General features: G+C 34.5%; 75 protein-coding genes and 1 pseudogene (1 of these 76 running past the window's edge). 68 read left to right on the forward strand and 8 right to left on the reverse strand.

What is annotated here, in order from left to right:
• Positions 1-341 precede the first annotated feature (341 nt).
• The 3 genes from AC1RRU_RS00005 (at position 342) to pheT (ending at position 4,907) form a co-directional block, all read left to right on the forward strand.
• Positions 342-1,082 carry a TrmH family RNA methyltransferase gene (locus tag AC1RRU_RS00005; RefSeq protein WP_016930715.1) on the forward strand — a complete coding sequence of 247 codons (741 nt, stop codon included), beginning with the start codon at positions 342-344 and terminating at the stop codon, positions 1,080-1,082.
• Positions 1,083-1,446: 364 nt separating this feature from the next.
• Positions 1,447-2,505 (forward strand): phenylalanine--tRNA ligase subunit alpha, encoded by a 1,059-nt coding sequence (pheS, locus tag AC1RRU_RS00010; RefSeq protein ID WP_016930714.1) that lies wholly within the window; start codon positions 1,447-1,449, stop codon positions 2,503-2,505.
• Positions 2,505-4,907, forward strand: a complete 2,403-nt coding sequence (gene pheT / locus AC1RRU_RS00015) for a phenylalanine--tRNA ligase subunit beta (protein ID WP_016930713.1) — start codon at positions 2,505-2,507, stop codon at positions 4,905-4,907. The genes pheS and pheT overlap by 1 nt, the downstream gene beginning before the upstream one ends.
• Positions 4,908-5,127: 220 nt before the next feature.
• On the opposite strand, the gene rnhC is transcribed toward pheT, so the two are convergent.
• A complete protein-coding gene (gene rnhC / locus AC1RRU_RS00020) occupies positions 5,128-6,060 on the reverse strand; it encodes a ribonuclease HIII (protein WP_016930712.1) in 933 nt (310 codons plus the stop codon).
• 277 nt (positions 6,061-6,337) lie between these two features.
• Between rnhC and zapA the strand changes: the two genes are divergently transcribed.
• The 12 genes from zapA to AC1RRU_RS00080 all read left to right on the forward strand — a co-directional run bounded on the left by zapA (position 6,338) and on the right by AC1RRU_RS00080 (position 19,489).
• On the forward strand, positions 6,338-6,604 hold the full coding sequence (gene zapA / locus AC1RRU_RS00025) for a cell division protein ZapA (RefSeq protein WP_016930711.1): 267 nt from the start codon (positions 6,338-6,340) through the stop codon (positions 6,602-6,604).
• Entirely contained in the window at positions 6,605-7,126 is a 522-nt protein-coding gene (locus AC1RRU_RS00030; protein WP_016930710.1) for a CvpA family protein, read from the forward strand.
• Positions 7,127-7,200: 74 nt separating this feature from the next.
• A complete protein-coding gene (gene polX / locus AC1RRU_RS00035) occupies positions 7,201-8,913 on the forward strand; it encodes a DNA polymerase/3'-5' exonuclease PolX (RefSeq protein WP_016930709.1) in 1,713 nt (570 codons plus the stop codon).
• A 9-nt stretch (positions 8,914-8,922) separates the two neighbouring features.
• Positions 8,923-11,274 carry an endonuclease MutS2 gene (locus AC1RRU_RS00040; protein ID WP_016930708.1) on the forward strand — a complete coding sequence of 784 codons (2,352 nt, stop codon included), beginning with the start codon at positions 8,923-8,925 and terminating at the stop codon, positions 11,272-11,274.
• 195 nt (positions 11,275-11,469) lie between these two features.
• Positions 11,470-11,784, forward strand: coding sequence for a thioredoxin (gene trxA / locus AC1RRU_RS00045; protein ID WP_011276093.1), 315 nt, complete (start codon positions 11,470-11,472; stop codon positions 11,782-11,784).
• A gap of 96 nt (positions 11,785-11,880) precedes the next feature.
• Positions 11,881-13,668: an excinuclease ABC subunit UvrC gene (gene uvrC, locus AC1RRU_RS00050; RefSeq protein ID WP_070855479.1), complete on the forward strand. Its 1,788-nt coding sequence runs from the start codon at positions 11,881-11,883 to the stop codon at positions 13,666-13,668.
• A gap of 384 nt (positions 13,669-14,052) precedes the next feature.
• Positions 14,053-14,667: a succinate dehydrogenase cytochrome b558 subunit gene (locus AC1RRU_RS00055; RefSeq protein WP_016930706.1), complete on the forward strand. Its 615-nt coding sequence runs from the start codon at positions 14,053-14,055 to the stop codon at positions 14,665-14,667.
• A 124-nt stretch (positions 14,668-14,791) separates the two neighbouring features.
• Positions 14,792-16,558, forward strand: a complete 1,767-nt coding sequence (sdhA, locus tag AC1RRU_RS00060) for a succinate dehydrogenase flavoprotein subunit (RefSeq protein ID WP_011276090.1) — start codon at positions 14,792-14,794, stop codon at positions 16,556-16,558.
• Positions 16,558-17,406 (forward strand): succinate dehydrogenase iron-sulfur subunit, encoded by an 849-nt coding sequence (gene sdhB / locus AC1RRU_RS00065; protein ID WP_016930705.1) that lies wholly within the window; start codon positions 16,558-16,560, stop codon positions 17,404-17,406. The genes sdhA and sdhB overlap by 1 nt, the downstream gene beginning before the upstream one ends.
• Before the next feature lie 175 nt (positions 17,407-17,581).
• Positions 17,582-18,382: a glutamate racemase gene (racE, locus tag AC1RRU_RS00070; protein ID WP_016930704.1), complete on the forward strand. Its 801-nt coding sequence runs from the start codon at positions 17,582-17,584 to the stop codon at positions 18,380-18,382.
• 16 nt (positions 18,383-18,398) lie between these two features.
• Positions 18,399-18,980 (forward strand): XTP/dITP diphosphatase, encoded by a 582-nt coding sequence (locus AC1RRU_RS00075; RefSeq protein WP_011276087.1) that lies wholly within the window; start codon positions 18,399-18,401, stop codon positions 18,978-18,980.
• The gene (locus AC1RRU_RS00080) at positions 18,980-19,489 is read left to right on the forward strand and encodes a YfcE family phosphodiesterase (protein ID WP_011276086.1); all 510 of its coding nucleotides are present in this window, start codon (positions 18,980-18,982) and stop codon (positions 19,487-19,489) included. Before AC1RRU_RS00075 ends, AC1RRU_RS00080 begins: the two co-directional genes overlap by 1 nt.
• Before the next feature lie 496 nt (positions 19,490-19,985).
• Here AC1RRU_RS00080 and AC1RRU_RS00085 read toward each other — a convergent pair whose 3' ends face one another.
• The 6 genes from AC1RRU_RS00085 to AC1RRU_RS00110 form a co-directional block, all read right to left on the reverse strand.
• Positions 19,986-21,011: a tyrosine-type recombinase/integrase gene (locus AC1RRU_RS00085; protein ID WP_493196389.1), complete on the reverse strand. Its 1,026-nt coding sequence runs from the start codon at positions 21,009-21,011 to the stop codon at positions 19,986-19,988.
• A gap of 44 nt (positions 21,012-21,055) precedes the next feature.
• Positions 21,056-21,856, reverse strand: a complete 801-nt coding sequence (locus AC1RRU_RS00090) for a DUF1828 domain-containing protein (protein ID WP_493196390.1) — start codon at positions 21,854-21,856, stop codon at positions 21,056-21,058.
• A 12-nt stretch (positions 21,857-21,868) separates the two neighbouring features.
• Positions 21,869-22,354, reverse strand: coding sequence for a DUF6978 family protein (locus AC1RRU_RS00095; RefSeq protein ID WP_493196391.1), 486 nt, complete (start codon positions 22,352-22,354; stop codon positions 21,869-21,871).
• A gap of 56 nt (positions 22,355-22,410) precedes the next feature.
• Complete coding sequence (locus AC1RRU_RS00100) at positions 22,411-22,920, reverse strand: hypothetical protein (RefSeq protein ID WP_493196392.1); 510 nt, start codon at positions 22,918-22,920, stop codon at positions 22,411-22,413.
• Positions 22,921-23,002: 82 nt separating this feature from the next.
• A complete protein-coding gene (locus AC1RRU_RS00105; protein WP_493196393.1) occupies positions 23,003-23,674 on the reverse strand; it encodes an ImmA/IrrE family metallo-endopeptidase in 672 nt (223 codons plus the stop codon).
• Positions 23,675-23,687: 13 nt separating this feature from the next.
• Positions 23,688-24,026, reverse strand: a complete 339-nt coding sequence (locus tag AC1RRU_RS00110; RefSeq protein ID WP_011276082.1) for a helix-turn-helix domain-containing protein — start codon at positions 24,024-24,026, stop codon at positions 23,688-23,690.
• A gap of 279 nt (positions 24,027-24,305) precedes the next feature.
• On the opposite strand from AC1RRU_RS00110, the gene AC1RRU_RS00115 reads away from it, so the two are divergent.
• The 3 genes and pseudogenes from AC1RRU_RS00115 to AC1RRU_RS00125 form a co-directional block, all read left to right on the forward strand.
• The gene (locus AC1RRU_RS00115; protein ID WP_009382133.1) at positions 24,306-24,500 is read left to right on the forward strand and encodes a helix-turn-helix domain-containing protein; all 195 of its coding nucleotides are present in this window, start codon (positions 24,306-24,308) and stop codon (positions 24,498-24,500) included.
• Entirely contained in the window at positions 24,500-25,291 is a 792-nt protein-coding gene (locus tag AC1RRU_RS00120; protein WP_219589911.1) for an antA/AntB antirepressor family protein, read from the forward strand. The genes AC1RRU_RS00115 and AC1RRU_RS00120 overlap by 1 nt, the downstream gene beginning before the upstream one ends.
• Before the next feature lie 37 nt (positions 25,292-25,328).
• Positions 25,329-25,412: pseudogene (locus AC1RRU_RS00125) on the forward strand (hypothetical protein); the annotation flags it as partial.
• Positions 25,413-25,479: 67 nt separating this feature from the next.
• Here AC1RRU_RS00125 and AC1RRU_RS00130 read toward each other — a convergent pair.
• The gene (locus tag AC1RRU_RS00130; protein WP_053019895.1) at positions 25,480-25,710 is read right to left on the reverse strand and encodes a hypothetical protein; all 231 of its coding nucleotides are present in this window, start codon (positions 25,708-25,710) and stop codon (positions 25,480-25,482) included.
• Positions 25,711-25,765: 55 nt separating this feature from the next.
• Between AC1RRU_RS00130 and AC1RRU_RS00135 the strand changes: the two genes are divergently transcribed.
• From AC1RRU_RS00135 to AC1RRU_RS00380, 50 genes are all read left to right on the forward strand, one after another.
• Entirely contained in the window at positions 25,766-26,083 is a 318-nt protein-coding gene (locus AC1RRU_RS00135; RefSeq protein ID WP_493196394.1) for a DUF771 domain-containing protein, read from the forward strand.
• A 2-nt stretch (positions 26,084-26,085) separates the two neighbouring features.
• On the forward strand, positions 26,086-26,259 hold the full coding sequence (locus tag AC1RRU_RS00140) for a DUF1270 family protein (RefSeq protein ID WP_493196395.1): 174 nt from the start codon (positions 26,086-26,088) through the stop codon (positions 26,257-26,259).
• A 4-nt stretch (positions 26,260-26,263) separates the two neighbouring features.
• Positions 26,264-26,482 (forward strand): helix-turn-helix domain-containing protein, encoded by a 219-nt coding sequence (locus AC1RRU_RS00145; protein ID WP_493196396.1) that lies wholly within the window; start codon positions 26,264-26,266, stop codon positions 26,480-26,482.
• A 65-nt stretch (positions 26,483-26,547) separates the two neighbouring features.
• Positions 26,548-26,802, forward strand: coding sequence for a hypothetical protein (locus AC1RRU_RS00150; protein ID WP_493196397.1), 255 nt, complete (start codon positions 26,548-26,550; stop codon positions 26,800-26,802).
• A complete protein-coding gene (locus tag AC1RRU_RS00155; RefSeq protein ID WP_493196398.1) occupies positions 26,795-27,331 on the forward strand; it encodes a host-nuclease inhibitor Gam family protein in 537 nt (178 codons plus the stop codon). The genes AC1RRU_RS00150 and AC1RRU_RS00155 overlap by 8 nt, the downstream gene beginning before the upstream one ends.
• Entirely contained in the window at positions 27,332-28,111 is a 780-nt protein-coding gene (locus AC1RRU_RS00160; RefSeq protein WP_493196399.1) for an ATP-binding protein, read from the forward strand.
• A gap of 28 nt (positions 28,112-28,139) precedes the next feature.
• Positions 28,140-28,667 carry a hypothetical protein gene (locus tag AC1RRU_RS00165; protein WP_037570340.1) on the forward strand — a complete coding sequence of 176 codons (528 nt, stop codon included), beginning with the start codon at positions 28,140-28,142 and terminating at the stop codon, positions 28,665-28,667.
• Between the two features lie 14 nt (positions 28,668-28,681).
• Positions 28,682-29,347, forward strand: coding sequence for a putative HNHc nuclease (locus AC1RRU_RS00170; RefSeq protein ID WP_493196400.1), 666 nt, complete (start codon positions 28,682-28,684; stop codon positions 29,345-29,347).
• The gene (locus AC1RRU_RS00175; RefSeq protein WP_493196401.1) at positions 29,348-29,587 is read left to right on the forward strand and encodes a helix-turn-helix domain-containing protein; all 240 of its coding nucleotides are present in this window, start codon (positions 29,348-29,350) and stop codon (positions 29,585-29,587) included.
• Positions 29,584-30,297, forward strand: coding sequence for a helix-turn-helix domain-containing protein (locus AC1RRU_RS00180; protein WP_493196402.1), 714 nt, complete (start codon positions 29,584-29,586; stop codon positions 30,295-30,297). Before AC1RRU_RS00175 ends, AC1RRU_RS00180 begins: the two co-directional genes overlap by 4 nt.
• Before the next feature lie 12 nt (positions 30,298-30,309).
• The gene (locus tag AC1RRU_RS00185) at positions 30,310-31,080 is read left to right on the forward strand and encodes an ATP-binding protein (RefSeq protein ID WP_066032071.1); all 771 of its coding nucleotides are present in this window, start codon (positions 30,310-30,312) and stop codon (positions 31,078-31,080) included.
• Complete coding sequence (locus AC1RRU_RS00190) at positions 31,074-31,235, forward strand: hypothetical protein (RefSeq protein ID WP_011276633.1); 162 nt, start codon at positions 31,074-31,076, stop codon at positions 31,233-31,235. The genes AC1RRU_RS00185 and AC1RRU_RS00190 overlap by 7 nt, the downstream gene beginning before the upstream one ends.
• The gene (locus AC1RRU_RS00195; RefSeq protein ID WP_011276632.1) at positions 31,235-31,459 is read left to right on the forward strand and encodes a DUF3269 family protein; all 225 of its coding nucleotides are present in this window, start codon (positions 31,235-31,237) and stop codon (positions 31,457-31,459) included. The genes AC1RRU_RS00190 and AC1RRU_RS00195 overlap by 1 nt, the downstream gene beginning before the upstream one ends.
• Before the next feature lie 10 nt (positions 31,460-31,469).
• Entirely contained in the window at positions 31,470-31,874 is a 405-nt protein-coding gene (locus tag AC1RRU_RS00200) for a RusA family crossover junction endodeoxyribonuclease (protein WP_493196403.1), read from the forward strand.
• On the forward strand, positions 31,874-32,068 hold the full coding sequence (locus AC1RRU_RS00205; RefSeq protein ID WP_011276630.1) for a hypothetical protein: 195 nt from the start codon (positions 31,874-31,876) through the stop codon (positions 32,066-32,068). The genes AC1RRU_RS00200 and AC1RRU_RS00205 overlap by 1 nt, the downstream gene beginning before the upstream one ends.
• Positions 32,069-32,072: 4 nt before the next feature.
• Positions 32,073-32,633 carry an SA1788 family PVL leukocidin-associated protein gene (locus AC1RRU_RS00210; RefSeq protein WP_161593948.1) on the forward strand — a complete coding sequence of 187 codons (561 nt, stop codon included), beginning with the start codon at positions 32,073-32,075 and terminating at the stop codon, positions 32,631-32,633.
• 4 nt (positions 32,634-32,637) lie between these two features.
• Entirely contained in the window at positions 32,638-33,105 is a 468-nt protein-coding gene (locus AC1RRU_RS00215; RefSeq protein ID WP_231039643.1) for a DUF3310 domain-containing protein, read from the forward strand.
• A complete protein-coding gene (locus tag AC1RRU_RS00220) occupies positions 33,102-33,566 on the forward strand; it encodes a nucleoside 2-deoxyribosyltransferase (protein ID WP_493196404.1) in 465 nt (154 codons plus the stop codon). The genes AC1RRU_RS00215 and AC1RRU_RS00220 overlap by 4 nt, the downstream gene beginning before the upstream one ends.
• On the forward strand, positions 33,563-33,760 hold the full coding sequence (locus tag AC1RRU_RS00225; RefSeq protein ID WP_240557245.1) for a hypothetical protein: 198 nt from the start codon (positions 33,563-33,565) through the stop codon (positions 33,758-33,760). The genes AC1RRU_RS00220 and AC1RRU_RS00225 overlap by 4 nt, the downstream gene beginning before the upstream one ends.
• On the forward strand, positions 33,747-33,926 hold the full coding sequence (locus AC1RRU_RS00230; RefSeq protein WP_207676068.1) for a hypothetical protein: 180 nt from the start codon (positions 33,747-33,749) through the stop codon (positions 33,924-33,926). The genes AC1RRU_RS00225 and AC1RRU_RS00230 overlap by 14 nt, the downstream gene beginning before the upstream one ends.
• A gap of 7 nt (positions 33,927-33,933) precedes the next feature.
• Positions 33,934-34,287, forward strand: a complete 354-nt coding sequence (locus AC1RRU_RS00235) for a thermonuclease family protein (RefSeq protein WP_186297994.1) — start codon at positions 33,934-33,936, stop codon at positions 34,285-34,287.
• Positions 34,288-34,290: 3 nt separating this feature from the next.
• Positions 34,291-34,773, forward strand: coding sequence for a hypothetical protein (locus AC1RRU_RS00240; protein ID WP_493196405.1), 483 nt, complete (start codon positions 34,291-34,293; stop codon positions 34,771-34,773).
• Positions 34,774-35,094, forward strand: a complete 321-nt coding sequence (locus AC1RRU_RS00245) for a hypothetical protein (RefSeq protein ID WP_493196406.1) — start codon at positions 34,774-34,776, stop codon at positions 35,092-35,094. It abuts the gene before it with no gap.
• The gene (gene dut, locus AC1RRU_RS00250) at positions 35,095-35,517 is read left to right on the forward strand and encodes a dUTP diphosphatase (RefSeq protein ID WP_493196407.1); all 423 of its coding nucleotides are present in this window, start codon (positions 35,095-35,097) and stop codon (positions 35,515-35,517) included.
• Positions 35,518-35,556: 39 nt separating this feature from the next.
• A complete protein-coding gene (locus tag AC1RRU_RS00255) occupies positions 35,557-35,829 on the forward strand; it encodes a hypothetical protein (RefSeq protein ID WP_180548776.1) in 273 nt (90 codons plus the stop codon).
• Entirely contained in the window at positions 35,826-35,975 is a 150-nt protein-coding gene (locus tag AC1RRU_RS00260; RefSeq protein ID WP_493196408.1) for a DUF1381 domain-containing protein, read from the forward strand. The genes AC1RRU_RS00255 and AC1RRU_RS00260 overlap by 4 nt, the downstream gene beginning before the upstream one ends.
• The gene (gene rinB, locus AC1RRU_RS00265; protein ID WP_117276924.1) at positions 35,968-36,141 is read left to right on the forward strand and encodes a transcriptional activator RinB; all 174 of its coding nucleotides are present in this window, start codon (positions 35,968-35,970) and stop codon (positions 36,139-36,141) included. Before AC1RRU_RS00260 ends, rinB begins: the two co-directional genes overlap by 8 nt.
• On the forward strand, positions 36,142-36,564 hold the full coding sequence (locus AC1RRU_RS00270; RefSeq protein WP_053015894.1) for a hypothetical protein: 423 nt from the start codon (positions 36,142-36,144) through the stop codon (positions 36,562-36,564). It abuts the gene before it with no gap.
• Positions 36,565-36,639: 75 nt separating this feature from the next.
• Complete coding sequence (locus AC1RRU_RS00275) at positions 36,640-37,041, forward strand: hypothetical protein (RefSeq protein WP_070835638.1); 402 nt, start codon at positions 36,640-36,642, stop codon at positions 37,039-37,041.
• A 271-nt stretch (positions 37,042-37,312) separates the two neighbouring features.
• Positions 37,313-37,654, forward strand: a complete 342-nt coding sequence (locus AC1RRU_RS00280) for a phBC6A51 family helix-turn-helix protein (protein WP_195849927.1) — start codon at positions 37,313-37,315, stop codon at positions 37,652-37,654.
• Positions 37,647-38,939 (forward strand): PBSX family phage terminase large subunit, encoded by a 1,293-nt coding sequence (locus tag AC1RRU_RS00285; protein ID WP_489299655.1) that lies wholly within the window; start codon positions 37,647-37,649, stop codon positions 38,937-38,939. The genes AC1RRU_RS00280 and AC1RRU_RS00285 overlap by 8 nt, the downstream gene beginning before the upstream one ends.
• Positions 38,940-38,952: 13 nt before the next feature.
• Positions 38,953-40,449 carry a phage portal protein gene (locus tag AC1RRU_RS00290; protein ID WP_240557139.1) on the forward strand — a complete coding sequence of 499 codons (1,497 nt, stop codon included), beginning with the start codon at positions 38,953-38,955 and terminating at the stop codon, positions 40,447-40,449.
• A gap of 6 nt (positions 40,450-40,455) precedes the next feature.
• On the forward strand, positions 40,456-41,406 hold the full coding sequence (locus tag AC1RRU_RS00295; RefSeq protein WP_493196409.1) for a minor capsid protein: 951 nt from the start codon (positions 40,456-40,458) through the stop codon (positions 41,404-41,406).
• Positions 41,403-41,552, forward strand: coding sequence for a hypothetical protein (locus AC1RRU_RS00300; RefSeq protein WP_180706534.1), 150 nt, complete (start codon positions 41,403-41,405; stop codon positions 41,550-41,552). The genes AC1RRU_RS00295 and AC1RRU_RS00300 overlap by 4 nt, the downstream gene beginning before the upstream one ends.
• A gap of 250 nt (positions 41,553-41,802) precedes the next feature.
• Entirely contained in the window at positions 41,803-42,414 is a 612-nt protein-coding gene (locus AC1RRU_RS00305; protein ID WP_053028456.1) for a capsid assembly scaffolding protein Gp46 family protein, read from the forward strand.
• Between the two features lie 15 nt (positions 42,415-42,429).
• Complete coding sequence (locus tag AC1RRU_RS00310; protein ID WP_308902657.1) at positions 42,430-43,359, forward strand: phage major capsid protein; 930 nt, start codon at positions 42,430-42,432, stop codon at positions 43,357-43,359.
• Positions 43,360-43,381: 22 nt separating this feature from the next.
• Complete coding sequence (locus AC1RRU_RS00315; RefSeq protein WP_053017344.1) at positions 43,382-43,651, forward strand: hypothetical protein; 270 nt, start codon at positions 43,382-43,384, stop codon at positions 43,649-43,651.
• Position 43,652: 1 nt separating this feature from the next.
• Complete coding sequence (locus AC1RRU_RS00320) at positions 43,653-43,982, forward strand: phage head-tail connector protein (RefSeq protein WP_145422759.1); 330 nt, start codon at positions 43,653-43,655, stop codon at positions 43,980-43,982.
• The gene (locus AC1RRU_RS00325) at positions 43,979-44,281 is read left to right on the forward strand and encodes a hypothetical protein (RefSeq protein ID WP_186309045.1); all 303 of its coding nucleotides are present in this window, start codon (positions 43,979-43,981) and stop codon (positions 44,279-44,281) included. The genes AC1RRU_RS00320 and AC1RRU_RS00325 overlap by 4 nt, the downstream gene beginning before the upstream one ends.
• Positions 44,281-44,637, forward strand: coding sequence for an HK97-gp10 family putative phage morphogenesis protein (locus AC1RRU_RS00330; RefSeq protein ID WP_053022010.1), 357 nt, complete (start codon positions 44,281-44,283; stop codon positions 44,635-44,637). Before AC1RRU_RS00325 ends, AC1RRU_RS00330 begins: the two co-directional genes overlap by 1 nt.
• Before the next feature lie 10 nt (positions 44,638-44,647).
• Entirely contained in the window at positions 44,648-45,037 is a 390-nt protein-coding gene (locus tag AC1RRU_RS00335; RefSeq protein ID WP_136718900.1) for a hypothetical protein, read from the forward strand.
• Between the two features lie 45 nt (positions 45,038-45,082).
• Entirely contained in the window at positions 45,083-45,628 is a 546-nt protein-coding gene (locus AC1RRU_RS00340; RefSeq protein WP_053021195.1) for a phage major tail protein, TP901-1 family, read from the forward strand.
• A gap of 65 nt (positions 45,629-45,693) precedes the next feature.
• Positions 45,694-46,059 (forward strand): tail assembly chaperone, encoded by a 366-nt coding sequence (locus AC1RRU_RS00345; protein ID WP_053021197.1) that lies wholly within the window; start codon positions 45,694-45,696, stop codon positions 46,057-46,059.
• A gap of 56 nt (positions 46,060-46,115) precedes the next feature.
• Complete coding sequence (locus AC1RRU_RS00350; protein WP_248687129.1) at positions 46,116-46,457, forward strand: hypothetical protein; 342 nt, start codon at positions 46,116-46,118, stop codon at positions 46,455-46,457.
• Positions 46,458-46,461: 4 nt separating this feature from the next.
• Positions 46,462-50,235 carry a phage tail protein gene (locus AC1RRU_RS00355; RefSeq protein ID WP_493196410.1) on the forward strand — a complete coding sequence of 1,258 codons (3,774 nt, stop codon included), beginning with the start codon at positions 46,462-46,464 and terminating at the stop codon, positions 50,233-50,235.
• A gap of 12 nt (positions 50,236-50,247) precedes the next feature.
• Complete coding sequence (locus AC1RRU_RS00360) at positions 50,248-51,204, forward strand: phage tail domain-containing protein (protein WP_070487624.1); 957 nt, start codon at positions 50,248-50,250, stop codon at positions 51,202-51,204.
• Positions 51,205-51,213: 9 nt separating this feature from the next.
• Positions 51,214-52,461 (forward strand): tail tube TT1 domain-containing protein, encoded by a 1,248-nt coding sequence (locus tag AC1RRU_RS00365; RefSeq protein ID WP_108892086.1) that lies wholly within the window; start codon positions 51,214-51,216, stop codon positions 52,459-52,461.
• Positions 52,462-52,471: 10 nt separating this feature from the next.
• Positions 52,472-54,346 (forward strand): M14 family metallopeptidase, encoded by a 1,875-nt coding sequence (locus tag AC1RRU_RS00370; RefSeq protein WP_493196411.1) that lies wholly within the window; start codon positions 52,472-52,474, stop codon positions 54,344-54,346.
• 12 nt (positions 54,347-54,358) lie between these two features.
• A complete protein-coding gene (locus AC1RRU_RS00375) occupies positions 54,359-55,612 on the forward strand; it encodes a BppU family phage baseplate upper protein (RefSeq protein ID WP_493196412.1) in 1,254 nt (417 codons plus the stop codon).
• A 17-nt stretch (positions 55,613-55,629) separates the two neighbouring features.
• Positions 55,630-55,862, forward strand: partial view of a hypothetical protein gene (locus AC1RRU_RS00380; RefSeq protein WP_037570273.1) — the 5' portion only. The gene runs 184 nt beyond the window's last position; the window shows 233 of its 417 coding nt (coding positions 1-233); its start codon is at positions 55,630-55,632; its stop codon lies beyond the right edge, outside the window.

Raw genomic sequence — 55,862 nt, forward strand, 5'->3', positions numbered from 1 at the left:
CATTAAAAGGGTATCTTTTGGTTATAGAAATTATGATAATTTACGTAATCGAATTATTATAACTTCGCGACTATTTGCGTCAACAACAAAAAAAGAGATTAAACAACCTAAGGTTGCTTAATCTCAATATTTGGACTCATCAGTCCGATTTGACGTAGAGCCGAACAATTTTTATTTTGTTCATTGCTTCCTTTTTTTATCGATAATTAAAGCGTTAAATACAATGTGCTTTAAAATGTAATGAATTTACGCATTATATAAAAGGCTTCATTATAATCAATTCGATTATGTTAATATAAATGTGTAAACAAAACAATCTAGTTACAATAATGGAGATAATTATGGAACAAATTACGTCAGCTCAAAATAATAAAATAAAAAATGCGAATAAATTAAAGAAAAAACGAGATCGAGATAAAACAGGACAAGCACTTATTGAAGGCATTCATCTTATTGACGAAGCATACCATAGCGGCATCGTGATTAAACAATTATTTGTGATTGAACCAAGTAGAACAGATGAGTCACTTATAGATTACGCGGAAGAAACGTATGAAATTAATATGAAAGTGGCTGAATCACTATCCGGTACGATTACACCGCAAGGGTTTTTCGCTGTAATTGAAAAGCCAGAATATGACATTAACCAAGCCAAACAAGTATTGTTAATTGATAGAATTCAAGATCCAGGGAATCTAGGGACTTTGATTCGAACATCTGATGCAGCAGGCATTGATTTAATTGTTATGGAAAAGGGCACGGCTGACCCTTATCAAGATAAAGTTTTACGCGCAAGTCAAGGCAGTGTCTTCCATATCCCAGTAATTACTACAGATTTGAAGACGTTTATAACTGACTTTAACGGGCCTGTGTATGGTACGGCACTTGAAAATGCACAACCTTATAAAGAAGTAGCTTCTCAAGAAATGTTTGCTTTATTACTAGGTAATGAAGGCGAAGGCGTTAACAAAGCATTGTTAAATGAAACTACACAAAATTTAACAATCCCGATTTATGGTAAAGCGGAAAGTTTGAATGTAGCCATCGCAGGTAGTATATTACTTTATCATTTGAAAGGTTGACCCTGAGAATTAAAATCGGCTATACTTAGAGATACACAACGAATAATGTAAATTGGTAAATCAATGCATAAAAATTAAAAATATAACCGATAAAAAGACTTTAACTAATAGAACGTGTTGTACAGGGAGAGTGAACGTGACTGGAATTCACTCCAACACGAATTAGTTTCTTTCATCTTTTTGGTTACTTAAAGAAATTTAAGTCGGAGTATGTCTTCGTTAACAACGTTTGCAAGTGTATGCGTAAGCATAAATTTGGGTGGTACCACGGAAAGACTTTCGTCCCAGTTATTGGGATGGAAGTCTTTTTTTATGAATAAAATAGTAAAACACAAAGTGAACATAAAATGAGAGGTGTAAGTCAATGACTCAAAACGATTCTATGGCTGATTTAAAACAACAAGCACTTGTTGATATTAATGAAGCTCAAAATGAACGCGAATTACAAGATGTAAAAGTTAAATATTTAGGTAAAAAAGGCTCAGTAAGTGGCTTGATGAAAAACATGAAAGATTTACCAAATGAAGAAAAGCCAGCATATGGGCAAAAAGTGAATGAATTACGTCAAACCATTCAAACTGAATTAGACGAAAAACAAACACTTCTAAAAAATGAAAAACTAAATCAACAATTAGCAGAAGAGACCATTGATGTGACCTTGCCAAGTCGTCAAATCAGTATTGGCTCTAAACATCCTTTAACACGAACAGTAGAAGAAATTGAAGATTTATTCTTAGGATTAGGTTATGAAATTGTTGATGGTTATGAAGTAGAACAAGATTATTATAACTTTGAAGCATTAAATTTACCTAAATCGCATCCAGCACGTGATATGCAAGATAGTTTCTACATCACTGATGAAATCCTGATGCGCACACATACATCTCCTGTACAAGCACGTACAATGGAAAAACGTAATGGACAAGGACCAGTTAAAATTATTTGTCCTGGTAAAGTTTACCGTCGTGATTCAGATGATGCGACACACAGTCATCAATTTACTCAAATTGAAGGATTGGTAGTTGATAAAAATATCAAAATGAGTGACTTGAAAGGAACATTAGAATTAGTAGCGAAAAAATTATTTGGTGCAGACCGTGAAATTCGATTACGTCCTAGCTACTTCCCATTCACTGAACCTTCTGTTGAAGTGGATGTATCATGTTTCAAATGTAAAGGTAAAGGCTGTAACGTATGTAAACATACAGGATGGATTGAAATTTTAGGTGCGGGTATGGTACATCCAAATGTACTTGAAATGGCCGGTTTCGATTCAAATGAATATTCTGGTTTCGCATTTGGTATGGGGCCTGATCGAATCGCTATGTTGAAATACGGCATTGAAGATATTCGTCATTTCTATACAAATGATGTTCGATTCCTTGAGCAATTTAAAGCTGTTGAAGATAGAGGTGAAGCATAATGTTGATTTCAAATGAATGGTTAAAAGATTACGTTAACGCAAATGTATCGGTTGAAGATTTAGCTGAGCGTATTACCCGTACAGGGATTGAAGTGGATGACATTATTGATTATACAAAAGATATTAAAAATTTAGTGGTTGGTTATGTTCAATCAAAAGAAAAACATCCCGATGCAGATAAATTAAATATTTGCCAAGTAGACATTGGTGAAGAAGAAGCGGTTCAAATCGTATGTGGTGCACCGAATATAGATGCCGGTCAACATGTTATTGTAGCGAAAGTGGGTGGTCGCTTACCAGGAGGCATTAAAATTAAGCGCGCTAAATTACGTGGTGAACGTTCCGAAGGTATGATTTGTTCATTACAAGAGATTGGTATTTCAAGCAATGTAGTACCTAAAGCATATGAGAATGGGATTTTTGTTTTTCCTAATGAAGTTGAACCAGGTACAGATGCTTTAACTGCATTATATTTAAATGACCAAGTAATGGAATTTGATTTAACACCAAACCGTGCTGATGCATTAAGTATGGTTGGTACAGCTTACGAAGTGGCAGCGTTATATCAAACTGAAATGACGAAACCGTCAACTGAAAGTAATGAAATTGCAACTTCTGCATTAGATGAATTATCAGTTACAATTGATAACCCTGAAAAGGTGCCGTATTATAGTGCGCGTGTTGTTAAAAATGTAACCATCGCACCATCTCCAATATGGATGCAAGCACGTTTAATTAAAGCAGGTATTCGTCCAATTAATAACGTTGTTGATATTTCAAACTATGTATTATTAGAATATGGCCAACCATTACACATGTTTGACCAAGACCATATCGGTTCTCAAGACATTGTCGTACGCCAAGCTAAAGATAAAGAAGTAATGACAACATTAGATAATACTGAACGCACATTAGTGGACACTGATATCGTTATTTCGAATGGGCAAGAACCTATCGCATTAGCTGGTGTAATGGGTGGAGACTTCTCAGAGGTAACAGACCAAACGACCAATGTAGTGATTGAAGGCGCAATATTCGATCCAGTTTCAATTCGTCATACTTCACGCCGTTTAAATTTACGTAGTGAAGCTTCTAGTCGCTTCGAGAAAGGTATTGCAACAGAATTTGTCGATGAAGCGGTCGACAGAGCATGTTACTTATTACAAGAATATGCTTCTGGTGAAGTACTACAAGATAGAGTATCAGCAGGTGACTTAGGTTCATTTGTGACACCAATTGATATTACAGCTGATAAAGTGAATCAAACGATTGGTTTTGATTTATCAAGCGATGAAATTAAAGCAATCTTTGAACAATTAGGATTTGATACGCAACAAAATGATGATACATTAACGGTTAATGTACCGTCACGTCGTAAAGATATTTCAATTAAAGAAGACTTAATTGAAGAAGTTGCACGTATTTACGGTTACGATGAAATCCCTTCATCATTACCGATTTTCGGAGAAGTTACAAGTGGAGAATTAACAGATCGTCAACATAAAACTCGTACAGTTAAAGAAACGCTTGAAGGTGCTGGATTAAACCAAGCAATCACATATTCATTAGTGTCTAAAGAACATGCGAAAGACTTTGCATTACAAGAACGTCCAACTATCAGTTTATTAATGCCGATGAGTGAAGCACACGCAACGTTACGTCAAAGTTTATTACCACATTTAATTGAGGCAACTGCATATAATGTCGCACGTAAAAATAAAGATGTGAGATTATATGAAATTGGTCGTGTTTTCTTTGGCAATGGTGAAGGAGAGCTTCCAGATGAAGTTGAATATCTAAGTGGTATTTTAACAGGAGAATATGTTGTTAATGCTTGGCAAGGTAAAAAAGAAGAAATTGATTTCTTTATCGCCAAAGGTGTTGTAGACCGAGTAGCTGAAAAATTAAACTTAGAATTGAGCTATAAAGCAGGAGAAATTAAAGGTTTACACCCAGGGCGCACAGCAATTGTGTCGTTAGAAGGCAAAGAAATTGGCTTTATTGGTGAATTGCATCCACAAGTTGCTGCTGATAATGATTTAAAACGTACGTATGTGTTCGAATTAAATTATGATGCAATGATGGACGTAGCAGTAGGATACATTAATTACGCGCCAATTCCTAGATTCCCTGGCGTAACACGTGATATTGCGTTAGAAGTCAATCATGAAGTGCCATCTTCAGAATTGAAACAAACCATTCATGATAATGGTGAGGATATCTTACAAAGTACATTAGTATTTGATGTTTATGAAGGTGAACATTTAGAAGAAGGTAAAAAATCAATAGCAATTCGTTTGAATTATTTAGATACTGAAGATACATTAACTGATGAACGCGTATCTAAAGTTCACGATAAGATTTTAGAAGCATTACAAGCACAGGGCGCTACAATTAGATAATCGTAGGAAAGGGAGCGGGACAGAAATTTAAATCAATTCATTGTCCCGCTCCCATCTTGCTTTGCGTGTATGATTTTTTAGTGAAATTCTCTTTGCTGGGGCCTCGCTAGAATGATGACTAGGTTTGAAAAATTGATTTAAGCGCATTTTCAAATCAGTCTGCTACTGTGCATTTTCAAAGTAGCTTTATCTTCTTAGTTTGTCCCAGCCTTTTTAATGTTTATTGATACTTTTTAGTCACTAAATGTTGCGCTTTATCACGATTTTTAAAATGTTTCTTAGAAATCGCATCTAATGTTTCAATCCCATGTTTATCGATGATTTGCGCGGCTATCAAATCTACTTTATTGCTGGCTCCTTTAGGAATCACTTGTTTCATTTTATGTGATATATGATCCATATGTTTAACGAAAGCATATCGAGAAATAATACTCGCAGCTGCAATTGCTAATGATTTAGATTCCCCCTTAGTTTCGAATTTTGTTTTATCAGGATAGGGGAGTGCGCTTAAAGCGTAACGTTGGTAAACACCACGCACAGCAAATTGATCAATCACGATGTAGTCTAAGTCATTGCAGTCTATTTTTTGCGTTACATTTTTAATAGCTTCGTTGTGAAGTACAGCTTTCATTTTAACTTGTGACCAACCTATCACTTGTTTATCGTTATATTTGGGATTATCTAATGTTAATAAAGAATGCGGAATAAATGTGATTAATTGTTCGGCCAGTTCAATTATTTTTTGATCACTTAATTTTTTGGAATCATCCACACCTAGCGTTTTTAAAATTTGAATATGCTCTTTTGAAACATAAGCGGCACATACAGTTAAAGGTCCAAAGTAATCGCCACTACCTGCTTCGTCACTACCAATACAATTAAAATGATTATAGGCCAATGTTTGGGCAGATGATTGTTGAGACGTTGTTGGTTTGGTAGAAGAAGTAGAATGTCCTGGAAGCAACTGTTGTGCGACAGCTTCCGCATTTTTACCTTGAAACATGACTTTACCTGAATTATATATGTTAATTACAGCTTGATTATATTTCGTCCGTGCCTTCATGCCTGGAGGTAATTGTGATGTTTCAAATGTAATGTGTTGTAATAAGTCTTGGATTTCAGATTCTGATAATTTATGAACGACGTTTGCCATACGCTAGTTGACCTCACTTTTCAAAATATAATAAAACATAGATAAGCATAACATATTATGATTACACTTCAGAATAGATAACGTGTGTTAGATGTATTATTTATAACGATTCCGTAATCGCTACTTACCAAACAACATATCCTAATGTATAATTAGTTGTGATATTCTACTTTATAAATTATGTAAGAATTGCATTCAATTGAAGTACGAGACGATGTGGTTATCTACGTGTAACCATTGATAGCTTTAAGAATAAATAATGTCAGGAGTTATTGCTATGGGAGAATTTAAAAATCGAATCAATGTCACGATTAACGATCAGAATTATACCATCATTGGTGAGGACAGCCCGGAGCATATTCGTTATGTAGCACATTTAGTAGATGAAAAATTAAGAGAAATGGGACGTAAATCAACCGGATTGGACACCACTAGAAAATCAATTCTAACTGCAGTAAACATTATGCATGAAAAGGTTAAACTAGAAGAAGAAAATCGTAAATTATTACAAGAAATACAACAATTAAAGCAAAGAGAAGAATAGATGATTATTGATTTAACGATCATTATCATTATTGTATATAGTCTTATCATGGGGTATAGAAGAGGAATATGGTTAAATAGTTTACATTTATTTTCGACGATCGTGTCATTTATCATAGCACATCAATTTTACCAACGTATAAGTCAACAACTAATTGTCTTTTTACCGTTTCCAAAGACGATTGCGTATGATATGGCGTATGCATTTCATTTTAATGATTTGCAGCAACGTTTTGATAAAGTGATGGCATTTTTACTCATTGCCTCAATATGTAAGTTGATTTTATATCTTATTATAATTACTTTTGATAATATAGTGACGTATCGAATGATAAATCAAATGAGTAGACGCTTTGGTAGTTTAATTAGTGTAGTCATGGCTGTCGTTATTCTTCAGTTATTCATTTATGTGTTAGCATTGTATCCGATTGAGTGGATACAACATAGTTTACAACATGCGTACATAGGGAAACTTATCTTATTTCATACACCATTTTTCTCGTCTTACATTTTAAATTTATAATACAAAACTGATATAAGGTCAGGACAAGGCTACTTTGTTAAATGTCCTGGTCTTCTTTTTATGGAGTGATTGGAATGACAAAAAAAGATGTAATTCAATTATTAGAAAAAATTGCTATCTATATGGAATTAAATGGAGACAATACGTTTAAAGTTTCAGCATATAGAAAAGCGGCGCAAAGTTTAGAAATTGATGAGCGTCCACTTGATGAAATAGAAGATGTCACTGAGTTAAAAGGAATTGGTAAAGGTGTAGGCGATGTGATCAATGAATATCGTAATACTGGTGAATCAAGTTATTTGAAAGAATTGCAACAACTTGTTCCAGAAGGTTTAATACCATTAATGAAGATTCAGGGATTAGGTAGCAAAAAAATAGCTAAGTTATACAAAGAACTGAATATTACTGATAAAGAAAGTCTACAATCAGCTTGTGAAAGTGGGAAAGTGAGCGAACTGAGTGGTTTCGCTAAAAAAACCGAACAAAATATACTTGAAGCAGTTAAAGCTTTAGGTGCTAAAAAAGACCGTTACCCAATAGATACAATGCGTGGTTTAAATCGTATTATTATCGATTATTTGGAAACTATAGATGATATCGAGAAATATTCCGAAGCGGGTAGTTTCCGTCGATATAAAGAAATGAGTAAGGATTTAGATTATATTATCAGTACGGAGCATCCAGACAAAGTACAACAACAACTTTTAAATATACCTAATAAAGTTAAGGATGTTGCTGTTGGACAGACCAAAGTATCATTAGAGTTGACGTACGATGATGAAACGATTGGTGTAGATTTCCGACTTATCGAACCAGTTGCGTTTTACCACACATTGCAACATTTTACAGGTTCTAAAGAGCATAATATTCGCATTAGACAGATGGCCAAAGCGCGAAATGAAAAAGTAAGTGAATATGGCATTGAACAGCAAGATGGGTCATTACTACAGCTAGAGAGCGAAGAAGCGATTTATCAACATTTCGGTAGTGAATGGATAGCACCTGCGCTAAGAGAAGATGGCAGCGAATTTGATAAAGATTTAAGTCAAATGATTACTTTAGATGATATCAATGGAGATATTCATATGCATACCACTTATAGTGATGGTGCGTATTCTATCCGAGACATGATTGAGGCAAATATCAAAAAAGGCTATCAATTTATGGTGATTACTGACCATTCACAAAGCTTAAAAGTCGCTAATGGCTTACAAGTAGAACGTTTATTACGACAAAATGAAGAAATCAAAAAACTCAATCAAGCGTATTCAGAAATAGATATATATTCAGGCACAGAAATGGATATTTTGCCTGATGGTTCGTTAGATTATGATGATGAAGTGTTAGCACAACTTGATTACGTCATTGCAGCCATTCATCAAAGTTTTAACCAATCAGAAGAAGAAATTATGAAACGTTTGGAAAATGCATGTCGAAATCCATATGTTCGACACATTGCACATCCAACAGGACGTATTATTGGTCGACGAGACGGTTACAAACCGAATATCGAAAAATTAATGCATTTAGCAGAAAAAACAAATACGATAATGGAAATTAACGCAAATCCTAAACGCTTGGATTTAAATGCTGAAACAGTAAGGAAATATCCTAACGTCACATTAACAATCAATACAGACGCACATCATGTAGACCATTTAGACTTTATGAAATATGGTGTAGCAACTGCTCAAAAAGGATTTGTAAACAAAGAACGAGTAATAAACACGATGTCTCGTCAAGCATTTAAAGATTTTGTTGAGAATAATAAAAAGTTGAAGAAATAGAGGGATTGTATGAGACAAAAAACATTAGACGTCTTAGAATTTGATAAAATTAAGTCATTTGTTGCTTCTGAGACAATCAGTGACTTAGGACGTGAAAAAGTGTCTAAGATGTCTCCAGCCACAGACTTTGAAACAGTAGAATTTCAAATGAATGAGACAGATGAAATATCACAAATTTATAATAAACATCGTTTACCAAGTTTAAGTGGTTTAGCCAAAATTTCACCATTAATTCATCGAGCAACGATTGGCGGTGTACTTAATGTAACAGAACTTAATTTGGTTAAACGTTTGATACAAGTTCAGAACCAGTTTAAAACATTTTATAATCAATTGTTAGAAGAAGATGAGAACGTTGTTAAGTATCCAATTTTGAATGACAAAATGAACCAATTACCAATTTTGTCAGATCTATTTCAAGAGATAAATGAAAAATGCGATACACATGATTTGTATGATAGCGCGAGTTATGCATTACAAGGGATACGTAGCAAGATTTCAAGTACGAATCAACGCATTCGTCAAAATTTAGATCGTATCGTTAAGAGTCAGGCTAATCAGAAGAAATTATCTGATGCGATTATTACTGTAAGAAATGATCGTAATGTTATTCCAGTCAAAGCGGAATACCGACAAGATTTTAAAGGGATTGTGCATGATCAATCTGCCTCTGGTCAAACCCTTTATATTGAACCGTCATCTATTGTTGAAATGAATAATCAAATTAGCCGTTTACGAAATGACGAAGCAGTTGAACGTGAGCGTATCCTGACAGAATTAACAGGTATGGTTGCTGCTGAAGCAGATGGTTGCCTAATTGCTGAATCTGTTATGGGTCAAATTGATTTTTTAACTGCTAAAGCGCGTTATGCACGTTCAATAAAGGGAACGAAACCTACATTTTTTAAAGAAAGAACGGTTTACCTACCGAATGCTTACCATCCGCTATTAAATAAAGATACGGTTGTAGCCAATACGATTGAATTTATTGATGATATTGAAACAGTAATTATTACAGGGCCTAACACAGGTGGTAAAACAGTTACATTAAAGACACTTGGTTTAATTATCGTAATGGCGCAATCAGGGTTGCTCATTCCTACTTTAGATGGTAGCCAATTAAGTGTCTTTGAAAATGTTTATTGTGATATCGGTGATGAACAATCCATTGAGCAATCATTATCAACGTTCTCTTCACACATGAAAAATATTGTTGAAATTTTGCGAGAGACTGATAAAAATAGTTTAGTATTATTTGATGAGTTAGGTGCAGGTACTGACCCAAGTGAAGGTGCGGCGTTAGCGATGAGTATCTTAGACCACGTTCGCGATATTGGCTCATTAGTCATGGCTACGACACATTATCCAGAATTGAAAGCATATAGTTATAATCGTGAAGGTGTGATGAACGCTAGCGTAGAATTCGATGTTAATACGTTAAGTCCAACTTATAAATTATTGATGGGTGTACCTGGTCGTTCAAATGCATTTGATATTTCTCGTAAATTAGGACTTAGCTTAGGTATTATTAATAAAGCTAAGACGATGATTGGGACGGACGAACAAGAAATTAATTCAATGATTGAATCTCTTGAAAAGAATTCAAAACGTGTCGATGAACAACGAATTGAATTAGATAGACTGTTAAAAGAAGCGAGAACAACGCATGATGATTTAGAACACCAATATGAACAATATAAAAATTACGAGAAGAAATTGATGGATGAAGCGAAAGAAAAAGCAAATCAACGTGTCAAATCTGCGACTAAAGAAGCGGATTCAATCTTAAAAGAATTAAGAACATTACGTGATCAAAAAGGTGCCGACGTTAAAGAACATGAGCTTATCGATAAGAAGAAACAATTAGATGATCAATATGAAGCAAAATCGTTAAAACAAAATGTTCAAAAACAAAAATATGATGAAATCCATGCAGGTGACGAGGTTAAAGTGTTATCGTATGGTCAAAAAGGTGAAGTCTTAGAACTCGTAAGTGAAGAAGAAGCAGTGGTTCAAATGGGTATCATTAAAATGAAATTACCTATTGAAGATCTTGAAAAGACTAAAAAGAAAAAAGAAAAACCATCTAAAATGGTCACTAGACAAAATCGTCAAACGATTAAAACAGAATTAGATTTACGTGGTTATCGTTATGAAGAAGCAGTAGGCGAATTAGATCAATATATTGATCAAGCCGTTCTCAGCAATTATGAACAAGTTTATATTATTCATGGTAAAGGCACTGGGGCACTTCAAAAAGCCGTTCAAAACCACTTGAAGAAACATAAAAGTGTGAAATCGTATCGTGGTGGTATGCCAAGTGAGGGCGGCTTTGGCGTAACAGTTGCTGAACTTAAATAAGTTACATTGACGTCTAAGCAGTGTTGTTGATTTTTTTAGAAAATAACGTACAATTAAGCCAGTGAAAATAAAATAAGATGAATGAGATTTGATAATTATTGACAGATCATTAGTAAATGAGCAACGTCGATGCACGTGCCACTAAAGTCTGTTATAATTTGCTCATCATTCAAAATTTAAGGAGGATTGGCATTTATGGCAATCGTAAAAGTAACGGATTCAAACTTTGATGAAAATATTCAATCAGGCGTTAAATTAGTAGATTTCTGGGCAACTTGGTGTGGACCTTGTAAAATGATCGCACCTGTATTAGAAGAATTAGCTGGAGACTACGATGGTAAAGCTGATATTTTAAAATTAGATGTTGATGAAAACCCATCAACAGCAGCTAAATTTGAAGTAATGAGTATCCCAACTTTAATCGTATTTAAAGATGGTGAACCAGTTGATAAAGTAGTAGGTTTCCAACCTAAAGAAAACTTAGCTGAAGTATTAGATAAACACCTATAAGAACAATCTAAACATAAATGAGACTGGGGCATTACATAAATGTAATCGCTCCGTCTTTTTTATATGTAGTCAATCTCTTAGGAAGGAGGGGATACATTGTCAGACTACAAAACTAAAATAAAAGATAAATTAAGTGTAGTTCCTTTTGAACCGGGTTGTTACTTAATGAAAGATCGGAATGACCAAGTGATTTATGTTGGTAAAGCGAAACGTTTAAGAAATAGATTGCGTTCCTATTTTACCGGTGCACATGATGCGAAAACAACAAGATTAGTAGGAGAAATCCGAAATTTTGAATTTATAGTCACTTCAAGTGAAACAGAATCCCTACTTTTAGAACTAAACTTAATTAAACAGTATCAACCTCGCTATAATATTTTATTAAAAGATGACAAGAGCTATCCTTTTATAAAAATCACTAAAGAGAAACACCCTAAGTTAATTGTTACACGTACCGTAAAAAAAGGAACTGGAAAATATTTTGGACCATATCCTAATGCTTATTCAGCACAAGAGACGAAAAAATTATTAGACCGCATTTATCCATTTAGAAAATGTGACAAAATGCCAGATAAATTATGTCTTTATTACCATATCGGACAATGTATGGGACCATGTGTTTATGATGTAGATCAACAAGCCTATGCACAAATGACTCGTGAAATAAGTGACTTTTTAAATGGAGAAGATAAAACCATTCTCAAAAATTTAGAGGATCGTATGATGGATGCGAGTGAAAAATTAGACTTTGAACGTGCGAAAGAGTATCGCGATTTAATACAACATATTCATAATTTAACTAAAAAACAAAAAATTATGTCGTCAGATAACACGATTAGAGATGTGTTTGGTTATAGTGTTTCTAAAGGATGGATGTGTATTCAAGTATTCTTCATTCGACAAGGGAATTTGATACAAAGAGATGCGACAATGATTCCTTTACAACAACAAACTGAAGAAGAGGAATTCTATACATTTATAGGTCAATTCTATAGCTTAAATCAACATATTCTGCCCAAAGAAGTGCATGTTCCTAAACATTTAGATAAGACTATGATTCAATCCGTAGTTGATACTAAAATTGTTCAACCGGCGCGTGGTGCTAAAAAAGAAATGGTAGATTTGGCTAATCATAATGCCGAAGTTGCACTTGAAAATAAATTCGAGCTAATTGCAAAAGATGAATCTCGTACAATAAAAGCAATTGAAGAGCTCGGAGAACGAATGGGCATTCAAATACCAATCCGTATTGAAGCATTTGATAACTCAAATATTCAAGGTGTAGATCCCGTATCAGCCATGGTTACTTTTGTTGACGGTAAAGCAGATAAAAAAGGATATCGTAAGTATAAAATTAAAACGGTCGATGGACCAGATGATTACAAGTCAATGCGAGAAGTCGTTCGTCGTCGTTATACGCGTGTTTTGAATGAAGGATTGCCTTTGCCTGATTTAATTATCGTCGATGGTGGGAAGGGGCATATGTCAGGTGTATTAGATGTCCTTGAGAATGAACTAGGGTTAGACATTCCCGTTGCTGGATTAAGAAAAAATGATAAACACCAAACGTCAGAATTACTTTATGGACCACAAGCAGACGTTGTACCATTGAAAAAGAATAGTCAAGCATTTTATTTATTACATCGAATTCAAGATGAAGTTCACCGTTTTGCAATTACGTTCCATCGTCAAACACGCCAAAAAACAGGTTTACAATCTGTATTGGACACTGTTGACGGCATCGGAAGTAAACGTAAGACGCGTTTATTAAGAACGTTTGGATCGATTAAGAAAATGAAGGAAGCAAGTGTTGCCGACTTACAACAAGCAGGTTTACCTGAGAAGGTTGCACATAACTTACAACAAGCTTTGTTAGATAATTAATTAAAAAAAGGGCTATGAGAATTATTCTCATAGCCCAAAAACATATAAAAAATGTTACAATACAGTTAACAAAAAGTTTATTTTTTTAAGAAAGTATGGAAGCGTTTTCTAATTGAGAAACATTATCATCAAAGTGTTTTTAGAAATGATTAATGTAATAATTGCATTTATCATTAAAAAATAACGAACTCAATTTACTTTTTTAAGTCCTACTTGTTTACATAGTTTTGATTGGAACGACTCTTGATGAAGAAATGTCAGGATCCTTAAATAAGACAAGTACTAAATAAAATAGTAAATCGTTATGTGATATATGGACTTGATTAAATTGACTTTCTTAGAAATAAGCGATTTAAATTAATAGTTTTACAGGGGGGACTCCTTTTGGCAAAGTCTAAAAATGAATTCTACCTTAGACGTGTACACTCGTTACTAGGTATTATTCCAATTGGTGCATTCTTAATCGTTCATTTAATTGTGAACCATCAAGCAACACAAGGGGCAGAGGCTTTTAATAAGGCGGCTGGCTTTATGGAATCAATTCCGTTTTTACTCGCAGTTGAATTTTTATTAATTTACATTCCGATTTTATACCATGGTCTATATGGTATCCACATTGCATTCACAGCTAAAGAAAATATCGGCCATTACTCATTATTTAGAAACTGGATGTTCGCATTACAAAGATTCTCAGGTATTGTGACATTTATATTTATCTTCATGCATTTATGGCAAACTACAATTCAAAAATACTTCTTTGGTAAAGCAGTTGATTTTGAATTGATGCACAAAACACTTGAAAATCCAATTTGGGTTATCGTATATATCGTTTGTGTTTTATGTGTTATTTTCCATTTCTCAAATGGTTTATGGTCATTCTTTGTAACATGGGGATTCTTACAATCTAAACAATCACAACGTGTATTCACTTGGATCTCTTTAATCGTATTCTTAGTTTTAGGATACATTGGAGTATCTGCAATTTTCGCATTTGTATAAAACACAATTAGTAATCATATATAGTACGTTGAATTTTAGATAAGTATTTTATATCAAGTACTTATCAAATAAGCTTAAGCAATTACGTTAAGTTATCGATATATTTTAGGGGAGTGACTTTTCTATGGCAGAGAAAAAAATTATTGTTGTCGGTGGAGGACTTGCCGGTCTGATGTCAACAATTAAAGCTGCAGAACAAGGTGCACATGTAGATTTATTCTCAATTGTACCTGTTAAACGTTCGCACTCTGTTTGTGCCCAAGGTGGTATTAACGGTGCGGTAAATACCAAAGGTGAAGGGGATTCTCCTTGGATTCACTTTGATGATACTGTTTATGGTGGGGACTTCTTAGCAAACCAACCACCTGTTAAAGCTATGGCTGAAGCTGCTCCATCAATCATTCATTTATTGGACCGTATGGGCGTTATGTTTAGTAGAACTAAAGAAGGTCTATTAGACTTTAGACGTTTCGGTGGTACGCTTTATCACAGAACTGCTTTTGCAGGTGCAACTACTGGACAACAATTATTGTACGCGCTTGATGAGCAAGTACGTTCATTTGAAGTAGATGGATTAGTAACTAAATATGAAGGTTGGGAATTCTTAGGAATTGTCAAAGATGAGGACAATGCTGCAAGAGGAATTGTAGCTCAAAATATGACAACTTCTGAAATTAAATCATTTGGTTCAGATGCCGTTATTATGGCAACAGGTGGACCTGGTATCATCTTCGGTAAAACAACAAACTCAATGATTAATACAGGTTCAGCGGCATCAATTGTATATCAACAAGGTGCTAAATATGCAAATGGTGAATTTATTCAAATTCACCCAACAGCTATTCCTGGTGATGATAAATTACGCTTAATGAGTGAATCAGCACGTGGTGAAGGTGGCCGTATTTGGACATACAAAGATGGTAAACCTTGGTACTTCTTAGAAGAGAAATATCCTGATTATGGTAACTTAGTACCTCGTGATATTGCAACGCGCGAAATTTTTGATGTATGTATCAATCAGAAATTAGGTATAAATGGGGAAAACATGGTTTACCTTGATTTATCTCATAAAGATCCACATGAATTAGATGTTAAACTTGGTGGTATTATTGAAATTTATGAGAAATTTACGGGTGATGACCCACGTAAAGTACCAATGAAAATCTTCCCGGCCGTTCACTATTCAATGGGTGGCTTATACGTAGACTATGATCAAATGACTAATATTAAAGGATTATTTGCTGCTGGGGAATGTGATTTCTCTCAACATGGTGGTAACCGCTTAGGTGCCAACTCATTATTATCTGCAATCTACGGTGGTACTGTAGCTGGTCCTAATGCAATAAAATATGTTGAGAATGTAGAAACAACATATACTGAATTAGATGACAGCATTTATCAAAAACGTGTCGATGAAGAGCAAGAACGCTTTGATAAATTATTAAATATGCGTGGAACTGAAAATGCATATAAACTTCACCGTGAACTTGGTGAAATTATGACAGCGAACGTAACAGTTGTTCGTGAAAACGATAAATTATTAGAAACTGATAAAAAAATCGTCGAATTAATGAAACGTTATGAAAATATTGATATGGAAGATACACAAACTTGGAGTAACCAAGCTGTATTCTTCACTCGTCAATTGTGGAACATGTTAGTTTTAGCACGTGTAATTACAATTGGGGCTTACAATCGTAACGAATCTCGTGGCGCACATTACAAACCAGAATTCCCTGACCGTAATGATGATGAATGGTTAAAAACAACATTAGCTGAATATCAAGGTAGAGAAGAAGCGCCTAAATTTACTTATGAACCAGTTGATGTAAGTTTAATTCCACCACGTAAACGTGACTATACAAGTAAGTCTAAAGGAGGTAAAAAATAATGGCTGACAATCAATCAGTAAAAGACACTCCCGAAGAACTTCGCCAAAATGATAGCAATACAAATGAAAAAGAGCAAAAAGAGCCAAAACAAAAATCAATTAAGTTGATTATCAAACGACAAGATAATCAAGATTCTAAACCGTATGAAGAAACGTTTGAAATTCCTTATAAAGAAAATATGAACGTAATCGCATGTTTAATGGAAATCAGACGTAATCCAGTAAATAACAAAGGTGAAAAAACAACACCTGTTACATGGGATATGAACTGTTTAGAAGAAGTTTGTGGTGCTTGTTCAATGGTTATCAATGGACGTGCTAGACAATCATGCTCAGCAATTGTTGATCAATTAGAACAACCTATTCGTCTTGAACCAATGAGTACATTCCCTGTTATTCGTGATTTACAAGTGGATCGTACTAGAATGTTTGATAACTTAAAACGTATGAAAGCTTGGATTCCGATTGATGGTACGTATGATTTAGGACCAGGACCACGTATGCCTGAGAAAAAACGTCAAACAGCTTATGAGTTATCTAAATGTATGACGTGTGGTGTTTGTCTAGAAGTTTGTCCTAATGTTACGCAAAATAATAAATTCGTTGGTGCTCAGGCAATTTCTCAAGTTCGTTTATTCGACTTACATCCAACTGGTGCAATGACTAAAGACGAACGATTAGACGCTTTAATGAGTGCTGGCGGTTTGCAAGAATGTGGTAATTCTCAAAACTGTGTAAATGCTTGTCCGAAAGGTATTCCTTTGACAACTTCTATCGCAGCTATGAACAGAGAAACAACATTCCATATGTTTAAATCATTCTTCGGTTCAGACCACAAAGTAGATTAATATACATTTAATTATAATTTGAAAAGTAGTTAATGATTCTTAATTGAATTGATTAACTACTTTTTTCTTTATAAAGCATTTTAAGTTATGTATATGAATGCTTAATCGGATTAGTCAAACTCTTAGCATGTATATGATAAAATAAATGTATTATGTGTTATAAGGATGAATGAAGATGAATAAACCAATTGGTGTTATAGATTCAGGTGTTGGTGGGTTGACAGTTGCTAAAGAAATCATGCGTCAATTACCCAACGAAACAATTTACTATCTAGGGGATATTGCAAGATGTCCTTATGGTCCAAGACCTGGTGATGAAGTTAAACAATTTACTACTCAACTTGCTAATAAATTAATGCAATTTGATATTAAAATGCTTGTAATAGCTTGTAATACAGCTACCGCTGTAGCATTAGAACATTTGCAACAAACGTTGCCTATTCCAGTTATTGGAGTTATTGAGCCAGGGTCAAGAACAGCTATTATGACTACTAAAAATCAAAATGTTTTAATTTTAGGGACTGAAGGAACTATTAAATCTGAGGCGTATAGACATCATATTAAGCACATTAATCCAAACGTCCATGTTTATGGTGTAGCTTGCCCAGGGTTTGTTCCACTAGTTGAACAAATGCGCTACGATGATCCTACAATTACAAGTATTGTCATTCATCAAACGTTAAAGCAGTGGAGAAATACTGATGCAGATACGATAATTTTAGGTTGCACACACTATCCATTGTTATATAAGCCTATAAATGATTATTTTGGAGGAGAGAAAAAGGTTATTTCCTCTGGATTAGAAACAGCACGTGAAGTTAGTGCTTTATTAACTTTTAGTAATGAACATGCGAGCTATACACAACATCCAGAGCATAGATTCTTTGCTACTGGAGATACAGTACATATTAAAAATATCATTTTACAATGGTTAAAATTAGATGTTGAAGTTGAACGCATCAGTGTAGATGAATAATCAAGGAGGAATATGAATGGCAGACATCGTAATTGCTACAAATAATAAAGGTAAAATTAATGATTTTAAATCAATTTTTCCCAATGACAATGTGATAGGTATATCAGAACTAATAAAAGACTTTGATGTAGAGGAAACGGGAACAACTTTTGAAGAGAATGCACGATTAAAGTCTGAAGAAGCTGCAAAAGTATTGAATAAACGTGTGATAGCAGATGATAGTGGATTAGAGGTATTTGCTCTAAATGGCGAACCTGGCGTTTATTCAGCTAGATATGCAGGATTAGATAAGAGTGATGATGCTAATATTGATAAATTATTAAAAAATTTAGATGGTATCGAAAATCGAGATGCACGATTTGTTTGCGTCATTAGTATGAGTGCACCTAATGAAACTACTCAAACTTTCAAAGGTACTGTTTCTGGAGTGATTACTACTGAAAGACAGGGTGAACATGGTTTTGGTTATGATCCTATTTTCTATGTGCCTGAAAAAGGTAAAACTATGGCTCAACTTACTACAACAGAAAAGAGTGAAATCAGTCATAGAGGTAATGCAATTAAGAAATTGAATGCTTATTTGGAGAGTGAGAAGTAATGACAAAGTGGCTTATCGTCAGTGACAATCATACAGAATCTGGTATTTTATATCACTTATATGAAGTGCATAAGGATGCTGATGTTTTATTACATTTAGGGGATTCAGAATTTGAATATAATGATACTGAACTAAGCCTATATAGAAGAGTAAAAGGGAATTGTGACTTTTATCCTGAATTTCCTAATGAAGAAGAAGTGGAAATTAAAGGTATAAAGGCTATATATACTCACGGTCATTTGTATTCAGTTAATCAAACTCGTATGCATTTAGCACAAAAAGCTAAATCTCAGGGATGTCAATTTGCATTTTATGGTCATACTCATGTTGCAAAATATGAGTATTTAGATGGTGTACATGTCATAAATCCAGGCAGTATATCACAATCTCGCAGTAGTATTGAAGAAACGTTTGCCGAACTCGTTATTGATGAAGTAAATGGTAGTGCTATTCTAAATTATAGAAATCGAGATAATCATATTATAGAAACGATTGAATTTGAAGTTTGATCTATAGACACTTAAGCATTTAATTAACTCCTAAGTGTTTATTCCAATGAATACAATATTGGTTAATAGAATATTAATATTGAAGGAGTTTTTTAAATTGAGAAGTGAAAAACTAACGTCTTTAACGTTTTATTTAGCAATAGTCACTTTAGTCATTTCAATAATTAATTTAATACTTACATTAAAAACTAAATTATTTAGGTAAAAAAGTTGTTGATCACGTGTCAAATATGTGTCGAAAATTTTTAAACTAACAGTATAACAATATTATCTCAGAAACTCGTCATAACATGGCGGGTTTTTCTATTTTTGGTGCAGTTTAGCTTAGTTTCTATGGTATCTAATTACAAGACAAAATAAAAAGAACGCCGTCATAACAGCGTTCTCAACCTAAAAATATATGTAATTTTTAGTTAATAGCGTCCTGGGAGGGATACTATAAACCTTATAACGACGGTTTTCATGGGGTTTTGGGTCCCTAATGGGTCCCTAAAAATCACATTGCACTTATTATTTGCGTTGCTTTTTCATCTTCTTCTTTGTAAGTTTCTTCAAGTAAATGTGAATAAACTTCTGTGGTTACTGATATTTTTTTATGTCCTAATCTTTTTGAAATGTAATATATAGAAATACCTTTAGCTAATAAATATGAACAGTGAGTGTGACGTAGTGCATGCGAAGTAATCTCTTTGATACCTAGATTGTTGCAATATACTTTTAAACGTTTATTAACCGCATTGTTTGTTAATTCGCCAAAAATAGTACCGTCGATTGTTCTAGGTAACTGATCAATAGACTTAATGATATGGTTCATATCTTTTTGACTAATAGACACGTAACGTGGTGACGAATCTGTTTTATGCTCATCAATATATATTTCACTTTTAACCTGATTAATATATTCACGTTTTAGATTCAAAGCACCACTTATGCGACAACCAGTACAAATCATGATGAATAGTACGAGTGATGATGCGTTGTCTTTAGTCATCAAATGCTTTTTTAACACTTCATAATCTTTTAGGTTAATGTACTTACTATCTTCACTTTTATTTGGATTGCTAGCTCTATAACTCACTTTAAAAGTAGGGTTCTTTGCAATAAGCCCTTCGTATACCGCATCGTCTAATGATGTTCTTATATAGCCATTTAATTTTCTTATTGACTCCTTAGAATGATTTTTCGAAAACTCATTTATAAAATCTTGATAGTGGTATCTCGAAATATCCTTTAACTTTTTCTTACCAATAGGGTGGTTATTGATGTGTTCCATAGCAGAAGAATAAGACTTGTAAGTTTTAGGTGTTACCGTCGATTTTTTAAACGTTTCGCACCAGGTTTTGAAATAGTCGTATAACGTTAAATTAGGTTCGTATTCAATACCTTGCTTTAATTCATTTAACTTATCTAACCCAGCAGAATTCGCCTCACGTTTCGTTCTAAAACCTTTCTTTCTATATCTCTTACCCTCATATTTAAACTCATATTGCCATTTTTTACCGTCATAACATCGTGTTTTCATATAATCACCTCAAAAAAAGTAAAAAAATAATAAGGGTAGGCGGACTACCCTAAATTACTGGACGCTAATTTATCTACAACAATATCTTTATTATCGAAGGAAATAATATCAACTTTATATTGAGCTAACATTGTTTGAGCTTCTTTGCTGATATTATCTTTACTTTCAGTAATAATATTTAACTGAGCATTTGAATAATAATTTTTATTTCTATATTCTTCAACATCTTCCCAATCAAACATAAGATTTTTGGCATTACTTAAAGAAACATGTTTCAAAGTTTTGATGAATTTCGGATTTTGTCCTGGAAATACTCCATCAAAACTATGAATGAGTTTAGATTTACCTTCTACTTTTAAATCTGGGAAAAAGTTGGGATAAATATCTCGGTTTGTCAAAAAGTAGTGTATAACTTCTTCTTTAAATAAAGATTTAATCATTTCTCTTTTTACTATTGCTAAATTGCTTACGTTAGCTACAGTTTGCACATAATCATGTATGGATTGAGATAAGTCATATTTATCAGCATATTTATTTAAGTCAGAATCTTCTAAAACAATATCATTATAATCTAAAATATCTTTTAATAATTTATACTTTTTAGAACGTTTGTCTTCTAATAGATCCACACCAAATTGTTCAAGGTTCCATAATGTTTCACCATAATCAGAAATAATATAGTTAGATCCTTTTTTTCTAATATTGACGGAAATTGAATCGCCAAAATGATCAAGAATAGGAGTGTAAAATTCTATTGACTCGTTATCTAAAAGTTTGAATTTATTGGCATCTTTAAGATATTTAAAGTAATTCTCACTAATTGAGTTAACCTCATTTTTTATCATTTTAATCACCACCTAAAATAGTGAAGGTTCAATAGAAATTTTATCATCGTAGACGGTGTTTGTATATTCCAAAAGTGTAAATAGTTGATCCATAAAGTTTCTTGAATCTGGGAAATTTTTATATGGAAGTTTATGAGCTACCATATAAGAGCTATGATCGGCTTTAAGATTAAATTCGTGTTGGGAATAAATATTGATTCTATTTCCGTGTACTCGAGTATTATCTGAATTTTTATGAAAATTATCATTTAAATTCAATCTAATAAGACATAAATTATATCGTGTTTCTCTAAAATTTAAAATAGCTGAGCCTGGTCTAATGAAATAGTTAAGAATAAAATATTCATCACTATTGATTGAAGTTATTTTAATGTCACCTTTAGCGCGATCGGTTAATTTAATGTCGTATTCTTTCAAAACTTCTTTTGTTAGAGAAATCAACTTATTTACATCAGCGTCAGTTAAATTTAGAGTATTATTATTATTATTATTATTCAATTTTACAACCTCATTTATATATCTTTTTGAATAATGGAAGTAAAGGTGAAGAGATTTTACTTTTCAGCAATCCTTCTCAACAACTCGATAATTTCATCGTTTTGTTCTTGTATTTTGTTATTTTGTTTAATAATTTCGTCATTTTGTGCTATTTGTACATAAGTGTTTGTTTTCATATCTTTATAATGAACAAATTTAGCTTGTTCTTTTTGGCTAAGGTGAGTTCCAAGACCAATTAAATTGTAAATATCATCTAAAGTATTAGCTTTATTTTGGAAATAAAAAGCATTTGAAGTAGTTTCTGTGGGCTTCTTAATTCCTTGTTTTTCAATACTTTTTTCACGGTAAGCTTCATTTTTTTCTTGAACGCTAGTAAAATCGTTATCCATTCCGATTGCTTTATTTACTTCTTCGTTAAGCGTAGGATCATTATTCCTTTGTAAATTAGCCAATCTTATCTGTTCTTCAGCGCTTAGTAAGTCGATTGCTTTTTTACCTTCTTTAGATAAACCACTTTTTATGACACCAATAGCGTAATTGTTTTTAAATCCTATATTTTTGGCCATGTAAATTCCCCTTTAGTTAATATTTTTATATCCATATACTCTTAATGGTTCAAACTGAATAACGTATTTACCATATCGAGTATTAGTATCCGTATTCTGCTCTCATTATGTGGTTATACTCTTTTAGTTGTTCACCGAGCATTTCATCAAGAAATGACATATAAGTTTCCATGTGCCTATGCTCGAATATAGATATGTGATTTTCTAAACCACTGTCCATGTGTTCGTCAAAGATATCGAGTGCGACCTTTGCTGCTTGATAACTTATTTTGAATAAATCAGCAGCATCATCAACAGTTAATACATTACGATATTTGTATCTTACATTAAGAGGGAATAGGAGGCATGAGGCAAACGAGTTAGCTTCATATTCCTCTAAATGAGTACGTTGAGAATCTTGGAATATAGGTGTTTTCTCGTAGCTCATACCATCATGTTCCATAATATAATGTCCATATTCATGAGCTAATGTAAAACGTAATCTCCTATTATAAACATTTTCATTATAGATAATTGCAAACTTATGTCCTTTTTTATTATGAAAAGCCTCATCAGAACCCCCGTAAGTTTGTAGCTCATTTAAAGAATAACCTGTCATATTACAAAATTCTTTGAACGTAAATAATTCCACATTACTATCATTTTCTATTATTTCTTTAATAGGCAAAGGGAATTCATCTATGTAATTAGTTTCAATTAATGCATTGACAGCTTTTGCAGCTTTTAAAAATGAATTTTGATATACAAAATGCACAATAAAATCCCCTTTATTTGTCTTTAGTGTATTCGTCCCAATTGTCGAAGAAAGTTTCAAACATCTTTAATGCTTTTTCTCTATCTTCTTTTGTCATATTCTTAACTCCACGATGCATGATGCGAATTTCTTCATCTTCTTGTTCGCCAGAATATTCATCTTTTTCTCTACCTAATAAGTAGTCAACAGATACGTCGAAGTAGTCGGCGATAATAGTTAAACCACGAGAGCTTGGAGCAGATTTTTTCCAACGAGCAATTGATCCGTTAGATAAGTTGAGTTTTCTCTCTAATTCAGCTATCGACATGCCTTTCTTATCAGCTAAATGTTGAATTCTTTGAAAAGTATTCATTGTATAAATCTCCTGTTCTAAACCAAAAATTAGAAAAAAACCTAAAAATAGTTGACACATAGATTTAAATCTAATATACTTTGGTTACGCTATTGATTTAGCCAAAAACCAAAACTAATAACACAACGTTGGGGAACGGAAGTGTAAACATTTGAATAAATGTAGATATATGTCTTGGATAAAGGCTTATTTAACTATGCTTATATATTAGCTTAAAACTTAAATTAAATCAATAGATAGATTTAAAAAATAGAAAAAAACCTAAAGGAAGTGAAAATCATGGCAACAACAGAATTTGGCATGAAAGTAAGAATGGAATTACTTAAGCGTAACATCACGAACAAACAACTTGCAGACATGTTAGGTATCTCAAGTGCTTACTTATCAGATATCTTACGTGGACGTAGAGATGCATTTGAACAAAAGAAACGAATTGCGAAAATCTTAGAAATCAAAGAAGAGGTGAAAAGTTAATGAATGAAATTCAACAGCTATTCAATTTAAAACGTAACGAAGATGGAACAGTTGCAGTAAGTGGTCGTGAATTGCACAAAGGATTAGAAATCGGAACTCAATATGATAAATGGATGGAACGAATGATTGCATACGGTTTTGAAGAAAATATCGACTATATCATTCAAAGTGTAAAAGTACAAAGTCAAAAAAGACTACGTACTTATGAACAACTCGACCACATCATGACGCTCGATATGGCGAAAGAAATTTCAATGATACAACGTAGTGAAATTGGAAGAAAAATTAGAGGATACTTCATCAAAGTAGAAAGACAACATAATGAGTTAGCCAGTGCATATGGAATTACTTCATTAGATGATATGAACCAACTCATTGAACAGTTAGTAAGCGACAAACTGGATTACTTAATTTCAACAGGACAAGTGAGTAATCAAAAATTAGAAGAATTAAACAATAAATTCGAGGGAGAATACGTAACTCCACAAGATATAGACGCAATCAAATTTGCTATCAAGTCTAAAGCTGAACAAATTCTAGGTAAAGCTGGTATTCAAGTAACGATAGACGAATTCTTAATCGGAGATGTATATGAACAAGCATTAGCAAACAAGAAAGTTAAAGAAGAATACAGACATCAATTAGGAAAAGTTAAATCAAAATTACTAGTTAAGTCTAAAAAACATCTAGGAATGAAAGGTAACGCACCTAACAATCACATTAAACGTAAAGATGTAGACTTAGCAATTCAATTTATCAAAGACATTAGACCATCATCGATCGAAATATAACCCACAATCGAACAAACAACTTAAAGGAGGAATAACCATGAAATTTTTATATAAAACAACCCTCCTCATCACAATGGCAGTTGTGGCGTGGAAGGTCGTAAAGATTGAGAAAAACACAAGATTTAAACTTAGAAATTTTGTTTATCCAAAAATTGATAACACTCAAAGTAAAAAGTTAATGGATATTGCTAATCACGATCTAAAAGATATTTAACTGTATTCAGAATTTTCATATCTTGTTGAGCTTTTAAACTTTCGTATAAAGCAATTGAATAAATAATTTCATAAGATACGTTTTCTGAAGCATCTTCTTTCAATTTATTTATTCTATCTCTGAGAAAGTCACTGTCACCACCGAATTCTTTTTCGGCTTGATTACTAAGTTCACCAAAGAAATTTTGAAAATCATTAAAATCCATAGTTATCCACCTCCTTAGGTTGATAACCAAATTATACACGAAAGGAGTATCTAAGATGACGCAAACTTTAACTGTATCTGTACCAATACCCGACACACACGTACTTGTCGCTAAAGACGAATACGACGAGTTATTAAGTTATTCACTAGATCCAGTTTGGGACTTAAAAGAATTGAAACGCAAATTGAAAATGTCATCTGACGAAACTATTAAAGACAGATTACTATTCAATCCTAAGTTTGAGAAATTACTCAAAAAGCAAGGCATCGCACATTATCCAGATGAAAGTTTAAATCGTTGGAGATTTAACGCTAGAAAGATGAGTAATTTCATCGACGAACATTTTGAAGAAATTCACGGAAAGGGGAGATAAACATGAAATCACACGATAAAGCATTCTTAATCGCAGGCATGATGTTCAATGCAATATTTTTTCTAGCAATGATGTTAAACATTTTCATCACTAACGCAGTAGCAATAGCAATGGTTACAGCAGTAATCACATACTTGTTTTTCGAATATGAATTTTTTCAAGTAAAGGAGAATTAAGAAAATGAAAAATGAATTTAGAATTTTGTTAGCTATTAGAAAATTGAAAATAAAAGATGTATACAAAGGTACCGGAATATCACGAACAACTTTACAAGGACTTTATTATGAAACAACGCCACATCCAAGCGCAACGACTATTCTAAAGATTTGCGACTTTTTAGAAGTAACTCCAAATGACTTTTTTGGCATAAAAAAGACTGATACCCACACCAATGAGTAACAGTCGGAAACATTTAACAAAATATATGTATTTAAAATTTACAACTAAATAAGGAGGTCGTCAAGTTGAAACACAAATTATTAAAAATCGCTAATGACTTAAACACATTAAGTATTCACAGTAAAGAGAATGTTAAATGCAATTTCGGAACAAGCTCTTTTGAAGATGAAGTATATCTGTTCTTCTATCACTACTCAGATGAGTATGACGCAGAAGTTAAGAGTATTTTGTTTGCTGAATTTCATACATCAGAAAAACTTCGTGACAAATTCGAACTAGCTAAAAAAGTGATTAAAGGGGAGTGCTTGATTAATGAATAAATTACAAGAACAAGAAATCGAAACAATTGAACAAGATGAACGTTTTAAAGTAACAGATTTAGAAAGTGCTAATTGGGTGTTCAAAAAGCTAGATGCAATCAATTCTAAAGAAGAAGAAATAAATGATCTAGCTGATAAAGAAATTGAACGTATTAAATCATGGAAAGATAAAGAAACTGAAAAACTACAAAGCAGCAAAGAATATCTTGAAAGTTTAGTTGTAGAGTATTTCAAAATCGAAAAAGAAAAAGATAAGCGTTTCAAATTAAATACACCATATGGAAAAGTAACTTCACGAAAAGGCTCTAAAGTTATTCAAGTTAGTAATGAACAAGATGTTATTAATCAACTTGAACAAAGAGGTTTCAACGACTATGTAAAAGTAACTAAAAAATTAAGTCAGTCAGACATCAAAAAAGATTTCAACGTAGCGGAAGATGGAACGTTAATTGATGCTAACGGTGAGATTTTAGATGGTGCAAGTATTGTAGAGAAACCAACTTCTTACACGGTGAAGGTGGGAGATTAGATGAGCGAAGAAAAACAAGAAAAAGCAAGCATACTCAAAAAATTAAAGATAAATAATATTGCTGAGAAAAACAAAAGAAAATTCTATAAGTTTGCAGTTTATGGAAAAATCGGCTCAGGTAAAACAACGTTTGCTACAAGAGATAAAGACGCTTTCGTCATTGATATTAATGAAGGTGGAACAACAGTCACTGATGAAGGATCAGATGTAGAAATCGAGAACTATCAACACTTTGTTTATGTAGTGAATTACCTACCTCAAATCTTACAAGAGATGAGAGAAAACGGACAAGAAATTAATGTTGTAGTTATTGAAACTATTCAAAAATTAAGAGATATGACATTGAATGATGTGATGAAAAACAAGTCTAAAAAGCCCACATTCAATGATTGGGGAGAAGTTGCTGAACGAATTGTCAGCATGTACAGATTAATAGGAAGACTTCAAGAAGAATACCAATTCCATTTTGTCATTACAGGTCATGAAGGTATCAACAAAGATAAAGATGATGAGGGTAGCACTATCAACCCTACTATCACTATTGAAGCACAAGAACAAATTAAAAAAGCTATCACTTCTCAAAGTGATGTATTAGCTAGGGCAACGATTGAAGAATTCGATGATAACGGAGAAAAGAAAGCTAGATATATTTTGAACGCTGAGCCTTCTAATACATTCGAAACCAAGATTAGACATTCACCTTCAATCACAATTAACGATAAGAAATTTGTGAACCCAAGTATCAGTCAAGTAGTAGAAGTAATTAGAAACGGAAACTAAAAATTAATTAAAAGGACGGTAATCAATTATGAACTTCAATTTAAACTTACAAAACGCTCAAAAATTAGGTAACTATATGCAACCAGGTCAATACAGTGTGAAAGTAAAAAACTTCGAAAGTAAAAATTCTAAAAATGGTCACCCTCAATTTGTTATTACATTCACTCACAAAGAAGAAGGAGACTTCACTCATTACGCTAACGCTGATATGGAAAATGAGTTTGCTAGAAATTGGATCTACACATTCTTAGATGACTTAGGTGTTCAAAGTGATAACGGAATGTTCAATTTCACAGAAAGAGATGTTATTGGCAAACCTATCAATATTGAATTAGAACGTAAATACAATGACTACACAGATAAATGGAACACTTCATTAAAACGTGTTTGGAAATTTGATGGTACTCCAGTATTTGAAAAATATGAAATTAAAGATAATCAAAAGAATAACAATAATGAACAACAAACAAGTAAACCTAATTTAAACAGTCCAAATAATCCATTCGCAAATGCTAATGGTCCAATTGATATTAATGATGAAGACCTTCCGTTCTAATCGGAGTGATTTAAGTGCAGCAAATTATCAAGTATCAACAAAACAGCAAAGGTTTATATGATGTTGTTATTACAAACGTTGAGATACCTGAACAAGCTATTGATTTATTGAACTTAGGCAAACCTATTAATGTTGATTGTTCAGTGATAGATCCAAATTCTATCACTGGCAAACAACGTAGGTTGATATTCGCATTGTGTAACGATATAGAAGCATATACAGGCCAACCAAGAGAATACATGAGGGAAATGTTCCAAGATTATATAACGTTCCTAAATGTCTATGATAAACGCTTGTCATTAAGTAATTGTTCAAGAGGACAAGCTAGAGAATTAATCGAAGTCATTCTCGACTGGGTGTTTCATAACAATATCCCACTCAACTATAAAACAAGCGACTTACTTAAAAATGATAAAGCATTTCTATATTGGTCAACGGTCAATCGTAATTGTGTAATATGTGGCAAACACGGAGAACTAGCACACCATAAAGCGATAGGTAGAGGTGCTAACCGTAAAAAGATGCAGCATTACGATTACGAAGTTCTAGCTTTATGCAGAGAACATCATTCCGAACAGCACAACATAGGCGTTAAGTCTTTTGATGAGAAATACATCTTACAGGATAGCTGGATCAAAGTAGATGAACGACTAAATAGAATGCTGAAAGGAGAGAAATAAATGCAATCAATAATGATTAGACCAGAGGATAGAATGAAAATTGCTCAACGCATAAATGAAATAAGATTAGATGCTAATATGCTCCAATCTGAATTTGGTGAGCGTTTAGGTGTAGGTCGTGTGACTGTATGTCGCTGGGAAAATTGGGCGCAGTTACCACCAATGAAAATGATTAGAAAAATGGCAGAGGAATTCAACACTACGCCTGAATGGATATTGTACGGAAGTGATGAAGTATGAGCGAACAACCTAGTTACTATTCAATTATCACAGCAAACGTGAGATATGATAATCGGTTAACTGATAGTGAAAAGCTGTTGTTTGCAGAAATCACTTCATTAAGCAACAAGTATGGTTACTGCACAGCAACGAATAGTTACTTCGCAAGATTATACGAAGTTGTAAAAGAAACAATCTCTAGAAGAATATCAAACCTTACTAAGTACGGATATTTAAAGATAGAAACAGTCAAAGACGGAAAGCAAATCAAACAAAGAAAGATGTACCCATTGACGCAATCATCAATACCTATTGACGTAAAAATCAATACCCCTATTGATAATTCTGTCAATACCCCTATTGACGCAAATGTCAAAGAGAATAATACAAGTATTAATACTACAAGTATAAATAATATAAATAGAACAGATAATAGCGCAACTGACGTTACGCGTGAACGCTTCGAGGAATGGTGGAAACTTTACGATAAAAAGCTAGATAAGAAAAAGGCGTTCAGTTTATTCAAATCAGCGCTTAAAAAACATGAATTTGAAACTATCATGAACGGTACTAAAGAATATCTAAAAACTATTACCGATAAACAATATCAAAAATATCCTAAAACATTTTTATCTCAAGAAAGTTATTTAAATGACTTTAGCGAAGAACTACAACCTAGTGGCATGGATCAATTAAACAGAATGAAGTATGACGAAAGTTATTGGGACTAGGAGTGATAAGTAATGCAATCATTAGGAAGTTTAGCAAGAAATATCAAGCCTAATCAAAACATTGTAGAAGAAGAACATAATCTTAAATGTGAAAAGTGTGGCAATACCTATGACTATTACAAATTCAGTAATGGACAAGAGTTCAGACATGGTTGTGAATGTGAATTGATTGAAATAGGAAAAAAAGAAAGAGCGGAAAGAAAAGAGAAATATCTCAATCGTATCTTTAACCAATCTAATGTGAATGCGTCTTTAAGTGATGCAACAGTTAACAGTTACCAACCACAAAATGACCATCAAGTACATGCAAAGAGTACGGCTATTGAGTACGTTAAAGGTTTTTCGGTAGATGAACCCAAGTCATTAATATTGCAAGGCTCATATGGTACTGGAAAAAGCCACCTAGCGTATGCCATAGCAAAAGCAATTAAGCAACAAGGATATTCGGTAGCATTCATGCACATTCCAATGTTAATGGAGCGTATTAAAGCGACATACAACCGAAATGCTACTGAAACAACAGATGAACTCGTACAGCTATTAAGCAACATTGATTTGCTTGTACTTGATGATGTAGGTGTAGAAAATACTGAACACACATTAAACAAACTGTTTTCAATCGTAGATAACAGAGTAGGCAAGAACAATATCTTTACCACTAACTTTAGTGATAAAGAATTAAATCAAAATATGAACTGGCAACGGATCAATTCACGCATGAAACAAAATGCGAGAACGGTTCGAGTGCTGGGAGATGATTTCAGAGGACGTGACGCATGGTGACGGTAGATAACATTAAGCAAATACTTGAGTGTTCAGATATGTACGCTCAGAAATTAATTAGATGGGCAAATGGCAACGATAAAGCGCTTAGTAAGTTAATCAATCAGAAGTTGGAAGAAAAACGTGTAAGAGCAGCAGTTGTGGAGGTATCCTAATGGCAATTTTAGAAAAATATTATCTTTATAGACCTGATGGAACAGAAGAAATAAAGGTAGAAAAACGAAAGCCTAACGTGAATACCGTTAAAACACTCACAGGCGCTCATTTTAGCGAAGAAACAAAAGAGATGACAGATAGTAACCTAAAACATTTTAAAGCGACGTATGGGCTACTGTACGAAGAAGAACTAGGGTTACAATCAACGATATTTGATATCTAGGAGTGACAACGTGCAGATAGAAATTAACTTTAACGAAACGTATGAGGCACCTATTGGCTCGCCTCGTCCACGTTTCAGAAATACAGGTAGATTTGTTCAAACGTACATGCCAGCGTCTTATACAAAGCATAAGGACTTCATCAGAGAGCAGATGCCAAAAGCGTTACTCGATGGAAAATTGAAAGTGACATTATCGTTTTACTTCAAGGCACCAAAAAGCTGGAGTAATCGTAAAAAGTTATTAGCAATTGGACAGTACAAACGTACTAAACCAGATATAGATAATTTAATCAAAACTGTGTTAGATGCAGCAAACAATCATCTATGGAAAGATGACAACCAAATCGTTGAAATACACAGTTTTAAGCAATATGCAGAGGAACCGAAAATTATTTTAGAAGTGGAGGAAGTGTAATGCAAGAAGAAACACTAAAACTCACATTCGATTTAACCGTCGAAGTAGAACAACCTATCTGGATAAACAAGCACGCAGATAGAGAAAACTATATCGAACATTACGCTAATAGATATAAAAATGACCCTGACAATTTACTCGATAATATCAAAAACATTACTGACGTTAGCGTCAGTTACGCAGATTGGAAGTGACACCATGCCAAAAGCAAAAAGAATTATGTATAAAGGTCAAGAATACACATTATCGAAAGACGAAATTAATCAAATGCGTAAAGGTAAGGTAACAGCCGATGCATTTGATGAACGTATCGCAAAGGGGTGGAACATTAAAGACGCAGTTTATTTAAACCATAACTTTGTACCGTTTAAGAACGGTGTGTATCTAGCAGTACCAGTATTTAATGACACTTACTACATTAAAAGGTCAGATTTTGAAGATATGCGACAAAATCACAACCTAAGCACACAAAAAATATTCTCAAGAGTTAGAAAACAACCTATCGAAGAAGTTATACCGGAAGAGTACACAATTTACGAAAAGGAAAGCGATGATGATATGAATTACTTAGCGGAACAGAGAGAGCGTGAGGAACGTATAAAAGAACGTGAGTTAAATAGATTAAAAGAACGCAAGCCACATTTATTTAACGGTACACCACAAAAACATGTATTTGATAAATATTGCGTTCACTTATTCGATAACAATGTATTTGCCAAAGTCAAAACAGATCAATACGGCAACGTACAGAGGGGGTAGCGGAATGGAGAATGTAAGAATAATTGATTTGAAAGTAGATAATATTGTTCAGTTCCAAGCAACATTTAAAGGTGTTACTGCTATGCAAACGGCCATAGTCAATCGTGTGTATGCAAAAGAAATACTATTAAAAACAGTTTGGTATGCAGAGGTAGAGAATGCAGGTGGTTATAAATTCACACTTACAGATAATGATGATTTTATCAGAGTAAACGAGCCGTTCACACGTAAGGTGGATATGAAGGAAGGACAAGACAATAATATACCTGACCATTATAAAGGTAGTGAAAATATAGATGTTATCGACTTCTTGTATCAACAATTACCATTCGAACAGTTCAAAGGCTTTATGAAAGGTAATATGATTAAATATCCAGTTCGTGCAGGTCGAAAAGATGATGAGCTAGCAGATTTCAAAAAAGCTAGAGATTATGCAGATAGATTAATCGAAAAAATGGAGGCAAAACAATGATCTATTTAGGTGGCGATATGCTAAGTATAGGACAACAAATGCGTCGTGAGTGGGAGAAACAAGAGTTGCAACGATTAGGCTTTAAAGTCTACGCACCACACGATGATAAGGACATCAATGTTAAAGAAAACGCTAAGCAAGATAAACTAGCAGAACGTATTGTGTTTAATGACACATTGGGCATGGAAACAAGCGATGTAATGATATTCGACTACTTACCACATGCACAAGGGACAATTTGCGAAATGGGTTATGCACAGCACCTTAAAAAAGAAAGTGAGAATGATATTAAGATTTATGTTCAATGTACCGACATCAGACAGGGGACAGGACATATTTCAGACGAGCAGGACCGAGCAGAATTCAGTATCAATCAATATGTGTATGGCGTAATTATGGATGTCACTGACGGTAGAGGTATTCAAACGTTTGATGAGATATGTGAGGAGTTAGTCTCATGATACTTAGCGATACAATCAACCAACGCTATCGCTATGCTACACAAGGCAAGACACCTACACAGATACAACAGGAATTACGCAAGATAGGTGTCAACGGCTTTGTGGTTAAGGTAGCAGGAAGTAGAGTGACGATGAAAGTTAGTGAGTGTGACATAAAAAGAAATAGGGAGTGTGTAAGGAATGGCAACAGATAAACAGGTTGAATACGTTTATAGTTTGCAAGGACAAACGTCTCTTACTGATTATAGTCGTAAAGAAATAAAAGCTATGACACATAAAGAAGTAAGCACTTTAATAGACGAACTTAACGACGACATAGCATACAACGATGTAATGAGTACAGGGTTACCAAATCAATGAACAGGGAGTGTTTACGATAGACATCAACAATCTATACACCTACAAAGCAACATGCACCAATGTTGTGGATGGAGACACTTTAGATATACTACTTGATTATGGCTTTGATACCTACGCTAAACGTCGTGTACGTTTGCTAGGTGTCGATACGCCAGAAAGAGGACAAAAGAAGTTTAAAGAGGCAACAGCGTTCACTAGAGAATGTGTCGAAAATAAAGACATCTACGTTCAGACCTACAAGAGTGATGTGTTCGGTAGGTATCTTGCTAATGTATGGTACGAGGACGGGCAACGTAGTTTGAATGATGATCTAAGGGACGCAGGGCTATTGAAAGAGAATTCTAAATGGAACGAGGGATAGGAAATGAAAGCACCAATTGAGATACAATCAGAAATAAAAAAAAGAATTATAAAACCTGAATATAAATTTGAATATATGAGAAAGTTGGTCGGAGAAACATTGACGCATGTTTTTCATGTAAATTTAAGTGTTAATTCTTTTAGTAAATTACCGGCAATAATTTTTGTTACTAAGAGTAAGAAAGTATTTATACATTGCTTAAAAATTGATACTGATATGCAAGAAGAAGAAGATGTATCGGACATCGACGCTATTCAAAGATATCAGATTAATATGGCAAGATTTAGAAGTATGTTACTTGATGATGAAATACAATTTGAGGGTGCATTTGAAAAAGAGAAGTTACCGTTTGTTAATCAAGACGCGTTAAAAGAGTATTTCGATTATAAATTTAATAAACGCAAGGAAGAAGAAGAGAAGTATCGCAAAAAACAAGAGTACAAAAGATACTTAGAATTAAAGCAAAAATTTGAAGGTGACAATTAAATGAACTCAGAAGCTAAGTTTGTAGATAGTGTGATGGACGCTAGGTTGAAGAAAGCAAAAAGAGAACGCGACGCTTACAAGAAACAACGTGATGAACTCATCAATGATATGCGGAATGTGAAAAGGAAGGCAGAGGCGTGGATAGATTTAAAGAAAGAAATGATCGAAATGTATCCAGTGTTAGTAATTGATGTTGAAACGACTAGTGGTGAATGCGAAAAAGGCATGTTGTATCAATTAGGTAAGCATTTAAAACGCATGGATGAACTCGATGGGACGCATGAGTTCCAAAATTTATTAAGTGATTTGGAGGAACAATAAATGGGAATTTTACCAATTAAATTATTATCAGAAAATGCAATCTTGCCAACGAGAGCAAATCCAACAGATAGTGGATTAGATTTATATGTAGCAGAAGATACAACTATTCCAGCACATAGTACAGTCGTAGTACCAACGCACATTGCAATTGATTTAGCGTATGGATATGAGGCGCAAGTGAGACCACGTTCAGGTAATTCACTTAAAACTAAGTTACGTGTAGCACTTGGGACAATTGACCACACGTATAACAAAGAAATTGGAATTATCACAGACAATATCGGTGATGAGCCAATCGTAGTTAAAGCAGGCACACGTTTAGCACAGTTAGTCGTTACACCAGTGATGTTACCAGAGCCAACGGAGGTGCAAGAGTTTGATGAAGTATCGGAAAGAGGAGCATACGGAAGCACAGGGGAGTAAAGAAGATATTTATCAACGTGTAAAGGAAGTGCTTAGAAGATGAGTGTTAAAAAAGCTAGAAAGAAACCAGTAGAAATAGAATTCATGCAATTTACAGATGTTGAAAGCGCAGAGGGAATTGTGGAATGGGTAGGTGACTATAACAGTTTGTTGGTTATATCTGATAGACACAATCCTCACATTACGATTATGACACTTGAAGGTCCAATAATAGCAGATGTAAATGATTATATCATCAAAGGTGTTCATGGAGAATTCTACCCATGTAAACCTGACATATTTGAAAAGACGTACGAGGTGCTGGGGAAGTGAAACAATTCCTAATCAGAGAGTTCACAGATAGCACAGGTTATGTGCATGTCAATGTAGAACAACCTAGAGAGAATGAACGTATGACGTTGGTAGAGGCAGAGGATAAGGAAGAAGCGAAAGAGAAAGTGAGTGAACAGAATGATTAAACGCATATTAAAGATTTGGTTTACTATCGCTATGTATGAGTTAGGTAAGTATGTGACTAATGTAGTTATCGATTACTACAAATATAAGCAAGATGAGGTGGATCAGGCGCCTAAAGATTTTAATGAGTATGATCATATCCATTTGAATGATGAGGTGAGTAAGTAGATGGAATGGCCACTATTAATTGCGGTAGCGATTTTGTCTATAATGTGGGCAATATCAACGTATAAATGGGTAAGGGCAGAACAGAAATTTAAAGAGTTAAAACAGAAAAAGCTTTTGGATAAAGAGCGTATAGAGTTAGAACAACGTATAAGTTATCTAGAGAACAAAAAAACGCAAAAGGTGATTAATATGGGGAAATATATAGTTGAAGTTAATAAAGGTATATATCTAGTCGCATTAGAAAGTGATGCTTACAAACATTGGAAAGAGCATGGAACGTTAATTAATTTCGGAAGTTTTCGATTTACGAAAGATGCATTTAAGGCTACTACTTATAGAGATTTAGCAGTCGCTAAACAAAACGCAAAGTCTTGTGGCGGACGCGTATTACAACACAAACCTAATTTAGAGGTGGTTGAATGACTTGGTGGATAGTATTAATACCCATTGTGTACCTAGTATGGATATGTATAAAGAGTAAGGGGGAGCAGTAGATTAATGTATTCTAAAGAAGCGATACTAAACATGATAGATAACTACCAAATGACGTGTAAATATTTAGTTACTGTTATACCAGATTGTGATAGTAATTCGATTGCTCAATATGGTATACAAGCTACGTTACCTAAACCACAGGGGCAAAACGGTAGTAAGGTAGAAAACACTGTTATACGTCGTGAGAGAATGAGTAAACGACATGCGCAGATGTTAGCAGAAGTAGAGTTTATCAATCAGTCACAACAAAAGTTAGGGCATGTTGATTTTATATTTTTAAGTCACTTAAAAAAGGGTAGACGCAGAGATGAAATAATAAAAGATATGCCAAACTCTCGATTAAATAGAACTAACTTTTTGGCACGTAAAGATGACTTAGCAGAAAAAATATACTTGTTACAGTGACGAAAATGACATAAATGACAAAAATGACGAAAATGACAGTATTTTATAAAGTCGATAATTATTTATATAATTAACGTGTGGCTACGGAAATAGTCATAACATACTCCTTTCTATTTAGTTACGTGGGAAAGTCTTCCTAAACTTTTCAAATATTGATGCCTATCTGAGAGAACACTCAGGTAGGTTTTTTGTATGCTGATATGACATTGAAAACGTGTGATATGAGTGTATAAACGCTTTAATATTCTTTAATTTGGAGGTGATTTGAGAAGTGAACTCAAAACAATTGAAAGCAATCGCATTAATGGTGGAGGGCAACTTAAATCAAAAGCAAATTGCCGAAGAGTTAAATGTGTCCGTTCAATCTATAATAGCGTGGAAAAAGAAACCAGAATTCCAAGAGGAGTTGCTTAATGCTGAGCGTAATTTACTAAAAGGGCTGACAAGTAAAGCGATTAAGACAATGGAAGATTTATTGACTGCTAAAAGTGAGTTAGTTAGATACAACGCAGCAAGTGACATCTTAGACAGGACGGGACATAAACCTACTGACAAAGTTGAGGCAGAAGTTGTAACGCCTACCTTCGTAAGTGATGTGCCAGCCGATGACTGATAACAAAGTAAGTATCGCTAAAATTATCGGTGGTGGCTACAACAAATTCTGGCATAACAAAAACTTTTATAGAGTAGTAAAGGGTAGTCGTGGTAGTAAGAAGTCAAAAACAACTGCACTGAACTTTATATACAGATTAATGGAATATGAGTGGGCAAACTTACTTGTTGTCAGACGTTTCAGTAATACAAATAAACAATCAACATATACAGATTTAAAGTGGGCTACTAACCAGTTAGGAGTAACCCACTTATTTAAGTTTAACGATAGCTTACCAGAGATTACTTACAAACCAACTGGCCAGAAGATACTATTTCGCGGAATTGATGATCCGTTAAAGATTACATCAATCACTGTGGATAAAGGGATATTGAGTTGGTGTTGGATAGAAGAAGCATATCAAGTTGAAACCTACGATAAATTCGCAACACTTGTTGAATCTATTCGTGGTAGTGTCGATAGTCCAGACTTCTTCAAACAAATTACAGTTACATTCAACCCTTGGAGTGAACGTCATTGGCTTAAACCTACATTCTTTGATGAAGATACTAAGCTAAACAATACATTTTCATATACGACAACATTTCGAGTGAATGAATGGCTTGATGATGTCGATATTGCACGTTATGAGGACTTGTACAGAACGAACCCTAGACGTGCAAGAATTGTGTGTGATGGTGAATGGGGCGTAGCTGAGGGACTTGTATTTGATAATTTCGAAGTGAAAGAGTTTGACTGGTTGAAAGTGTTCAAACGAACACAAGAAAAAGCTCACGGAAGCGATTTCGGGTTTACTCACGATCCAACTACATTGATTAGTACCGTTGTAGACATGAAGAATAAAGAATTATGGATATATGACGAACACTATGAAAAAGGAATGCTTACCGATGAGATATATCAAATGTATGTAGATAAAGGATATAAAGATGCGCTTATTGTTGCAGATAGTGCTGAGAAACGTTTGATTGCAGAGATTAAACGTAAAGGTATTCCTAACATTAAACCGTCAATCAAAGGCCAAGGCTCAATTATGCAAGGCGTTCAGTTTATACAAGGTTTTAAGATATATGTGCATCCAACTTGTGTAAATACGATTGAAGAATTGAACACTTACACATTTGACCAAGACAAAGAAGGTAATTGGTTAAACCAACCTATCGACAGAAACAACCATTTGTTAGATGGATTACGGTATTCCCTAGAACGTTTCCATTTGCCTCATAAACAGACGAAAACAAATGTTAGGAAGAATATTAGCACAATCAAATCAATGGGCTTATAAGGAGGGATAACGCTTGTTAAAAGTAAATGAATTTGAAAGAGATGAAGAGTACCGACAACATCGAGATAAGATATACAGACGTGACGCAGTAGAAACATATCGTTATGACGGTACATTAAGCGAGATACTAGATGACTATGATTTCATCAGTGAATGTATTAGTCATCATTTAGAAGCACAAGTGCCTAGATTACAAATGCTTGATGATTACTATCAAGGACTTAACTACAACATTATGCGTAATCGTAGACGTAGAGAAAAACACTTAGCAGATAATCGTGCAGCGCATGACTTCGCATCATACATTGCAGATTTTATTAACGGTTACTGTTTCGGCCATGCGATACAAGTACAATCAGAAGATGAAAGTACACAAGAGAAGATTAACGGACTACATAACTTAAACGACATCGACACGCATAACCGTTCAATTGGATTAGACTTGTCTATCTTCGGTCGTGCTTATGAGTATGTTATTCGTAACCAAGATGATGAGGTTAGATTATACAAATCTGATCCACGCAACACATTTGTGATTTACGATAATACAATTGAACAAAATAGTTTGGTTGCGGTTAGATACTGGCAAACGTCGACAAGAGAATATGACGACACAGATATTTATAACGTGGACATCATTACACCTAATGCAACTAATTTCTTTTATGCTAATAAGTCTACTAACCTATCACTACAAGAACGTAGACCGTCAGAGCCACATTCATTCGGTAAGGTAACAATCACAGAGTTTAGCAATAATGAAAAGCGTCGTGGGGACTTTGAGAAAGTTATTCCGTTAATTGATTTATACGACAACGCTCAATCAGATACAGCTAACTACATGAGCGATTTAAACGATGCAATGTTACTTGTTGTTGGTAACATGGAACTTGATAGCAATACAGCACAGTTACAGAAAGATGCGAATGTATTTCACTTAGTCCCACCAGAATATACAACAATGGACGAGAAAACGACTGAAGGTAATGTGGACGCTAGATATATCTACAAAGAATATGATGTAAGTGGTGTTGAAGCATATAAAGACAGAATTAGTCGTAACATTCATATGTTCACGAACACACCAGATATGACTGATGAAAACTTTGGTGGCAATCAGTCAGGTGAGGCTATGAAATACAAGTTATTCGGACTAGAGCAACGTACTGCAATCAAAGAAGGTTTGTTCCGAAAAGGTTTGCGTAGACGCTACAAGTTAATCGGTCAAATCATGAGTATCAATCGTGAGTTAAATAGCGATGCTATTCAAGATTTAACATTTACATTCACACGTAATATACCTAAGTCAGTCAAAGATGAAATGGATATGTACTTACAAGCAGGTGGACAAATCAGTCAACAATCATTGATGTCGCTCGTGTCGTTCATTGATAACCCACAACAAGAGATGGAACGTATTGAAAATGAAGAAGATATTCAAATTCAAAAATCAGATGAACGTATGTACAACCAAGAGGGTATAGATAATCACATTGATAATGAGGAGTGATGATCTATGACTTATTGGGAAGATAGAGCAAAAGAAATCATTGATGAAGAAAGTAAATCAGATTATGAGATTGCTCAAGAGATACAACGTATTGTCGATGAAATGAACGCTGATATCGAAGATGAGATCAATCGTTTCTATGCAAGATATGCAATTAACGAAGGTATTTTATTTATAGAAGCTAAGAAGAAAATTGATGCAGTAGATGTTCAAATGTTCCAACAGAAAGCGAAACAATATGTTGAGAATAAAGATTTTAGCGAGAAAGCTAATGCAGAATTAAGAGCTTACAACACTAAGATGTATGTAAGTCGCGAGAAGTTACTACAAGCGCAACTAGGACTTATTGTAACTTACGCTTATGCACAGATAGAACAATCTATGTATAACTACATGGAGAGTGCTTATTACAGAGCATTAAAGCAACAAGCAGGTATCTTAGGAGAAACACTCCAAGTATCTATCAATGACGTTAAAACAATCATATTCACGCCGTTTGAAGGGCATAAATGGAGTACAAGACTTTGGTCAGATATGGACGTGGTAAGACGACACGTACAAAAGACCACACGTCATGTATTACTACGTGGCAGACACCCTTATGAGTTCATCAAAGACATGCGTAAAGATACAGGGGCAACAACTTACAATATGAAACGACTATTACTGACTGAAACTGCTAGAGTTCAAACGTTAGCGTCTAAACGTCATATGCTTGAAGAACATGGACCAGAATCTGAATATCAATTTGTAGCAAAAATGGATAGCAAGACTACGAAAACATGCAGGAGTTTGAATGATAAAACGTTTAAAGTAAAAGACATGGCGCCGGGTGTAAATGCTCCGCCTCTACATCCTTTCTGCAGAAGTACCGTCGTTCCGCACATTGATGAAAACTGGCGTGATAAGTTCTTCGAAGAACGTAAAGGTGAATATTTCGGAGGTGTGGTTAAATGACAAATGCACTCGAACGTATCGCCGACGCTTTAGAACACATTCATGTAGAACTGAAGCGTCTGAACGATACAAATCCTAGTAACCAAGCACAAGCGAAACCTAAGCAAGATAAAAAGAAATCATTTGAACCTAAAAACTTTATTTGAGGTGGTACTCATGAGAAGTCGTAACGTGAAAATGGTGATCCAATTATCTCGTTGGTAGCATACGTTAGCTACTTGACCTAAGTAAGTCATTAAACTGCTCATAAACATACTAATAACTAATTATAAGGGTTAAGAAACTTGTTTCCCTATCAAAATAAATCTAGCGCACTAATCGGGCTTAACTGACTGATTGGGGCGCTTTTTTTATGCGATAAATTCGAGAACTTAACGTTTATGAGGAGGATAAAAAATGATTAAAGATGACTTATACAAATTAAATTTACAGTTTTTTGCAGAAAACGAAGGCGATTCTGAAAACACTAACGAAAATGATAATAAAGAGTCAGAAAACGATAACGATAGCAAGCAAGAAACTTATACAAAGAATGAAGTAGACTCGGCTATCAGTAAAGCAGTAGACAGCGCATTGAAGAAACGTGAGCGTAAACACCAGCAAGACTTAGAACAAGCTCGTGAAGAAGCTAGAAAAAAGGGTGAAAGCTACGCAAAACTAACTGAAAAAGAAAAGCGTGACAAAGAAATTGAAGAACGCGAGCAAGCGTTAGCTGAAAAAGAAAAAGAGTTCAAACTACGTGAACTTAAATCTGACGTTGAGAGTGACCTTAAAGAAAAAGGTTTACCTACTTCATTTGCAGAGTCACTTATTCATTTAGAAGATGTAGAAAAGATTAATGAAGTTGTGAAAGAAATCAAAGCTGATTTTGACAATGCAGTACAAGAGCAAGTGAAAGAAGTTACTCGACAATCTACACCGAGCAATCAAAGTAGTAGTTTTGGCGGTCGTCAAACAAGCGGAAAGTCGATTCAAGAACTTGCTAATGAAAATAGAATTATAAAATAACGGAGGTATCAACCTATGGCAGATGTAAAACCACAAGTATTCAACCCAGATCATGTAATGATGCATGAACATAAGGAAGGCGAATTATTAAACGAATTCAACAAACCTATCCTTTTAGATGTATTACAAAACTCAAAAATCATGCAATTAGGTAAGTATGAAGATATGAACGGTAAATCTGAAAAAGAATTTACTTATTGGGCGGATAAACCGGGTGCTTACTGGGTAGGCGAAGGTCAAAAAATCAGAACTACTAAACCTAGCCTAGTAAGCGCTAAAATGCGTTCTCATAAATTAGGTGTAATCGTTGTTGCATCTCGTGAGTTCTTAAATTACACTTACTCACAATTCTTCGAGGCAATGAAACCACAAATTGCTGAGCAATTCTATAAGAAATTTGATGAAGCTGGCTTATTAAACGTTGATAACCCATTTGCTCAATCAGTAGAACAATCAGTAAAAACTTCAGGTAATACTGTAAATGGAGAAATCAACTTAGATAACGTATTAAAATTAGAGGATAAATTATTAGAACATGATGTAGAAGCTAATGCTTTCTTATCTAAAACACAAAACCGTACAGCTTTACGTGGTGTGCGTGACGAAAACACTAACGAAAGTTACTATGATCGTTCTTCTAATACATTAGACGGACTTCCAGTAGTTGATTTAAAATCTGATGAAATTAAAAAAGGCGACTTATACGCTGGGGACTTTAATAAAATGTTCTACGGTATTCCTTACAATATGTCTTATAAAATTTCAGAAGATGGTCAGTTGTCTACTGTACAAAATAAAGATGGTAGTCCAGTAAACTTATTCGAACAAGAATTAATTGCTTTGCGTGTAACTATGGACGTTGCATTCCACATTGCAGATGATAATGCATTTGCTAAATTAACAGCTGGTTCTGGTTCAACTGGTGGAAACACTGAAACTGTCTAATTAATCTAAGGAGGTCTAGCTCATGGCTTATTCATACGAAGTAGTACGACCGTTTGTTGATGCAGAGGATAACAAACCATATGAAATGGGCGACATTTATCCTACTGATATTACAGATGAGCGTATTACTCAATTACTACATGCCGATAACAAATACAATCAACAATATATTAAGTTAGTTGTTGATAGTAAAAATACAAAAGCAGAATTAATTGAAATTGCACATAAACATGGTATTGAAGTATCTGAAAAAGATACAAAAGCAGACATCTTAGACACATTGGAGGGATAATATGGCGACATTAGAGAATGTTAAGCTATTACTCTCTATTAACGATAATGTTCAAGATGACCTACTAAAAAGAATAATAGATAACACTGAAAAGCGTTTGATTAGTTTACTTCCTATCGGTATTGGTGAAGTTCCAGATAGATTGGAATACATCGTAGAAGAAGTAGCGGTCAAGCGCTTTAATCGTGTTGGCGCAGAAGGTATGACGCAGGAAAGTGTAGATGGGCGTTCTAATACGTTTCAAGCAAACGACTTTGACGAATATATGGACGTAATAGATCAATATACGCCGCGAAACTCAGATAAACGTGGGGCAGGTATTTTCTATTGAGATATAACAAGAGAGTCGTGTTTGCTAAAGAGACGAAAGGACAGTACAACCCTAAAACAAGCCGAACTGAAACATACGAAAAGCGCTACGATGCAATACCATGTAATATCAGTCCGCTAAGTCCTAGTAAGACGGTTGTGCAATACGGAGACATCAACAAAGATATTAATGTTATACGTTTAAACGGTCGTTTTGAGCCTACTGTGACGCATGCTTATATCAAAGGTACTAAGTATCAGATAACTAAACGAATTAACTATGAACACGATACAGTGTTCTATATCGAGGAGGTTAAGTAATGCGTTTCGGTGGTGGCGATTTAGACGACTTAATCAGAGATTTTGACCGAATGAACAATACTATTGATGACAATGTAGATGAAGTGTTGCACGAGAATGCGGTGAAATTTAGTACAGACACAGTTAAAACTGCTAAAGAAGTAATGAACAAAGGTTATTGGACTGGTAACTTAGCAAGAATGGTTGAAGATGCTAAAGAAGGACATCTTAAGTATGGTATCACTTCTAAAGCTGGTTATAGCGGTTTTATAGAATTCGGGACCAGATACATGGAACCAGAAACGTTCATGTTCCCGGTCTACCAAAAGTTCACTAAAAAAGTCAGAGCAGACCTCGAAAGATTAATTAACGGTTAGGAGGTATGCGATGCGTCAATCAGTGAATTTACAATTGTTCAATTATCTTTATACAAAGTTTGAAGAACTTGGCGTGCCTATCATTCGCACAAGCGAACTTAATCAAGCATTACCTTATCCCTTCATCGCTATTCAATCTATTAGAGATGATATACACCGTTTAACTTTTGACAGTTACAGTGGTAGTCCTACTGCAATTATCCATATTTGGTGTACAGAAGATGATAAAGGTAAGAATGATGAGTTATACATTCGAGTTCAATCTATCCTACTAGATGAGATAGAACTTGACGGATATACATTGACACTCCCTCAAATCAGTGTGAATGAAAGTACAGAACAAGACACTAATCAAACGTTGTCACATACAACCATAAGTGTAGAGTACGCAAGCCACTAAACAGGCTTGCTTTTTTAATACAAAAATTTAGGAGGTATTTAACCTATGCCAACAAAACAAGGTACTGATGAATTAGTTTTAATTCGTAAAGTCGGCGACAAAAAAGACGCTAACAAAGTAATGTTAGTTACTGAATTAGAACGTGAAACTGAAAAAGACAGAGATACAGAAGCTACATTTGATGGTTCTGTAAACTCTGGTGGTACATTAGAATCTACTGTAACAATCAATTGCTACATGGACCAAAAAGACACGTTATGCGATGAAATCGAGGACGCAACAGAAGATGATACGCCATACGAGTTATGGGTTATCAATAAACGTGTAAGAAATGAAGATGGTAAATATAAAGCTGAATATAGACAAGGCTACTGGAATAGTATCACTCGTACTAATGAAGCAGACGGTATTGCTGAATTTGAAACAGAGTTTGGCGTTTATCTTAAAAAACAACGTGGTTATGCTACATTACCGCAAGCAATCGAAGCAAACAAAGCTGCTTATGGCTTCCACGATACTATTGCAGCTGATCCAGCAGACGACGGTTTGGCTGAAAGTATTCCACAACCAACAGAAGCTGAAACTGTATAAACATGAGGGGAATATCCCCTCTTTTTTATTTGCGCAAATAAAAAAATAAGTGAGGTATTTAATTTATGCACATTAAATTTAAAGATAAAGAATTAGAATTATCATTCGGATTAGGTTTCTTAAACAAAATTGATAAAGAGTTAGGATTAGAAGTAGAACAAATGACAATCGGTCAAGGTTTAAATATGTTAGTACCTAACCTACAAAACGGAAATATTGTTGCATTATCTAAAGTGATTAAATCAGCAACTGCTCATCATAAAAAGAAACCACAAACTGATGAAGAATTAGAGACAGTTTTAGAAGATATCGCAGAAAACGAAGGTATTGATACTTTTAGTGAACAAATCATCGAAGAATTGGGAAAGAGACCTTTAACCCAAAACCTAGTGCCAGACGAATACAAACAAGACAAGAAAAGCAAGAAGTAAATGATGATGTATTAACGTTTGATAAAGTCGTCATTATCTGTATGAGTAAATTAAAAATGTACGACTTAACCAAAATAGAGATGATGACGTTAAGAGAATTTAATTATCGCATGTGGTCGTTGGAATACGAACAACTTGATAAAGATATGGAAATGTACAAACTCGCTTTTGCTATACGTGACGCTCAAGCAGAGCAGAAAAAACGTGGTGGCAAAAAAGGAGAAACAGAGTATCGTTTTAGAAGTGCTAACGACATTATGGACTACGAAGAAAATGTCAAACGTTTAAACAGAGGAGAGCCGTTAAAATTTGGCTCTGATTCTAAACGTGATACCAATGCACCTACCGACTTACTCAAATTAATTGCAAGTCATAACAATTCTTTAAGAAAGGAGTGATAACGTGGCAGAGGCGAATTATAGTATTAAAGCACAGATTGAGGCGAACACACGTAAGTTTAAAAGTGCTATTCAATCGGCTAAGAAAGTGGCTCAAAGCTTCAAGAAAACGCAAGAGTCAATTAAAGATACTAAATTAGATGGCGACTCATCAGGCGTAATGAAAGCAGTTAAAGCAGCAAAAGATGCAGTGAAAGGCTTTGATAATACTCATGCAGATGCTGAACTAGATGCAGATATTTCTGATGTAAGAGAAAAAGTCGCACAAGCTAAGTCGTTGGTTGAAAAGTTCGATACTTATCGTGGCGATGCAGAATTAGATGCCGATGTATCTAAAGCTACTGCAAATATTAAGAAAATACAGAATTATTTAGATATGTATGATAATTCAAATGCAGAAGCAGACGCTGATGTAAACATTAGAAAAGCTATTACGCATATTTCTGAATTGCAACATAACCTAGATAGTATCGATGGTAGCAAGTATTCAGCAACATTAGATGCAGATGCAACTAGAGCAAGAGAACATATTAAAATGGCTAAGAAACAGCTAAATGACTTCGCTCATCAAAAGGCTAAAGCTAATCTTGAAGTTGATAGCGCTGGGGCTATTGCTCACATAAAAGCGTTCAAAGCTATGCTACGTTCTATTCCTAACCGACATCGTACTCGGCTTGATGTAGATGGGAATTCAGCAATGGCTTTCTTTAAACAACTACACAAAGGTTTAGAAGATTATAGTAATTCATTAGATAGCTTAGCGAATGACATCAGATCATTCGGAACTGTCTTCGGTAATATGATTAAAGGCTCGTTACTTTCTAATATTTCGTTACTCGTTCCGGCAATCGCAAGCGTAGTTCCTGCATTAATGGCAGTATTGAATGCATTAGGCGTAGTTGCTGGTGGTGCGCTAGGTGTAGCTGGTGCGTTTGGTGTAGCTGGTGCAGGTGCAATGGCATTCGGCGCTATGGGTATTAGTGCTTTAAAAATGTTGTCTGACGGTACATTAGAAGCGACTAGAGAAACTGAACGTTATCAAGCATCATTAGATAGCTTAAAGAGTGCGTGGGCTGGACTTATTCAACAAAATCAAGCACAAATATTTAATACATTAGCAAACGCTATTGATACTGCTAAAGTTGCGTTAGCTGGACTTACACCATTTATCAATGGCGTATCTAAAGGAATGGAACAAGCAAGTGCTAAAATGCTTGATTGGGCTAAAAACTCACAAGTAGCACAAAAATTCTTCGAGATGATGGGAACGACTGGTGTAAGGATATTTAACAATATGTTAGATGCTGCTGGCTCATTTGGTAGTGGCTTAGTTAGTGTGCTTACACAAATTGCACCATTAGCCGAGTGGGTATCACAAGGCTTCAAGAAAATGGGACAAGCATTTAATGAGTGGGCGCAATCTGTTGAAGGTCAAAATGCGATTAAGTCATTCATTGAATATACTAAACAGAATTTGCCATTAATTGGTCAGATATTCGGCTCAACGTTTAAAGGTATCTTTAACTTAATGAAAGCATTTGCTCCTAACACTCATTTAGTATTACAAGGTTTAGCAGATATGGCTAAGCAATTCGAACAATGGAGTTCGACAATTGCCGAAAGTGATGGATTTAAGAAATTTATAGAATACGTTCAAGAGAACGGTCCTAAACTCATTCAATTATTAGGTAATATCATTCGTATTCTTATTAATGTCGGTGTAGCTATGGCTCCATTAGCATCAGTAGTTTTAGATGTGGCGTTAGCTATAACTGAATTTATAGGAAAGCTAACAGAAGCTAATCCTATTATTGGTATGATTATAGGAATTGTAGCAACGTTAGCTGGAATATTAATGGCATTAGCGCCAGCGTTCATATTTGTAAATCAAGTGATAATTCCTCTTATTTCAACGTTTGGTGGTTTAAGTGGAATAGTTAGTATCGTTATGGGCGTTATAGAAGGTTTAGGCGGTGTACTTGCAGCGTTATCCGGTCCGGTAGGTATAGTAATAGCAGCGGTTGTAGCAGTAATTGCTGTATTCGTTGCTTTGTGGAACTCATCTGAAGTAGTTAGAGATGCTGTTAAAAATGCGTGGGACGCTATCTCAAGCGCAGTTGGAAATGCAGTGAAAGCAGTTATTAACTTCTTTAAAGATTTACTAGGGCAAATGGATTACGTTAAAGGTGCTGTTGACTCGTTAGGTTCAATGTGGGACGGCTTCGTTACTATTGTTGAAGGTGCTATTAAGTTGCTATCACCTTTATTTGAGTCAACGTTTAACGCGATAGTAAACACTGTAAAAATAGCTTGGGAAATTATTAAAGCGGTTATTACAGTAGCGATGCATGTGATAGTAGGTACAATCACTGTTTTACTTCAAATTTTGACTGGCGATTGGCAAGGTGCATGGCAAACACTCCAACAAGTGGGACAAGCGATTTGGGACGCTATTGTTCAAGCTGCAATTAATATTTTTAATATTTTAAAAGATGTATTAACTCAATCGTGGCAAGCAACAGTTGATATGTTCTCAGCTATATTCGGTCCATTGGCAGAAATCGCATCAAACATATGGAATACGATTGTACAAACTGTTTTAACAGTAGTTGTTCAATTAGGTGTATTCCTAATGAATTTATGGACTTCTATTGTTACAACTGCACAAACAATCTGGACGACTTTAGTCACAGTGGCTTCCACAATTTGGCAAATGATTGTTACTACAATCGTTACGGTAGTCCAAACATTAGGTGTGTTCTTATCAACTATATGGCAAACCATTGTTACAGTAGCTCAAACTTTCTGGACGTTGCTTGTTACAGTTGCTCAAACAATTTGGACTACATTAGTTACTGTAATTACAACAGTGGTTCAAAGTATAGTAAGTTTCGTTCAAGCTGGTTGGAGTTTACTTTTATCAGTAACAAGTACAATTATGTCTGCGATTTCTGCATTCATAAGTGCTATTTGGTCAGCTATTGTTAGTATTATCACTTCGATTGTATCAAGCATCATTTCGTTCGTATCAAGTGGTTGGTCGTCGCTAATGAGTGTCACTTCATCAATCATGAGTGCCATTTCTAGCTTGATTTCAAGCATTTGGTCATCAATCGTTAGTTTTATTACTAATGCAGTATCAAGAGCGGTTAGCTTTGTATCAAGTGGTTTTTCTAACATGCTTAGCGCAGTTGGTTCTGCAATGTCCGGAATTGTAAATTCTGTCATTTCAGGAATGTCTAATGTGGTTAGTTCAGTAACGTCGGGTGTATCAAATGCAGTAAGTGCTGCGCGTAGTTTTATCGGTCATATGGTTTCTGTTGGTCGTGATTTAATCATGGGACTTATTAACGGTATTAAAGCAATGGCAGGACAAGTTGCATCTGCTGCAAAAAATGTAGTAATGGGTGCAGTTAATGCTGCTAAAAGCGCGTTGCATATCGGTTCACCTTCAAAATTATTCAAACAATACGGTGTATGGACTATGGAAGGTTTAGGCATCGGAATTAATAAAGAAGGTAAAAACGTTGTATCTGGTATGGGTAGCATGGCTAACTCAATCACAGACGCATTTAACAGCAACTTAGCAATTCCAGATATTACAAGTAACATGAAGAAAGTAAACGCTAATATGAACGCTCAAGTACAACATACGCATACTATTCAAACAAATCCGTCACAGCGTGTTGTTCGCATCGAAATGGACGTGAACAACGAAGCATTAGCGACGATTGTGAATGGTCAAACTGCAAATGACGATACGGTATTTTCATTCTAAGGAGGTCGTTCAATGGATATAGAAATTAAGAAAAGAAACGGACAACGTTATACTTTGGGCGACTTCGGTTTCAAAGTGACGAATGTTACCGTTGAAAGTATTGAAAAAGAAACAGATTATGAGAAAAAAGAAAATACAAGTGGTCGTATTCTTCTAAGTAGTCAGTATCGTAAACGAAATATCACAGTTGATTGTTATGTAGTTTCTACTAAACTAAACGATAATTCACGTTTACGAGATGAGTTTTACTCGCTAACTAATAGTAACGAACCTATTCATATTAGAGAGTTAAGACGGACAGTTCCACTTAACTATCGCTTTGTACAACCTACTGAACGCGACTATCAAGAGATAGACGAATACAACAATTTAGTGTTTAATCATGAGCCATTTAACAATAATCATTATGTGAATGGTAGACAATATCAAGTTATGTGTTCAGATGTAGTTGTCCCCGAAGAAAATGGTCGTAAGATTAACTTCTCAATTAAATTTGAAACGGTAGAACTTCCATTTGCTGAAAGTATCGGAACATCATTAGAATTAGAGAAACGACCTGATAGAGAATTATGGTCCAATGATATGTTAATTCCTTTTGATGAAGAAGATGCACGTCGTAGGTATTCATTTACTAATGTATACAACAATTCAGTGTACTATCACGGGAACGTACCTAATGATCAATTCAATTTATTTAAAAAAGTAACAGTTGTATTAGGGAAAAATGTTAAAGCAACGGAAATTTTCAAATTTACGTTAGGTAATAGTGATGTTATGACAATCGAAGGTGCTAACTTAAAAAAAGGCGACAAAATTGTCTATGACGGTGTACAGACGTTTAGAAATGGTATTCCTATTAACGACTTAGCATCAAATGCACAACCAAAGTTTTATCCCGGTTGGAATAATTTTGAATTCAATCAGCAAGTTAAATCAGTAACATTTGACTTGAAATTTTATTACTTGTGAGGTGTAGACATGCCGATATTAGTTACTCCAATACGTGGGCGTAGTATTCCATTGTACGTGTCTACTACCGAAACATCTAAACTTGGTTCTGATATAGTCTTACAATTTGAAATTGTTGAAGATGAGTTTAATTATCAAATTGTCAGAGGTTTACAAAAAAGATGGACGATTTCAAGAGTACAAGGCCCAAAGGATAAAAGAGAATATGTAGTATTTATTATCGACAGACAGACACATGGTAAGAAACAACGTGTGTCTGTTTCTTGTCGTTATAAACCATTAGATATCATTAAACACACTCGTGTTTACGATACGATAGACGGTAGTTTTACAGCCGATAACTTCCTTAGACGTATTTTCAGCGGTACTAAATTGAAGTATAGAATAAATGGTTCCCTTGGTTCATCTCGATTTGAAGATGCTGGCGAAGGTGAAAGCTTAGAAGATTTGATTAAGAAATTTTGTAGTCACTTTGATGTAGAGTTCGATATTGAATTTAATAACAAAAAAGGAACATATACATTTGTATTTACACCATTCTTAAATAAAAATGCTAGTTATCATATAGATGATGAAATCAACGCTAATAATATGAAGGTTGAAGAAGATAGTAGTGAGTTATACACATACGCTGTTGGTTACGGTGATTATGATGATGAAGGCGGTAGTACTGCAGCTGGTTTTGTCATGAAATTCGAACACCCGAGTATCAAAGACTATGGTCGTTATGATGCGCCACCAATTAAGGATGGTCGTATCAAAGATGAAGAAGTGATGCACCAAAAACTTCAATCATTAATCGAAAGTTCAGTTAAAACATCAATTAGTTTAGATTTCATTGCTCTGAATAGACACTATCCAAACGCTGTTCCTAAAGTAGCTGATATCGTTAAGATTAACCACTCCATATTAGGTATTAATGAATTTGTTCGTATCGTTGATGTAAAAACAGTAAGGGATAAAGACAATGTTATTGTCAAACAAGACGTTACTCTAGGAGATTTCAAACGTGTGGATAGATATAAAAAGCGTGTAAGTGAAGCAGCGGCGGCAGTTGGTGGATTAGGAGGACGAAGTAGTTTCGTCAACACATATAAAGTAACAACTGCCAAGACAAACGCAGCTATTAGAACTACACAACGCCAACAAGAAGGCGAAGGTAGAGGTATGAGGATTACTAAAGAAGACGGTACAGCTGTTGATTTGAGTAATGCTGAATTCGTTGTAGATTCCAATGGTAATTTAAAACTAAAGTAGGAGGTCTGACATGAGAAAAACGATATATACCGATTTAGATACAATCTTTGGTGCTCGTTTTGTTAGAGAAAATGAGTTAAATTTTATTGCCACAAGAGATATGTTGACAAACATCGAAAAGTTATTAGATAAGCATAGCCGAAATGAAAAAAAAGCACACACTGCCGAACAAATTAAATACACACTTCCTACTGGTCCTAGTACCACAGTTGATAAAGAACTTCGTTATCAAAATGAACGTGTTAGAAACTTAGTATTAGGTAATTTAGGAAACGGCCAACAAGAAGTGCGTGATAGTCGTGTCTCTATGGATGGTCAAAGCCACTCATTATTATCTGAACGTTTAAAACATGATTTTTCATACATCGAAGAAGAAACAGATAAATTGATGAATGTTACTGATGATCCTGCATATTTATTTAATCCACCTTACATGAAAAGTGCTGAACGTGGTGTAAATGAAACGCCATTAAGTAATGATCCAACTGAAAACTTAAAAGCGTTCTATGACGTGTTTGTCGATAATAAATATTGTTTCAAAAAGTACATTGGTAAAGACCAATCAAACAAATACAACGTATATAGTTATACATTTGAGCCGGAACATTACAGTAAAACAGTATTAGTCACTTGTTGTATTCACGGTAACGAATATAGCGCATTTTATGCTATGAGCCGTTTCATGAACTTAGTTGTAAATGAGTGGGAAAAATACCCTCAACTCGCTTATTTACGTAAAAATGTGCGTATTGTCATGGTTCCTATCGTAAATCCATGGGGATTTGCTAATCAAGAACGTGAAAATGTAAATAATGTCGATTTAAACCGTAACTTTGATTACTACTGGGAAAATGGTAGTGGTAAAAGTCCGAGTGGTAAGAACTATAAAGGCTCTAAAGTATTTAGTGAACGAGAAAGCAGAAATATGAAAACACTCGTTGAAAGTTTAGACGAAATTACAGCACATATGGACTGCCACAACATTGTATCTCAAGTTAGTGACTATTGCTTATTCTACCCTAGATTTGCTAATCAACCTAATAACGAAATGACACAACTTTTAATGGAATTATCGAATTATGGTGATTATGTTACTTGGGGTTCAAGTACATTAGCGTCATTCTCGAATTGGGTTGGTATCACGAAAGGCATTACATCATTCTTACCTGAAGTATATGAAGGTCGTGCTGGTAAACCTAGAGGCGCGGAAGAAATGTGGCGTAGCGTATATTACTTAGGAAATATTCTTTTAAGATTATCAAGCCTATATAATGGTCAAAATGGAAGAACAGCAAACGAACCTATTGTTAAATCATTTGTATACAGCAGTCGTTATAACAACTCTGGTGTTAAACCATTCTCACTTATCGCTAAAGACGGATATCAACGTATGTTGATGACGCAACAACGATTTAAAGTTACTGCAAATGGTTTTGTCGAACTGAACGGTTCAATTACAGTTGAACTTACTAAAAACACTACTTTTGGTGTCAACCCAGGTATAGCGCAAAACTATAACCCGTTTAGTGGTAATGGCAAAACAAGAAGACGTCAATTATTTAAAATTGAACATAAATTACCGGCTGGCATTCATACTATTCCGTTACATGCAGTGGCACCTGTTCAATTTTCTACAACAACACCCGACAATGTTAAACGGACAAATGAAGTTATGGCAGTTGTAGATGTAATGAGAAAAGAAGGATATGCAAAAGTATTGAATATGGTACTTAATGTTAAATTCACACCTAGTCATTCTCATAATGCTGTTCAAATGTTTACTTCAACAGGATATGGCAACCAAAAAGAACAAACATTCAAACAAATCTATCCAAATAAACCAGCACCGTTTGATGTTCGTAATAAGATTATTACTAAAAAATAAGGAGGTTTTTAAATGGACGGTTTGAAAAAAGAAGCGAAAATCACAGTTGTTGATGAGCCACGCTTGAAACCTATTACTGATGAGAATATCGGTTTTTACAACATGGATATCAATACAGCAGTTTTAACGTTTCAAGTAAGAAAACAAGATTATCCATTAGAAATCAGTAAAGTAAATACTGATATTTATGCTTACTTTGTATCTGATAATGGTTCATCAACTGGACGTGTTCAAGTTGATTATGTTAATCCAATGCAAGGTATCATTCAACTCACTTTAGATAATGACTTCTTAAAAGCTGCAACAGACACTTATGTGACAGGTCAAATCTACATCAAGGCTGTTGGTCGCAAAGATACTGTTGTATTAAATGAATTCCGTTTCTATGTCAAAGATGCGTTGATTAATCAAATTGATGCCGATATCAAAATTAGTTATATTCGTGAAATTGACGATTTAATTGATAACTTCAAAGAAAAAATCGAAAGTGTTTCACAAAATTTTAGCGATATCGAAACAGCACAAGCTGATTTCACTGCGTTTGTAAATGCACAAAAAAATGCTTTCATTAAACAAGTTAATGATATGAAGAATGACATGAATACATTTGCAAACAACACACAAAAAGACCTTATAGACCGATTAAATTCACTTGATGATAAAGTGCTGCAAACACTTAGAGAATTGGAAAATGGTACAGAAAATTTTGTTACTGAAGATGAGTTAAATACGTTACTTGCAAATTATCCAACTAACGAACAACTCACTACACAACTAAATGGTAAAGCTAATGTCGGAGACGTTACTCCGTCTGAACCTACTGAGATACCAGGTTTAGATGCAATCATTAAAGAAAAAGTCGACGAAGCAGTAGCTAACGCTTCATTACAACGTTTCGCATTCACTGATAATGACGGTTATATTCCAAGAATCGATAGTCCTGACTTACACACTATGAGTGGCATCGAGTCTTCAGGATTCTATTATGCGTATAATCCAGTTAACTCACCTGACCCTGATAATCAAAGTGGTTACTTATTCGTTATGTCAAGAAGTTCTAGCTATAAGAAAGTATTGTTCTTACCATTCAACAGACACAGAATTTACTCACGTAATATGATGGGAAGTACAACGGGTTGGGGAAGTTGGTACGATGCTACTCAAGGTGTAAGAATAGGAGAAATAGACCTTGGAATTAACGAAGAAGACGGAATGATTGCAGACGACGTAGATACTGAAGAAAATGATACAGACGAAACTCAATAGAAAGAAGGTGCTGATTATTGAAGTACAATTTTAATGAAGTTCTCAACTTCATTCTTTTGTCAGGTTTAGGCGCTTTTACTTTTGCGAGAGGTTTCTTCTTCACCCAAAGGCAAGATGATGTTCTAGGTGATAGTGATTTTTACGTCGCTTTACATCACATTATGCCAATTTGGGTGTGGGGCGTTATTATCATGGTTGCTAGCTCGTTGCTAATAATTGCTGCATTCTTTTTACCAAGACAAAGTACAAG

The organism is Staphylococcus sp. GW821-FHT11H10 (assembly GCF_058807855.1).

What these genes read in the sequence shown, in the direction of transcription:
- AC1RRU_RS00005 (WP_016930715.1), top strand. Translation starts at nt 342, where the DNA reads ATGGAACAAATTACGTCAGCTCAAAATAATAAAATAAAAAATGCGAAT.
- pheS (WP_016930714.1), top strand. Translation starts at nt 1,447, where the DNA reads ATGACTCAAAACGATTCTATGGCTGATTTAAAACAACAAGCACTTGTT.
- pheT (WP_016930713.1), top strand. Translation starts at nt 2,505, where the DNA reads ATGTTGATTTCAAATGAATGGTTAAAAGATTACGTTAACGCAAATGTA.
- rnhC (WP_016930712.1), bottom strand. Translation starts at nt 6,060, where the DNA reads ATGGCAAACGTCGTTCATAAATTATCAGAATCTGAAATCCAAGACTTA.
- zapA (WP_016930711.1), top strand. Translation starts at nt 6,338, where the DNA reads ATGGGAGAATTTAAAAATCGAATCAATGTCACGATTAACGATCAGAAT.
- AC1RRU_RS00030 (WP_016930710.1), top strand. Translation starts at nt 6,605, where the DNA reads ATGATTATTGATTTAACGATCATTATCATTATTGTATATAGTCTTATC.
- polX (WP_016930709.1), top strand. Translation starts at nt 7,201, where the DNA reads ATGACAAAAAAAGATGTAATTCAATTATTAGAAAAAATTGCTATCTAT.
- AC1RRU_RS00040 (WP_016930708.1), top strand. Translation starts at nt 8,923, where the DNA reads ATGAGACAAAAAACATTAGACGTCTTAGAATTTGATAAAATTAAGTCA.
- trxA (WP_011276093.1), top strand. Translation starts at nt 11,470, where the DNA reads ATGGCAATCGTAAAAGTAACGGATTCAAACTTTGATGAAAATATTCAA.
- sdhA (WP_011276090.1), top strand. Translation starts at nt 14,792, where the DNA reads ATGGCAGAGAAAAAAATTATTGTTGTCGGTGGAGGACTTGCCGGTCTG.
- sdhB (WP_016930705.1), top strand. Translation starts at nt 16,558, where the DNA reads ATGGCTGACAATCAATCAGTAAAAGACACTCCCGAAGAACTTCGCCAA.
- racE (WP_016930704.1), top strand. Translation starts at nt 17,582, where the DNA reads ATGAATAAACCAATTGGTGTTATAGATTCAGGTGTTGGTGGGTTGACA.
- AC1RRU_RS00075 (WP_011276087.1), top strand. Translation starts at nt 18,399, where the DNA reads ATGGCAGACATCGTAATTGCTACAAATAATAAAGGTAAAATTAATGAT.
- AC1RRU_RS00080 (WP_011276086.1), top strand. Translation starts at nt 18,980, where the DNA reads ATGACAAAGTGGCTTATCGTCAGTGACAATCATACAGAATCTGGTATT.
- AC1RRU_RS00085 (WP_493196389.1), bottom strand. Translation starts at nt 21,011, where the DNA reads ATGAAAACACGATGTTATGACGGTAAAAAATGGCAATATGAGTTTAAA.
- AC1RRU_RS00090 (WP_493196390.1), bottom strand. Translation starts at nt 21,856, where the DNA reads ATGATAAAAAATGAGGTTAACTCAATTAGTGAGAATTACTTTAAATAT.
- AC1RRU_RS00100 (WP_493196392.1), bottom strand. Translation starts at nt 22,920, where the DNA reads ATGGCCAAAAATATAGGATTTAAAAACAATTACGCTATTGGTGTCATA.
- AC1RRU_RS00110 (WP_011276082.1), bottom strand. Translation starts at nt 24,026, where the DNA reads ATGAATACTTTTCAAAGAATTCAACATTTAGCTGATAAGAAAGGCATG.
- AC1RRU_RS00115 (WP_009382133.1), top strand. Translation starts at nt 24,306, where the DNA reads ATGGCAACAACAGAATTTGGCATGAAAGTAAGAATGGAATTACTTAAG.
- AC1RRU_RS00120 (WP_219589911.1), top strand. Translation starts at nt 24,500, where the DNA reads ATGAATGAAATTCAACAGCTATTCAATTTAAAACGTAACGAAGATGGA.
- AC1RRU_RS00130 (WP_053019895.1), bottom strand. Translation starts at nt 25,710, where the DNA reads ATGGATTTTAATGATTTTCAAAATTTCTTTGGTGAACTTAGTAATCAA.
- AC1RRU_RS00135 (WP_493196394.1), top strand. Translation starts at nt 25,766, where the DNA reads ATGACGCAAACTTTAACTGTATCTGTACCAATACCCGACACACACGTA.
- AC1RRU_RS00140 (WP_493196395.1), top strand. Translation starts at nt 26,086, where the DNA reads ATGAAATCACACGATAAAGCATTCTTAATCGCAGGCATGATGTTCAAT.
- AC1RRU_RS00145 (WP_493196396.1), top strand. Translation starts at nt 26,264, where the DNA reads ATGAAAAATGAATTTAGAATTTTGTTAGCTATTAGAAAATTGAAAATA.
- AC1RRU_RS00155 (WP_493196398.1), top strand. Translation starts at nt 26,795, where the DNA reads ATGAATAAATTACAAGAACAAGAAATCGAAACAATTGAACAAGATGAA.
- AC1RRU_RS00160 (WP_493196399.1), top strand. Translation starts at nt 27,332, where the DNA reads ATGAGCGAAGAAAAACAAGAAAAAGCAAGCATACTCAAAAAATTAAAG.
- AC1RRU_RS00165 (WP_037570340.1), top strand. Translation starts at nt 28,140, where the DNA reads ATGAACTTCAATTTAAACTTACAAAACGCTCAAAAATTAGGTAACTAT.
- AC1RRU_RS00175 (WP_493196401.1), top strand. Translation starts at nt 29,348, where the DNA reads ATGCAATCAATAATGATTAGACCAGAGGATAGAATGAAAATTGCTCAA.
- AC1RRU_RS00180 (WP_493196402.1), top strand. Translation starts at nt 29,584, where the DNA reads ATGAGCGAACAACCTAGTTACTATTCAATTATCACAGCAAACGTGAGA.
- AC1RRU_RS00185 (WP_066032071.1), top strand. Translation starts at nt 30,310, where the DNA reads ATGCAATCATTAGGAAGTTTAGCAAGAAATATCAAGCCTAATCAAAAC.
- AC1RRU_RS00190 (WP_011276633.1), top strand. Translation starts at nt 31,074, where the DNA reads ATGGTGACGGTAGATAACATTAAGCAAATACTTGAGTGTTCAGATATG.
- AC1RRU_RS00195 (WP_011276632.1), top strand. Translation starts at nt 31,235, where the DNA reads ATGGCAATTTTAGAAAAATATTATCTTTATAGACCTGATGGAACAGAA.
- AC1RRU_RS00205 (WP_011276630.1), top strand. Translation starts at nt 31,874, where the DNA reads ATGCAAGAAGAAACACTAAAACTCACATTCGATTTAACCGTCGAAGTA.
- AC1RRU_RS00210 (WP_161593948.1), top strand. Translation starts at nt 32,073, where the DNA reads ATGCCAAAAGCAAAAAGAATTATGTATAAAGGTCAAGAATACACATTA.
- AC1RRU_RS00215 (WP_231039643.1), top strand. Translation starts at nt 32,638, where the DNA reads ATGGAGAATGTAAGAATAATTGATTTGAAAGTAGATAATATTGTTCAG.
- AC1RRU_RS00220 (WP_493196404.1), top strand. Translation starts at nt 33,102, where the DNA reads ATGATCTATTTAGGTGGCGATATGCTAAGTATAGGACAACAAATGCGT.
- AC1RRU_RS00225 (WP_240557245.1), top strand. Translation starts at nt 33,563, where the DNA reads ATGATACTTAGCGATACAATCAACCAACGCTATCGCTATGCTACACAA.
- AC1RRU_RS00230 (WP_207676068.1), top strand. Translation starts at nt 33,747, where the DNA reads ATGGCAACAGATAAACAGGTTGAATACGTTTATAGTTTGCAAGGACAA.
- AC1RRU_RS00240 (WP_493196405.1), top strand. Translation starts at nt 34,291, where the DNA reads ATGAAAGCACCAATTGAGATACAATCAGAAATAAAAAAAAGAATTATA.
- AC1RRU_RS00245 (WP_493196406.1), top strand. Translation starts at nt 34,774, where the DNA reads ATGAACTCAGAAGCTAAGTTTGTAGATAGTGTGATGGACGCTAGGTTG.
- dut (WP_493196407.1), top strand. Translation starts at nt 35,095, where the DNA reads ATGGGAATTTTACCAATTAAATTATTATCAGAAAATGCAATCTTGCCA.
- AC1RRU_RS00255 (WP_180548776.1), top strand. Translation starts at nt 35,557, where the DNA reads ATGAGTGTTAAAAAAGCTAGAAAGAAACCAGTAGAAATAGAATTCATG.
- rinB (WP_117276924.1), top strand. Translation starts at nt 35,968, where the DNA reads ATGATTAAACGCATATTAAAGATTTGGTTTACTATCGCTATGTATGAG.
- AC1RRU_RS00270 (WP_053015894.1), top strand. Translation starts at nt 36,142, where the DNA reads ATGGAATGGCCACTATTAATTGCGGTAGCGATTTTGTCTATAATGTGG.
- AC1RRU_RS00275 (WP_070835638.1), top strand. Translation starts at nt 36,640, where the DNA reads ATGTATTCTAAAGAAGCGATACTAAACATGATAGATAACTACCAAATG.
- AC1RRU_RS00285 (WP_489299655.1), top strand. Translation starts at nt 37,647, where the DNA reads ATGACTGATAACAAAGTAAGTATCGCTAAAATTATCGGTGGTGGCTAC.
- AC1RRU_RS00295 (WP_493196409.1), top strand. Translation starts at nt 40,456, where the DNA reads ATGACTTATTGGGAAGATAGAGCAAAAGAAATCATTGATGAAGAAAGT.
- AC1RRU_RS00300 (WP_180706534.1), top strand. Translation starts at nt 41,403, where the DNA reads ATGACAAATGCACTCGAACGTATCGCCGACGCTTTAGAACACATTCAT.
- AC1RRU_RS00305 (WP_053028456.1), top strand. Translation starts at nt 41,803, where the DNA reads ATGATTAAAGATGACTTATACAAATTAAATTTACAGTTTTTTGCAGAA.
- AC1RRU_RS00310 (WP_308902657.1), top strand. Translation starts at nt 42,430, where the DNA reads ATGGCAGATGTAAAACCACAAGTATTCAACCCAGATCATGTAATGATG.
- AC1RRU_RS00315 (WP_053017344.1), top strand. Translation starts at nt 43,382, where the DNA reads ATGGCTTATTCATACGAAGTAGTACGACCGTTTGTTGATGCAGAGGAT.
- AC1RRU_RS00320 (WP_145422759.1), top strand. Translation starts at nt 43,653, where the DNA reads ATGGCGACATTAGAGAATGTTAAGCTATTACTCTCTATTAACGATAAT.
- AC1RRU_RS00330 (WP_053022010.1), top strand. Translation starts at nt 44,281, where the DNA reads ATGCGTTTCGGTGGTGGCGATTTAGACGACTTAATCAGAGATTTTGAC.
- AC1RRU_RS00335 (WP_136718900.1), top strand. Translation starts at nt 44,648, where the DNA reads ATGCGTCAATCAGTGAATTTACAATTGTTCAATTATCTTTATACAAAG.
- AC1RRU_RS00340 (WP_053021195.1), top strand. Translation starts at nt 45,083, where the DNA reads ATGCCAACAAAACAAGGTACTGATGAATTAGTTTTAATTCGTAAAGTC.
- AC1RRU_RS00345 (WP_053021197.1), top strand. Translation starts at nt 45,694, where the DNA reads ATGCACATTAAATTTAAAGATAAAGAATTAGAATTATCATTCGGATTA.
- AC1RRU_RS00350 (WP_248687129.1), top strand. Translation starts at nt 46,116, where the DNA reads ATGTACGACTTAACCAAAATAGAGATGATGACGTTAAGAGAATTTAAT.
- AC1RRU_RS00360 (WP_070487624.1), top strand. Translation starts at nt 50,248, where the DNA reads ATGGATATAGAAATTAAGAAAAGAAACGGACAACGTTATACTTTGGGC.
- AC1RRU_RS00365 (WP_108892086.1), top strand. Translation starts at nt 51,214, where the DNA reads ATGCCGATATTAGTTACTCCAATACGTGGGCGTAGTATTCCATTGTAC.
- AC1RRU_RS00370 (WP_493196411.1), top strand. Translation starts at nt 52,472, where the DNA reads ATGAGAAAAACGATATATACCGATTTAGATACAATCTTTGGTGCTCGT.
- AC1RRU_RS00375 (WP_493196412.1), top strand. Translation starts at nt 54,359, where the DNA reads ATGGACGGTTTGAAAAAAGAAGCGAAAATCACAGTTGTTGATGAGCCA.